We start from the raw sequence: 57,671 nt of genomic DNA on the forward strand, positions 1-57,671 counted from the left end.
GTTCTAGTAAGCTATACACATTGTTGATGAATTTTGTCTCTACGGGTATGGTTCAAAAGGAGCTGTTTTCGAACTTAGGAAATTTCAATCTATACGATGATGAGTTATTTGCCGATCTTGCTGAAGCATATCAGAATTTTGGTTCTGCCAATTTTGAAAAGGCCATCTTTTATGCCAAAAGAATACTCACTAGGTTTCCCGCTTTCGAAAGTGCGTTGTATATAATTGGAGACAGTTATTTTCAGAAGGAAGAGTATCAGTTAGCAACGAATTATCTGGCAAGTGCCGCCATAGTAGCTCCCAATAATGCAGACTATTTATTTAAGTATTCACATGCTATTAGAATGCTAGGTGATAAAAATACTAGTCTACATATTTTAGATACTTTGATTCAAAAATTTCCAAACTATGCTAAAGCTTATTATGCTAGAGGTAATATGCAAGTAGAAGAGGGTAATGAGTTGCAGGCTCTAGAGTCGTTCAAGTTAGCGTTCTCTTTAGATAATAGAAATAAAAAATTTGAGAGTAGATATTTGAAGTTACGTAATAAACCCTTCATATAAGTTGTTGTTAGTTCTTATATATTCATCAGTGGAAGTCAATCAATTAGTGCTTTCACGAGAGAATTAATAAACTCTACTTTTCTTAGGTTGATTATGGTGAAACACATTCTTAAGAAACATTAAAATTATTAATGCTGCTATATGCTGAAATAAACGTACATCATCAAAATCAATTAAAATTTAAGAAATTAGGTAGTTTTACGGAGTATTAAGAATGAGTCATGATAAGAATATCATAGCGAAAAAACAAGACAGTGTACCTACTTCTTACGATATAAAAGACGACGAAAATATTTATTTCAATGAGGTTGATGAAGGCCTAACATGTAAAGTTGAACCGTCTTATAAATTATTACTTTCTCTTGCACAAGAGTTAAAGTCAAAAAAACAATACCAAGATGCTAAAAAAGTATTTCAACAAATCTTCGAAAAATATCCTGAAAAACCTCAAGGTTTACGAGGGTTGATTCAAATTTCTCAGCAGACTAATGACTGGCAACAAGTAATCAAACTAACAAGTCTACTTATTAATAAATTTCCTGAAATATGTCAAGGTTATTGGGCTAAAGGTAATGCCTATTTGAAACTTAAAAAACATACTCAGGCAAAAAATCAGTTTGAACAATTACAAGCACTTTTCCCAAATGAAATATTAGGTACAGTTGGATTAATAAAATTAGCAAAAGAACATAATGACTTGCAGCTATTGGTTAAGTTGATAGAAAATTTTATCGATACTTTCCCAAGTATTTGGAATAGTTACTGGTATGATTCAGATATGAAGAGTAAAATGCATATTGATTATATAAGTGCATTACTAGATACAGGGAAAGTTAATAAGGCAGAAAGTATAGCCTGTCATTTCCAAACTATTTACCCTGAAAGTATTTCAATACATCATGCCTTGATTTTAGTATATCAAAAAAAACAAGAATATAACAAATCATTCAATAATTTTGAATTATCTTTAAAGCTAACTGACAATAGCCTTATCAAGAAAGATATAATTATATTATCTAAAGTTACCTTTATGAAACTAAGGTTTTTTAGTGAATATGAAGTCCTAATTAATGAGCTGATGGAGAGCTTCCCTAATCGAGTAGATGTACTAACAGCTTGGTTAGAACTACCTGTCCTAGGTCTGCCTTTAATACGGTCTTGGGAAATTGATATTAAGAAGCTTGATGAGATATTAGATAGAAAGCCAAATCATATAAAATTTTCAGATGAACGTGCAAGTTTACTACTTTCTACTGGTAGACTGAATGCGGCTGAAATATTCTTACGTGAGCAGATTCAAAAACGTCCACGCCATTTAGGTCTCAATAGAAAATACTGTATTTGCGCTCATCATAGAAAAGACTGGAAAGAAGCAGAAAATAGATTTGATAATTTTTACAAGATTTTTCCGAATGATAAATCTGATGTGTTCTTTTATTATATACATGTTTTGTACAAACTTAGTAAATTTGATAAGCTGCAAGCTGAGTACAAAAAGTTTAATTCAAAAAGATTTAAGAATTTTGATAATTTTGATGCACTAGATGAGCTGCAAAGCAATTTACTGCTAGGTAACTATGAGAAGGTGGAAGACCTAGATGATTACAACCACTATAAAGTAAAAAACAAGTTTGAACACCTTTATAAGGAAGAAAATCTATCTATAAAGAAAGTTATAAATAACCCAAAAAATGAGGTTTTATTTGTATGCCTTGGAGGCATACATGAAAATGCACCAAAACAATATGCGCTAAACAAGTTCGAGAATACAAATTATTTTGATAAAACTATTAGTATAAAAAAAGACAACCATTCATTTCAAGGGCTGGCAGATAAGACAACGCAATTTAATTACTTACTAATAAATGATTTTAGTAGCAGCTACTGTTTAATAAAAAAGGGGCTGTAGTAGATAAGGATTAAATATCACACCATTTTCTCAAGGTTTTCAGCTGATTAGATGGTGAGCCATAGTTGAATCTAAACTCGCACTCTTTTAAAAACAAATGGAAGTTCTTCTTATTAATCCCATTATACTTTCTGAGTGTTCGTTTGGACTGATTCCAGAAGTTCTCAATGCCATTGATGTGATTGTTCTTACCGCAAATGAACTCTATAGAGTGATTGACTCTGAAATGTTTAAACTCACTCACATCTAATGCATTGTAACTTCGATAGCTATCCGTATAAACAAAGCTGTCAGGCTTGATTTTACGCTTAATAACAGGCATTAGGGTAGTCTGTTTGGTGTCTGCTACGACAATGGTATAAACCTTACCGTTTCGTTTTAGAATACCAAATACAGCGGTTTTACCAGCAGCCCCGCGACCTCTTTTGCCTTTGCGTACACCGCCAAAGTAACTTTCATCTAATTCGACCTCACCATCAAAAAGCTCATCAGCTTCTAATGAGAGATGGCAATCTATCACAAGTCTTATTTTATGATAAAAAAGTGCAGCAGTATTAGGCTGAATATCAAGCAAATCTGCGGCTGTTCTAGCAGTCACTTCAGCCGTAAAAAACTCTAACAGCCTTCGCTGTGCTTTTTTACTTAGTTTACAACGGGTTATCTTCATAAAAGTAGTCTAGCATAGTGCTTATCTACTACAGCCCCATAAAAAAAGATAAATTTTTGGAGAAAATTGAAAATAGTATTAAATCTATAGATCACAAATATTTAGTGTGTATTGGAAGCTCTGCTGGTGCTTTTTCTAGTATTATGATAGGGCAATCACTAAAAGCTGATATTGTATTTGCATTTATGACAAGAACCCAAGCATTTTTTAGCCGATCTCACGAGTTTTATAGAGACCTACAGATTAGTACAAAATTATTTAAACCAAAAGATATTGATATTGGTTATATTCAATATAAAGACAAAGGATTTTATCCTAAGATTTATATGACTCTATGTGAAAATGAGCCTCTCGACATGATGTCTACATATAGTCTCAATAAAAAAGATCCAAATCTACATATTACTTATTGTCATAGTGATGTACATAATGTTATGAAATATTTAGGCGCAAAAAATGTGTACAGGGAAATAACAAAAGTAGTTGAAAAAGAATTAATGAATAAATTTAAATTACCAATGCAAAAAAATATCTTTGCGCATTTAGAAGGTTATAACTATAATAGTTAAAAGATTTAAGTACTCAATATAATTTAAAATGTTATCGAGTACACTATATTCACATAATTTCAAAAGCAATATTGACTTAAATAGAGCAGATATAATTGATTTTTCGATAACTTAACAGCTAAATGTTAACTATATTTTTTTTGTTAGAATATATTTGATTCGTTGTAATATCTATGATTAAAAAGTGATTAAAATGACTATAAGGATTATTGATGTATCAACCAATTGACAAGCTCCTAATTGAAGCTCGAGATTATAGTGTTCGACTTGAGGCCAGCGCTGCCCAAGATCTATCAATGAATCTTGACAATTATCTTAGCCCTTCTTGGACAGTGCGTAAGGTGCTTGAAGGCTATGAGCGCTATGCTAAGACAGGTATCAATGATGAGCTAACTTATATGCGTTTCCGAGAAGCTTTTAGTGAAACTGAAGGTAGTAGTAATCGTGTATTCAGTAATGTGATTGCTGATCATATCGGTAAGACAGAATATGACTTTTCGCAGACTATTTTTGGCGAAGACGTGGACGCTGCTAACACTGTTAAAACTGGTCTTTATCATCTTAAGCACCATGGCTTTTACAAAACAAAGCTTCAAGTACCAACTGAAATAGTTGAAAGCCTGAAAAATAAAGTTTTGAATAGCATGGAAGCTGACCATGGAAGTGATGTTGGAAAGGCTATTTTTGGAACGGACGATGCTCCTTTGCAGATTAAAGGGAAGCATGGTCCGCTAACTACGTTTGAAGAAATGTATGAAATTTCAAGTGACCCTATATTGTTAGCAATGGTTCAAGAGTATATGGGTGTGCCACCAATTTTCAACACTCCTGTCGCTTTCTTAAATTCGGCCCGTAAAGTCAAGTCACAAAGAGAACTTTCAGATACGGCACAGCTCTACCATCATGATATGCATCGCTTGCAGTTTGTGAAACTTTTCATATATTTAACGGATGTAGATATGGAGTCTGGTCCACATACATTGATTCCGGGTACACACCGTAATAGGCCTTCAGAAATGTGGGCAGACGGCCGGCATACAGATCAAGCGGTAATAAAATCAGGTCTTATGGAAAATGAAGTTAACATCACTGGTCCAGCGGGCACAGTTTTCCTTGTAGATACAAGTGCATTGCACAAGGGAGCCAACCCTATTAGCAAGCATCGTTTAATGGCACAGGTGCAATATACCAACTCACTATTTGGTAGACCTTGGCCTGAAACAGAGCGGAAGATTTCTCGTGTTGCAAGAAGTGAAAATAAAACATTAAATCAATCTGCTGAACTGGTCCGGAAATACGCCCAACGATCAGGTGTGCGTTTTATGCAGAACTATATTTAATATAAGTTTGAATAAAATTGTATTGTCAGGCCAGCTTTTGCTGGCCTGATGTTTTAGGATGAATTGAAGTTCGGCTATAGATTAAATTTTCAACTACATTATTATATAAAGTTTACGGGTTTTCGATTTTTAGCTATAGCAATTACTTAATAGGTTCTCAATGGTACTATATCGCTTGACCCGAAAGTTAGTATTAAATCCCAAGCAGTTCCTTATTGATTTTATCAACAATCGTAAACATCTTAGAGTAGATCCGAAAGATACTGTTTTTGCATTCAATATTAAGGAGTGGAAAAGACCTTACTTAGAGAAATTTTATCCAAATAAAACAATTGTATATATTCCTATAAACTTGAATGAGTCTTTACTTAAAAGAAAGTATCTGCCTCATATTATCGATAATAATATTGAGGTTTTGGTTTGGGGTATGACTTTACCTGAAATCATTAAAGACAGTAGTGCAAAAATTACATATGTCGAAGATGGTTTTATACGTTCAATAGGTTTGGGTTCTGAGCATACTCCACCTATGTCATTAAATTTTGATTCCAAAACAATCTATTTTAATGCACAACAAGTATCAGAGTTAGAAGATATCCTCAATAATTATGACTTTGCTTCAGATTTAGAGTTATTAGCCCGTGCTAGACGACTAAAAAGCACACTATTGAATACTGGCATAAGCAAGTATAACCATAGTTCTGATGTTGACATAAATAGTATCTATGGAGAAAAAACTAAAAAACGGGTTTTAGTTCTTGGACAAGTTGAGGATGACGCATCTATAAAATATGGTTGCGCAAGCCCGATTACAAACAATGACTTAGTACGTTTAGCAGTAAGTGAAAATCCTTCCTCTCAAGTTATCTACAAACCTCATCCAGATGTTTTGCTTCAAAAGCGTAAAATGCTTTCAGACCCAAAGGAGGTCGCCGATATTTGTGAGGTATTAGTAGATGATATTCCACTTGCACAGTCATTAGAAACAATTGATCATGTGTATACGATAACCTCTCAAGCAGGGTTTGAGGCGCTACTAAGGAACATATCAGTTACAACTTTCGGTTGTCCTTTTTATTCTGGTTGGGGTGTCACCGATGATCGTCAGCCAAACTTGCGGCGGAAAGTAAAGCGAACAGTTGAAGAGATTCTTGCTGCTGCCTATATCCTGTATCCTAAATATTTTGATTTTGATAAAAATGAAACAGTTGAAGTAGAAGACGTTATTAAAAAGTTATTGGCTGAGAAAGTGGCTTGTTCTGATCTTGAAGGCTAAGAAGTAGGAAGTTCAAGCGATATTTTAGTTAGGGCTTATTGGAGTTATTATTACTTTTAAAATAATGATATTCTTTTGAAAGATAAAACTTTTCTTAACAAGGTGCTGTATTTATATGATTGGACCTAACAACATCACTCACGCCGTTATTCCTGTCGCAGGCTTTGGCACCCGTATGCTGCCATTGTCGAAATCTGTGCCAAAAGAGTTGTTGCCGCTTGGCAATCGCCCTGCTATTCACTACGTGGTCGAAGAGGCTATCGCTGCTGGTATCAAGCATATTGTCTTGGTCGGTCATGCACAAAAAAGCGCGATAGAAAACTATTTTGATATAAATGCGGAGTTGGATAATCAATTACGTCATAAAGGCAAAGATGAGTTGGCTGATAGCTTAAATTGGTTGCCAGAAGATGTGACTGTGTCGATGATACGTCAAGGTAAGGCGTTAGGTTTGGGACACGCAGTACTGGCAGCGCGACCAATCATTGGTGAGCATGACTTTGCCGTATTATTGCCTGACGTCGTGCTTGATCCATTTACCATTGATATGTCTGCTGATAATTTGGCCTTTATGTTAGATGCCTTTGCTACAGATGGTCACTCACAGATATTGGTTGATCAAGTAGCGGATGAAGACGTACATAAATACGGTATTGCTCAACTAGATGAAAAGCTTAGCAATACTAATGATATTAATGAAGAAGTAAATACTAACGCCAGCTTTAAAGTGGCTGGTTTTGTAGAAAAGCCCAATTTAGATGATGCTCCTTCAAATCTGGCTGTGGTAGGGCGCTATGTATTTAGTAACCATATCTTTGATTACTTAGCCAATACTAAAGCATCTGTCGGTGGTGAGATTCAGCTGACAGATGCGATTGATGCGCTCATTAGTGAATATGGTGTCCATGTCACAACTATGCGCGGCAATAGCTACGACGCAGGCGATATGCGTTCATATATGCAGGCATTTATCTACTTTGCTGAACAGCAATTAGCAGATGATGAGTAGCTGATGAATGAGATAAAGGGCGATAAGGCATATAGCAGTGCTCGACATTCTAAATACTGGCAGCAACTACAAACGCTTGCAAAGCATCCGTGGTCGCTTGCACAGTTATTTGCGCAAGATGATAAGCGTGCCAAGCATTTCAGTGTGCAGACTGGAGCGCTGTATATGGACTTTAGTAAGCAGCGTATCGATCAGACAGTATTGTATAACTTACTGAGTTTGGCCGATAGTTGTGAGCTGGATGCTCGTATTGATTCGTTACTACAAGGGGCGATGGTAAATACCAGCGAGCAGCGTGCTGCATTGCACACAGCATTACGATTGCCAGAGACAGCGATATTACAAGTCGATGGACAAAATATCGTCGCTGATGTACATCATAGTTTGGCACAAGTAGCACGCCTATCTGAGCGCGTGCGCAATGGTATATGGCGCGGGTTTTCGGGCAAGGCGATCACGGATGTTGTCAATATTGGGGTTGGAGGTTCTGATCTTGGTCCACTCATGGCAACTACAGCGCTTGATGAATGGGCAGATACCAGTATTGAGGTGCATTTTGTCTCCAATATGGACGGTACCCAACTTGATAATCTACTCAAGCATCTAAATCCTGAGACCACATTATTTATTATCTCTTCCAAATCCTTTGGTACGGTTGATACTTTATCAAATGCCAAGACAGCATTATCTTGGCTACTTGCGACGGCAAAACTCCGTGCAGGCACAGAAGATAGTGTATTGCGTCGACACTTTATCGGCATCTCAGCCAATAGTGAAAAAATGAGTGCTTGGGGAATTCATCCTGAGCATCAGTTGCAGCTTTGGGAGTGGGTCGGCGGTCGCTTTTCTCTATGGTCGGCGATTGGCCTTGCCATTGCTATTCGTATTGGTATGAGTGGCTTTAAGGCATTATTAAGTGGTGCTCATAGTATGGATGAGCATTTTGCACAAGCTGACTTTGCCGACAATTTACCCGTACTGTTAGGCTTGCTGGCAGTTTGGAACAGTACTTTTTTACAAGTAAATGCGCATACCGTATTGCCTTATGATGGCCGATTGGGCTATTTGCCGAGTTATCTTACCCAGCTAGAGATGGAGAGTAATGGTAAGTCAGTTACTCGGAACGGGGATCATATTGACTATGATACGTGTCCAATTCTATGGGGTGAAATCGGCTCAAATGCGCAGCATGCATTTTATCAGCTGCTACACCAAGGCACGCAGCAGGTTTCCTGTGACTTTATCGCTTGTGTACGTCGCTACGGTGATGAGGCGCGAAACTCCTCATTGCAACAACAGCACGAGTTGTCTTTAGCCAACTGTTTGGCGCAAAGTCGAGTGCTGGCATTTGGTAATGCTGCTGTAACAGATCTGGTCAATCCACAGACAGTTTCCGAAGCAGACAAATATAAGTACTACCGTGGTAACCAACCGTCAACCACATTACTGATTGATGAGCTGACGCCGCATAGCTTAGGAGCATTGATAGCGCTCTACGAGCATAAGGTCTATGTCATGGCCAGCATTTGGGATATCAATCCATTTGATCAATGGGGCGTCGAGATGGGCAAGCAAATGGCAGACTCCGTACACCATGCTATGCAGCATATCCAGAAAGACTCTCAAGGTCTATTCGATACATCTACTGACCAATTACTACAGCGTATTAAGCAGCTGTCTTAGTAGTATTGATACGTCAATAATATAGGAAAGCACTCTCATGGAGACGGCTCTAGATGGTAGCCATATGAATAAAAACAATAATAAGTCTGAACCAAACCAGTTAACTGATGCCGCAGTTTGTGTGCTTATTGGTCACAGCATAGAGGCGATTACCAGTGCAGTGGTGCTGGCAAGTCTCGGTCAGTGTGTGCATCTTTACGCAGACAAGGCGCTACTGAAACAGCAGATACAACAGTATGGTTTTGAGCATCACTTGCAGGCATTATGGCAAATGTATGAGCAGCAGAAGGTCATTATCAGTAAGGAATTACCAGCTAGTGCCGATATGCTAATAAGAGGCTATGAAGCAGCTGGTCATAATGAAACTGATGTTCAAAGTACGGTGACTCTTTACTGGTTGTTTTTAGAAAGTATTAAGCCTGTGTGGACAGAAGAGAGTTGGATTACCGCTTTTAATCGAAGCCATCAGCAGGCGCTACCTGTGATTATGAGCGGCATTGAGCAATTAGGCTATGTAGCCGATTTGGCTCAGCGTTTACAGCGTGCTTGGGTCTATTATGTGCCATTTGTATTCTTACAAGATGGCGATGCGTATAGCTCGATGTTGAATCCTTCGTTATGGCTACTGGGTGAAAAGACAGCAAGTAGTAGCCAGCACTTAGATGTCTTGAAGCCTTTAATGCAGCATGCACGCGCCACTCATCATGCTGATATCGCAACGATAGAGTTTGCTCGCAGTAGTATCATGGCGATGCTAGCAACCAGAGTGAGCTTTATGAATGAAATGTCACGTTTGGCTGATAGTCAAAATGTCGATATTAGTCAAGTCAGTCGTATCATGGGACTGGATGAGCGGGTAGGCAGTAGTTATCTAAAAGCAGGGTGGGGCTTCGGTGGTAATACTTTGCCCACTGAGCTGGCTAAATTGCAACAATCAAGCCACACACACAGTTTAGATATGCCTTTATTACAATCTATTGTGCATATTAATGAAGATCAAAAAGAGCTGATATTCCGCAAATTTTGGCAATATTTTGATGGGTTTATTGATAATAAAACGGTTATGATTTGGGGTGGTAGTTATAAGTCAGGCTCAGGACGTACCGCTGGTTCAGCTATACATCCGTTGTTAGCATTACTGTGGTCTTATAATATTCGAACACTGGTTTATAGTGACAAGGCACAGCACGAGCTTGCCGAGCTTTATCAGCAACAGCCATTGCTTGAGCTGATTACTAGTCCCTATCAACAGCTTTGCGATACCCATGCTATTTTTATCGTTAGTTGGTCATCACGAGATCAATTAGATATCGCCCAAATCAATCAACAAGCCATGCCCGTATTTGATGCGCAAAATGCCCTGACACGCTCACAAATTAATAGCTTAGTAGGTGACTATATGGGTATTGGTCGAACTAAATAGTTTGATTTAAGGTTTTCTGTGTATAGAAAAAAGGCTCGCTAATACTCATTAGCGAGCCTTTTCGACTGACAATCAGAATTATTTTTACTGGGCTAATGACTTTATGCTGGTACGGCACCTTGCGTTGCTAGCCATTGCTGAATTTTTTGAGTTTTAGCAGCCAGTAACAGTTGCTCACCGCGACTTTCGATATTCAATCTGATAAGCGGTTCGGTATTCGATGCTCGCAAATTAAAGCGCCACTCTCCAAAATTCAGACTTAAACCATCAAGTGTCGATTTAACTGGTTGCTCGTTGCTGAATTTATCTTCAATAGCGCTGATAATTGTTGGTGCGTCATAGGTTGTAAGACGAAAGTTTAGCTCGCCTGAGCTGGGATAGGCGGCGATATAGCCTGTGACCAATTCAGACAGTGTTTTACCAGTGATAGACAACAGCTCAATGGTCAATAACCATGGAATCATACCACTATCGCAATAGAAGAAGTCTCGGAAATAGTGATGGGCAGACATTTCACCGCCATATACAGCGCCTGAGTCGCGCATGACTTGCTTGATAAATGAGTGTCCAGATTTACTAATGACAGCCCTACCATTATGTTCTTCTATCACTGCTTCGGTGTTATAAATTACTCGTGGGTCATAGACGATTGATTCATTCGGGTATTTGTTTAAAAAAGCTTGAGCGAGCATACCGACGATATAGCTACCATCGATAAATTCGCCACGTTCATCAAATAAGAAGCAGCGATCAAAGTCACCATCAAAGGCGATGCCAAGATCCGCGTTATTTTCCAAAACGGCTCGCTGGGTAGCCACTCTATTGGCTTCAATCATTGGATTGGGGATGCCGTTAGGGAAGCTACCATCTGGTGTATGATGCAATTTAATCACTTCAATCGGTGCATCTGCTTGTGCTAATTTATCGATTAATAAATCGACCACAGGACCTGCACTACCATTGCCTGAATTAACGACCAGTTTGAGTGGTTTTAATTTATCAGTATCAATAAAAGTCATAACATGATCGATGTACGCGCTTTTATCCGTCAATAACTGCAATTTGCCTGATTGATTATCCGTAGTGAACTGCCCAGATTCTGCCAGTGCTTGAATCTCTGCCAACCCATCATCAGCGCTGATTGGTTTTGAATGTTCTTTAACCAGTTTTAGGCCATTATAATTGATAGGGTTATGACTGGCAGTCACTTCGATACCACCTAACGCCTGATAGTGACTGGTGGCAAAATATACTTCTTCGGTACCACTCATGCCCAAATCAATCACATCAACGCCAGCATCCATCATACCAGTGATAGCGGCTTGTTTTAATTGCTCACTAGAGTGGCGAATATCACTACCGATAACGATAGCAGGTTTTAGAGTTGCTATATCATCGGCTTGAGTTTGAGCCGCTGCCTGATAACGTTGATATAAAATCTGTGCAAACGCGCGCCCGATACGGTAGGCAATCTCTTCATCGAGATTGACCCCAAGCTCACCCCGAATGTCATAGGCTTTAAATGAGCTGATAGTAATAGGGTCGAATGTCGCAGTTGGTTGATAGCTGGTGGTCGCAGAAGTGGACATAATGATAAAATTCCTCGCGCATGAGCGGTGGTAAAATGAAGAGGTTAGTAGCACAATTATAAGCCAAGCCGTGTTCAATGATACACTAACTATTAGACGAATCAGCAAACAATACATAAAACGATAAGAGCCATCCTTATGAGTATTTCAGACAATAAAGTTACCGTGCCTAAGCCTGTACAAGGAACACCAGAAGCCACTGGCCAGCTTGATGATTTGTTAGCGTTGATGGCACGACTAAGGACAGACTGTCTGTGGGACAAAAAGCAAACCAATCATAGCCTTATTCCTTATGCCATCGAAGAGGCTTACGAGCTAGGCGAAGCGGTACAAAGCGACGATGATGAAGACATCAAAGGTGAGCTTGGGGATGTGCTGCTGCAAGTGGTATTTCATTGTCAGATGTATGCGGAGCAAGGGCGCTTTGATATGAGTGATGTTATTACGACCTTACAAGAGAAGTTAGTTCGCCGTCATCCACATGTGTTTGAAGCCGAAACGCTTAAAGACGATGCAGCAGTAAAAGTACGCTGGGACGAAATCAAGCTTGAGGAGCAGCAGGCACGCGAAGCACGTGGTAAATCAAAGCGTCGCTTAGATCAAGTCAAAGCGGGTAGTGCTTTGATGCAGGCGCAGGATGTACAAAAGCAAGCGTCAACGCTGGGTTTTGATTGGGAAGGTATTGCAGGTGCCGTAGATAAGCTAGACGAAGAGATTGCTGAGCTAAAAAATGAGTTGATGGATAAACCTAACGAAGCTGCTAAATACAACATGAGCAAAGCAAATATCAGAGAAGTCGAAAAGGAATTAGGCGACTGTATGTTTGCACTCGTGAACGTTGCACGCAAATTAAATTTGGATGCAGAGACAGCAACCTTAACCTGCGTGCACAAGTTTAAATCTCGCTTTGGTTATATTGAAACGCAATTGGCTGCTACTGGCAAGCGTATTGAAGACAGCGATATAACAGAAATGGATGCACTGTGGGAAGCAGCGAAACAACATGAACGCTCATCGTAAATTTTCATTTGCCAGCTTACTGACGACCACCGCTTTTAGTCTCCTATTGTCTGTGGTCGCACTCAGTAATGCGAATGCAGATCCTTGTTTTGACGACCCTAAACGTGCCTATGAGTATTTAATCGCAAGAGAAAAAGCTGTTGCACAAGCGCGTGAGCAGAAAGTCATCAATATCAATCGAGCCAATGAAGGTGAGCTGGTTTCGTTAGATGGTATCGGTAGCAGTAAAGCGCAGGCGATAATTTTATATCGTGACATGTTTGGCGATTTTAAGACGGTGGATGAGTTAGCAAAGGTGAAAGGTATCGGTGCAAAAACAGTCGAAAAAAACCAAAGACGTTTAAGCGTGCGCGATTAATGACGGTGTTTTGCATTAATTAACCCCAATATTGACAAAATAGCATGTAAGTAAATGTCATAACACCCCCAGTAGGTCCAAAATTTGTTAAACTAGCGGGTACATCCGCCTGATAAACGCTGTGTTATTCAGGGGTAGTTAAAGAATACCGGCGAGGAGTAGATGCATGGCCGAGCGTGCCGCCAAGCAGTTAGAACTGAACAAATCTGAATTACCCAATTCCATTACTGAAGTGATTGCCACATTGACCCGTGCTGGGTTTGATGCGTATATCGTCGGGGGTGGTGTGCGCGATACTTTATTAGGTCTGCGCCCAAAAGACTTTGATGCCGTCACCGATGCCAAGCCACATGAGATTAAAGATGTCTTTGGTAAGCGCTGCCGCATTATCGGTCGCCGCTTCCAGTTAGCGCATGTGTATTCAGGTCGCGAGTTGATTGAAGTTGCTACTTTCCGTGGTCCACCAACCAGTGATGCTAATACCAATCAAGACGGTATGATTCTGCGCGACAATGTTTGGGGCGATATCCAGCAAGATTTCTCCCGTCGCGATTTCTCTATTAATGCGCTTTATTATCAACCGCTCAAAGGCATCGTCCATGATTTCTGCGGCGCGCTTGATGATATTGATAACAGAATCATTCGTCTATTGGGCAATGCGCCAGTACGTATCGAAGAAGATCCTGTGCGCTTGCTCCGTGCCTTACGTTTCAAAGCCAAGTTAGGTTTTCAGTTTGATGAAGCGTTGTCTGCGCAATTTAATGACGGGAACTGGGCGCTGCTTGAGCAAATATCACCGCATCGTCTCTATGATGAAACGCAAAAGATGTTTACCGGTGGCTATCTAGTACCCCTATTGCCATTATTGTTTGAATCAGGTGCGATTGATAGTCTCATTATCTATCCACCGTCTGAGCCAAGCGCTTTAGTCAATCAGGTAGCTATCAATACCGATAAGCGTATTGCAGCGGGCAAGAGTATCAACCCTGCGTTCTTCTATGCTGCCTTACTGTGGGAAAATTACCTACATCAATTGGCAAAAGCTAAGAAGCGCAATATGCCGTTTGCCGAAGCGCAAATGCATGCTGCTGGTAAAGTCATCGACCGTCAGCGTATCAAAACCGCTATTCCGAAATTTGCTGAGCAATTTATCCGTGATATCTGGATATTGCAGCCAAAACTTGCAGCTCCGCGTAGCAAACAAATTGTCCAGCTATCTGAGCATCCGCGTTTCCGTGCTGGCTTTGACTTTTTGTTATTGCGTGAGCAATGTGGCGATGCTGAGCATCCGCTATCAGAGTCAACCAACGATATGGGTGACTGGTGGCAGACGTATCAAACCTTGTCTGAACAAGAGCAGCAGCAAGCGATTGATGAATTTGACGAAAATATTCGCCGAGGTGCTTATAAAAAAGGGCAACGTGGGCGCGGACGTAATCGTCAAGAATCAAAAACACAGACTACTGATAACGTAACACCTAATCAGAACAGTACAAAGCAAAATAAAGCCGATGACCGTGCTGAAAAAGGTAGAAGTGATCAAACAATGGTAAATGATTCGTCAAATATTCCAGCTCGCCGCCGCCGCGCTGCCAGCCAACCTAAAGCTGGCCGCAACGACAGTAGCAGACACAATGTGCAGCAAGTAGAGCAAGACAATAACGAGCTTGCTCAGCTACAGCAGTTGTCTCTTGCTAATAACAAACAATCGGCAAGTCAACAGGTAAAGCCTAAGCCATTATTTGTTATCGAGCACGAGAATGTTGTGCCGCCATTGCAGAAGCAACTGTCAGCTGACGATACGTCGAAGCGCAGCAAAGCACCTGTACGAAAGCCAGCATCAACCGATCAAGATGCACCACAGCAAGCGGTTAAGTCTGAACGCTTAAATAATGTTCAGCCGTCTAATACTGACCAGCCAGAAGCTCAGGCATCAGCTAGACCAACTCGCTCGATCGCAAGATCACCTGCGCTAGTCAGTATGAATAATGAGCCGATCCCACACAAGCGTCGCCGTCGTCAACCTACTGTAGATAGTACGAGCAATATCGAAATACAAGGCAATAGCGATGCGAAGGGCAGTAATGGCAAAGCACAGCCAGCAGCGAAGTATGCGAAAAAAGCGCCTAAACCTGCAATGGAATCGACTGATAAAAGCGATACTAAAAGTGTAAAGGTAGCAGCTAGCAAGGCAGTAGATAGCAAAGACGCTACAAAAACTGCTGCACCTGCGAGAGCCAAGAAATCGGTGAAAGCAACTACTGCAAAGGCTGCTAAAGCGAAGCAAGATACGAATGATCAGATGCCTGCTGTGAAAGTCACTGATAACAAAGGCCCTGTACCATCGAAGCGCCGCCGCCGTCAGCCTAGTACTGAAAGCGTATAATATGGATAACAGTACAGATAATAGTAACTGGGTTACCTGTTATGTGGGCTTGGGTAGCAACCTCGCTAATGAGCTAGGTTCGCCTGCCGATCATTTGCAGCAGGCGCTTGCAATGATGCAAGCACATGAGCAGGTACGTGAGGTAAGTGTATCTTCTTTTTACGCTTCAGCACCGATGGGTCCGCAAGATCAGCCGGATTTTATTAATGCAGTAGCTGGTTTTGAGACAACGTTTGCCCCTTATGAGCTGCTTGCTTTTTGTCAGCAGTTAGAGAGCATGGCCAAGCGGGCACGTTTGCGCCGTTGGGGTGAACGTAGTCTGGACGTTGATATTTTGCTATACGGTGAGATACAGATTACTGATCCAACACTGACAATACCGCACGCTGGCTTAAGTGAGCGCAATTTTGTCTTAATACCACTGCGAGAGGTGGCACCAAATTTAACCATCGCAGGTAAGTCGATAAGTGACTATTCACAAAGTCGTGATTGGACAGGTTTAACATTACTATCAAGCGATTGATTATAAATAACTAATGCTAAGTAATAGGTGATTGGGATATTGGTCTAAGAAATCTCAATCATAGCTAGAATAGTAGCAATATTGATAATCAAAGGCATTGCAGATTAATTGAGGGTCATATGACGACATTATCTACTCTAAATAAGTTTAAAAAAGAAGGTACCAAGTTCACTTGCTTGACCTGTTATGACTCGATGTTTGCACGAATGATGGAAAAAGCCGAAATTGATACGATTTTAATTGGGGATAGCTTGGGTATGGTTGTACAAGGCCATGACTCGACACTACCTGTGACAGTCAATGATATGGCTTATCACACTGCCAATATTGCTCGTAGCAACAAACACGCGTTGATATTGGCTGACCTGCCGTTTATGAGTTATGTGACACTACCAGAAGCCGTTGCTAATAGCCGCACGCTAATGCAAGCAGGGGCGCATGTCATAAAAATCGAAGGTGGTAGCGAGCTGTGTGAATTGGTAACGACCTTGGCGCAAGCAGGTACACCAACTTGTGTGCATCTTGGTTTGACTCCGCAATCAGTCAACGTATTTGGCGGTTATAAAATTCAAGGTCGCGGTGATGAAGCAGCTGACAAACTACTTGCAGATGCCAAGGCAGTCGTCGATGCTGGTGCTGCATTACTAGTACTAGAGTGTGTTCCAGCTGCGCTTGCAAAAGCCGTTACTGAAGCTGTTGCCGTGCCAGTCATTGGTATTGGTGCTGGAGCTGATACTGATGGTCAGGTATTGGTTATGCATGACATGCTAGGTATGGCGCATGGCCGAGTGCCACGTTTTATCCATGATTTTTTAACAGATGAGCGTAATAGCGCACACAGTATCGAAGGTGCTTTTGCGCTCTATCAGCAGTCAGTACGCGAAGGTAGCTTCCCGTCTGAGCAACATCAATTTAGCTGATTTTGACGTTATTAAAGTTATTTAAGCTATTGAACAACAGAACGTTTGAATAGAAGAAAAGTAATCATGTCTCCAATTATTTATCATGATATCTCGTCATTACGTGAAGCGCTTCAGCCTTATCGTGGCCAGCAAAGTGACAGACAAGACCGTCAGCAGCGCATTGCGCTAGTACCAACGATGGGTAATCTGCATGACGGTCATCTCGAGCTGGTAAAAATTGCCAAGCAGCATGCAGATGTAGTGGTGGTCAGTATCTTTGTTAACCCTACTCAGTTTGGCGTTGGGGAAGATTTTGACAGTTATCCCCGTACGCTAGATGCAGATGTGGCTAAGCTTGCGACAGTGGATGCAGATTACGTGTTTGCACCTAGTATTGATGCAATGTATCCAGTATTACCACCACCTACTGCTGTATTGGCTGGTGCCATTGCCAATCAGTTATGTGGTCAATCACGTCCTGGACACTTTGATGGTGTGGGCATTGTTGTCTCCAAGTTATTTAATATTGTGCAACCAGATGTGGCAGTATTTGGACAAAAAGACTATCAGCAGCTTGCTATCATTAAGCAGTTGGTACGTGACTTGAGTTATCCTATTAATATCATTGGTGCGCCTATTGTTCGTGCTGATGATGGCTTAGCGCTATCATCGCGCAATCAATACTTAAGTGCAAATGAGCGTCAAGCTGCCCCTGTATTACATCAAGCATTGCAAGAATTAGCGCAGAGTTTGAAAAGTACGGCTCTTAGTCAGCAAGCATTTGATAAGCTATTAGTAGAGACGCGGACACGTATTAGTGACGCAGGTTTTATTATTGATTATCTGGAAATCAAGACTGAGGAGTTAGGTTCTGTCGTAAGTGACTCTAAAACCTTTAATACAGAGAACAAAAATATCGTTATTTTAGTCGCAGCATGGCTAGGAAAAGCGCGTTTGTTGGACAATCAATCGGTAGCGGTAAATTAGCTTTTATGACATAGCAGTAGACTAGATATAATAGACTTGGATGAGTAGATCATGGGTGTAAGTCAGGATCAAAATAGTAATGCGGCAGCAACAATAGCGGATCAGACGTCTACGAATAAGCTCAGTATATTGGTGGTCTCAGGGCGTTCAGGATCTGGTAAAACCTCAGTATTGAATATCTTAGAAGATCTAGGCTATTACTCTATTGATAACCTACCGCTGTCTTTGTTGCCTAATGCTGCTCATAAACTGGTCAATGAAAGCGGCATTTATCGTATTGCGCTGGGTGTCGATATTCGAACGCCACGTGCTGATTTATCTAACTTTGCGGTGACGTATGCTTCTCTCAAGGAGACTTATGGGTCTCATGCGGTACAGATTTTATATGTGACTGCACAAGAGAGTACGCTGATAGCTCGTTTCAATGCGACGCGACGCGTACATCCGCTAATGTCACAAGATATTGATAGTGATAACGCTAAGCATATTGCCTTTAATTTACCCGCTGCTATCAAAAAGGAAGTTGAGCTATTAGAGCCAATTGCTAGTCACGCTGATATTAGGATTGATACCAGTAGCCTAAATATTCATCAGCTCAAAGACAGCTTGCGTGAACACATAGGTATGGACAACCAGATTGTCATCAATCTACTGTCTTTCGGTTTTAAATACGGTAGTCCTATCGATGCTGACTTTGTATTCGACGTTAGAATTCTACCGAATCCGCATTGGAACCCTGAATTACGTGACTCGACAGGTCTGGATACTGAGGTAGGCGCATTCTTCTTAGATTATCCAGAAGTAGCAGAAATGATGGGTGATATTGATAAGTTTTTGACCCGTTGGCTACCAGAGTTTTTGCACAATAACCGTCATACGGTCACGGTTGCCATAGGCTGTACGGGCGGCAAACATCGCTCTGTTTTTATCACTGATCATCTACAACGCCGCCTTGCTGAGGCCATGCCTAAAGGCGTGAAGGTATTGGCAAAACACCGCGAAAAAAGTCGTTGGTAATGATATCAGACACTATTTAATTTATTAATTATTATTTTGGAAAGCTTTTATGATTGACTGGAAAGAACAGGATATGCGCGTTTCGCGCACAGAACTCAAAAAAGCCCATGAGCGCTTGCAGCAATTATCTATACCGCTTGCTAGCTTATCGAAAAAACAGCTAAAAGCCTTACCTGCCAGTGATTATTTTATGGCGGAGCTAATGGCATTGGCTGATATTACTAGCGCCAATGCTCGTAATCGTCAGACCAAACGTGTTGGCAAGCTTATGATTGAAGAGAATCGTCATGAGCTGATAAAGGCACTATTTGATGCCTTTTTTCCTAAAGAGCAAGTCTCAAAAATAGAGAGTTGGTACGAGCGTTTAAACATCAATGATGAAGGTACGCTCAAGCAGTTTGTGAAGCAATATAAAGCTTCTGAGCACCACAGTATGTATCAGTTACTATTGTGGATAGAGTATGCCAAACACATGCAAGATGATGAGTTGCTAGCAGAATCTAAAGCAGATTTGGCAAGCTATATACGTGAAGTGGCTATTTTATCGCAGCTGAAGAAATAACATCTATATACCAAGCTTGAAATCTATTAATTAGAATTTTATTAGTTGAAAGATTAGTAGTTAAAAAACGGGTGATTAAAAGGCGTATAGCTAAAAGGTTAAGATGCAAAAAAGCCAATCAATTTATGATTGGCTTTTTTATGCACGACATACAGATATGCTGTACGTCATGTGAGTTATTCAAGTACTTATGGCTCGAATTATTTCTTTTCAGCGCGGGCTTTGTCGACCAAGTAGTCGACGACTTTAGGTACTTTAGCACTCTCACCAGTGACTACATATTTGCCTTGCACCACCACAGCTGGTACGCCAGAAAGCTGATAACGTTTAGCGCCTTCTTGTGAGCGACCAATTTTTGTACCAACGGCAAATGAGTTATATAGGCTGTTAAATTTCTTTTCATTCACGCCTTTTGATGCATACCATTTGCTCAATGATGATTGATCAAACAGTTTTTTACCATCTTTATGGATAGCATCAAATAATGCAGAATGAGTTTTGTCTTCGAACCCTAAAAGCTGAGCCGCATAAAAACCGCGTGCATTGGCTTCCCAAACAGGGTTAAGTGCCGCTGGTGTTTTGAAGAATACGACATCTTTGTCTTTAGTCTTTGCCCATTTTTCCATATGCGGATCAAGCACATTACAATGTGGGCAACCATACCAAAAGAATTCACGAACAATGATAGCATCACCGCTGATTTTCTCTGGGTTGTCTAGCACACGGTAATCTTTTCCAGCGACATAGTCTGCAGCTTGTGCGCCCATAGAGGCAAGTCCAATGGCCATGGCTAGACCAGTCAGTGTGATGACACGTTTCATACTTTATCCTTGAGGTGTGGAGACTTAGAATGGGTTAAGAGGTTTGTGTCTATATGGTTGTTAAACATGTGACACTCTAAAATATATAGCTTTTAAAGCGTCTAAACCAGACAGTGTCGAGTATAATCGAACAATAACAAAGTATCGACTATGATAACGTAAAATGTATGTACTTGTGAATCGCATTCTTAACCGATAGTTGTAAAGCTGTTAGCTAGTATTTAAGGTATATTGCTTGTTACTTTTTGAATCTACTGTTTCTCAAGTGTCTGCTTTATTTCTATATGGAACTTAAGAGATTCAAAAGTATCAGAATGCGATATTGTCACAAGGATACGTATCTTTTCTATATCAAGATACTGCCCAAAAAACAGGGTAAAGTTTAAGCCTATTCACAATCGCTGACGATGTGCTTACGACAAAACTGCTACTCTCATGCTAATATTAAGCACATAATCGTGCACTGTAAACGATAATAACGATAGTGACAATCAAGGAATATACCATGAGCTCAGCTTTAAATTCTTCATCAACTTCGAGTGATCAAAATAACAATAGCACTTTCAATAATACAGAGTCTAACACCATCAACGTGGATCCTAGCGAAGTCGAAAAATTTAATAACTTGGCGAGTGAGTGGTGGAGCAATACAGGTGCCTTTGCAACGCTACACGAGATCAATCCATTACGTCTAAATTGGATAGAAGAAAACATCAAACGTGGCTATCAAAACGCTGCTAATAAAACCGCTGAGCAAGGACTTTCTGGCAAAAAAGTACTCGATGTAGGGTGCGGCGGCGGAATATTGTCAGAATCTATGGCACGCCGCGGTGCTGATGTGACAGGGATTGATTTAGGTACAGAAAACCTAAAAGCTGCTGCGTTACATGCAGAGCAAAGCCAGTTAGAGAGTACGCTTCGTTATCAGCATATACCCGTTGAAGAGTTGGCAAAAACACAGGCTGGTCAGTTTGATGTAGTGACTTGTATGGAGATGCTAGAGCACGTGCCAGATCCTAGCTCGATTGTGCAGGCTTGTTATGAGTTACTGGCTCCTGGCGGCGTCTGTGTGTTATCAACGATTAATCGCAATCCTAAGTCTTATCTGTTTGCCATCGTTGGTGCAGAGTATGTGCTACGATTGCTTGATCGTGGTACCCATGACTATGCCAAATTTATTACGCCAGCAGAATTAGACAAAATGGCACTTAATACTGGATTTGTTCGTCAGGATATTATCGGTTTGCATTATAATCCGCTGACCAAACGCTACTGGCTTGCCCAAAACGTCGATGTTAATTATATGATAGCCGTACAAAAGCCATTGGTTTAATGCTGCACGCGGCCATTTATTTGCCGTACTTTCACTAAACACGTCATCAATCTCAAGAGCATTCACTATGACCCAATTTGTAAAAGCTGTTTTATTTGACCTTGATGGGACATTAATCGATACTGCTGCTGATTTTGTTCGTATCATTGGTAAAATGAGTCTCGAAAATGATTGGCAGGCACCGCCTGAAGCGGAAATCCGTGAGCAAGTCTCTGCGGGTGCCTCAGCCATGGTGCAATTGATGCTAAGACATAATGATCAACTCGAAGTCAGCGAAGAAGCGTTGCTTGAGTTTCGTCAGCAGTTCTTAGATGATTATGAAGCAGATATCTGTGTCGATAGCTGCGTGTTTCAGGCGCTTGAAGCGGTACTGACTGAACTTGAAGCAAAGGGTGTGCCGTGGGGTATCGTTACCAACAAGCCGCGTTATTTAGCCGAAAAGCTATTAAGTGAGATGCAACTGGATCAACGCTGTGCGGTTTTGGTCTGTCCAGATGACGTATCACGTACCAAACCAGACCCAGAGCCAATGTATATGGCGCTAGAAAAACTTGGTATTCCGCGAGGCGCGGCAGGCTGCGTACTCTATGTCGGTGACCATGTGCGTGATATTGAAGCTGGCAACGCCGCTGGCATGCCCACGATTTTGGCCGCTTATGGATATATTCCACCTGAAGATCAAAAGTCTTTGAAAAAATGGGGCGCCGACTATATTACGGATACACCTGAGCAGTTAAATAAATTACTGCTATCGTCTGGTAAATTTGAGTATTTATAGACTGCTATATATCACCAGATTTACAACCATAAGCACATATCCTCAACGATTTAATGATAAGTAGTGAGCAATGCCATGAGTGACAATAATAACCAACCAGTCGACCCACAAGACAATAAACAAACTGTTCAAAGTCCTATTCAGCCTTTGACTCATGATGATATTCGTAGCTTTGTACCGTCCAGTAATTGTCTAGATGGTAAGACTATTTTGGTAACAGGAGCAGGTGATGGTATTGGCCGCGTTGCGGCACTGACCTATGCTCGTTATGGCGCCACTGTCTTATTGTTAGGACGCACTAGCAGCAAGCTTGAATACGTCTACGATGAGATTGAGAGCCTTGGAGGTAAGCAGCCTGCTATGTTGCCAATGAATCTAGAAGGGGCGACTTACGCCGAAATGCAACAGCTCGAAGGGCTAATCAATAAAGAAGTTGGCCAGTTAGATGGCATATTGCATAATGCTGGTGTATTAGGACAACTGACGCCGCTTGAGATGTATGACGTCGATACTTTTGCCCAAGTGATGAAGGTCAATTTTACAGCGACCTTTATGCTGACTCAAGCGCTATTACCGCTATTAAAAGATGCTGATCATGGCTCTGTTGTCTTTACCTCTAGCACTGTAGGTACACATCCTCGCGCATTTTGGGGTGCTTATGCACTTTCCAAACAAGCAGTAGAAGGGATGAGTGATATCTTTACTCAAGAGACGCAGAACACTACCAATCTACGTTTCAACTGTGTCAATCCGGGTGGTACTCGTACCAACATGCGCGCACATGCGTATCCAGGTGAAAACCCTATGAGCTTAAAAACACCTGAAGATATCATGGCAGGCTACGTTTGTCTGATGAGTGATGAGAGCATTGGCGTACGTGGTCAAGTGATTGAGTTACAACCTAAAGATTAGTAGCAAAGTTTGTGAATTGATCACGTCATTCTTTATGGATGATTTTATACACTATCGCAGGTTGCAATTAACCATAGCTAGCCCCATCTATTTGTTATTAAAGATATTTATATTGTCTAATTATAATGAATGAAAAATAGGATAAAATTATGGCAGGTGGCTGGTCAAGAGATGGTGCTGAGCACGAACAAATGGATGCAACGGTCAATGATGCATTGGAACGCGCGCGACGTTCGTTACCGACAGGTGTGAGTGCTGAGCTGTGTGACGAATGTGGTAAGCCTATTCCAGAGGCAAGGCGACTAGCGGTGCCCGGTATTCAGCACTGCGTTAGCTGTCAGACGGAGCTTGAACAAGAAGCAAAAGCGGCTGAACTGTTTAATCGTCGTGGTAGTAAAGACAGTCAGTTGCGTTAAACAATAGTTAGGGCGTGTCCTCAATTCAATCGATGGTCATCTAAATGGGTTAAAAATGGCTAAATCTTGCCAAACGGCGTCAAATAGCTGACTAATATCTCGATATTATCTGCGCTATTTTCCTTGTTTGACTGCGACTTATCTCATTTTTATCACCATTTTTAAAATGAGGACACGCCCTAGTTGCGTTGAAAAAAGAAAGGGCGGACATTGCTAGATAAAATAGCAATGTCTGCCCTTTTTTTGTCTGTTGCTATATAACCAGTGCCATCAGTTCGCGATCGCACTCTTCCCAATCTATCAATACTGATGACGCTTTGGCACCATTCTCAGTTTCTGATTTTTCTGTAGCTGTATCGACAGTATTGTCTAATTGCAAAATAATTTCCAATCGACTATCCGTCTGTGGGTCGATGGTTCTGGTAGTTAGACTACCAGGGTTAAAATTGATCTGCATCCAGCCATCAGAAGTATGTACCACGCCTTTAATGCGTTGCCAGTTTGGCAGTGCTAATAACCAATCCTGTAAATCATCAGCGTCTAGTACATAGTGTGCAGGTAATCGCCATCCAGCCAATTGAAAATCTTGCTGCTCTTCATGGTAGAGATAGGGCAGATCACTATCAGCACTAGCCTGAGCTTCGGTCTCATCGGTAGATGAACTCGATGATGGCACAGTTGCTAAAGAGCTAGCTTGAGACTGTAAACCAATCATCGATTTTTTAGGATTAGAGATACTGACTTTTCGTTGATTCGAAATGATAGAGCTAGGCTGATTCAGTTGGTCGTTTAACGTTTTAGAGTATGCATCTGCTACAAGACCATCTGATGAATGAACGTCTGATGAATGAACGTCTGATGAATGAACGTCTGATGAATGAACGTCTGATGAATGAACGTCTGATAAATGAACGTCTGATGAGTTAGTTGTCTTAGATGTCGTTAGTCCTGATGCTGCCCAAATAATTTTTACTTGTGAATTTAGCTTGGTTATCCATTCTACCAAGACCTGTTTTTCGCTAATATCTAATTGGGTATAACGATTGATTATCAGCACATCGGCATCACGGACATGCGCTTGAAAACCATCATGATCACGATACTTAATCTGTTGCCACTGCTCGCCACTCATTACAGTTATCACAGCATTCATCTTTAGAGCAGTTTGCCAATACGGCGCACTGAGTTGTAGTATCAGCTCACGTGGATGAGCCAACCCTGTGGGCTCAATGAGTAATCGCTGTGGATGATGCTCACTGAGCAGACGACTGATTTTAATTTGTAAGGGTAGCTGACTGGTGCAGCAAATACAGCCACCACTGACCTCACGAATGGCGATATTTTTTTGCTCAAGATCGTTATCTTGGGAGCTTGCTAGGAGTGCGCCATCAATACCGATACGGCCAAACTCATTGATTAAGAGAGCCCAGCGTTCGTCATTCGGTTTCGAGGCCAGTAACTGATTAATTACGGTGGTTTTGCCAGCACCTAAAAACCCTGTCACTAACGTGCAGGGTATGTTTTGAAAAATAATTGGGTTTTTCACAAATAGGCTCATCATATTGGCGCGTGTTTGTGAGTAACCAAACACGGCCTATATTAAAAGAAATTAGATCAGTCAAAAGTTATTCACTCTTGATGGTTTCTACCTCAGCTTCATCAGGAACGAACACATAACCAACGCCCCAGACGGTCTGGATATAACGCGCTTGTGAAGGATTGTCTTCAATCAGACGACGCAGACGTGATACTTGGACGTCGATAGAACGCTCCATCGCACCCCATTCACGACCACGAGCAAGGTTCATCAATTTATCACGGGTCAATGGCTCACGTGGATGCTGTACGAGCGCTTTTAGTACTGAAAACTCACCTGTCGTCAAAGTGACTACGTTACCATCGCGTTTGAGCGTACGAGTCGATAGATCTAGTGTCCATGGACCAAACTCGACCACTTCCATTTGATGACTTGGTGCACCTGGCAACTCACGGTTTTGACGACGTAATACAGCTTTGATACGAGCCAACAGCTCTTTTGGGTTAAAAGGCTTAGGCAGATAATCATCTGCACCCGCTTCTAGACCTGCGATACGGTCAGCATCGCCACCTTTGGCAGTCAGCATAATGATAGGAATATCTGCATTGTCTTCACGCAGACGCTTACAGATACTGATACCGTCTTCGCCTGGCAGCATCAAATCAAGCACGACCAAAGAGAAAAGCTCACGTTGCATGAGTTTGTCCATCTGACTGCCGTCATGAGCGGTACGAACGACAAAGCCGTCGTCTTCTAGGAAGCGTTGCAACAAAGAGCGTAGACGAGCATCGTCATCGACGACTAAAATACGCTGAGTCAACGTGTCAGGGCTGTTGTTATCAGTCATACAGGCATCCTTTTATAAAAATTATTGTTATCAGAAACTACAAGTAAATAGCTATGAGCAAAAACACTGCCACTAATTATCATTATTTAATTATTGGTTACGAATAAGCACTTCATAAAATTAAAAACTATTGTTCAATATGTCAGCACATATCAATATTTGTGTTATTGATACTTTAGTGTATAAGATTGCACCGAGAATTGCATCACCCATGGTAATAAATGCTGTATGCGTTTGTTTAACAAGTCCATAGGATGTGTGATATAGAACGATTTGCGTCCTAAAATGCGCAATAAATAACGAAAAGATAAAAAGGATTTTTATTCATGCAGCTTTTGCTATAATGCAAAGCTACATTTCTCAACGATTGATACGTATATGAGTAGCACTGATACCTTAACGTCATCTCAAACCTCGACAAATGCACAGGTTTTAGATGCAACCACACACGCGAATATTCACGACAAGCTTGCTCGCGCGCTTGGCATTAAGACTGCTCAAGTCAATGCGTTTGTCAAACTTTATGATGAAGGCGCGACGGTTCCTTTTATTGCGCGTTACCGCAAAGAAAAGACTCAGAATCTTGATGATGCGCAGCTGCGTGCTTTAGAGAAGTCTCTTAACTATGAGCGTGACATGGCAACACGTCGCCTCAAAATTACTGAGCTACTAAGCACACAGGGCAATCTGACTGACGAGCTACAGACACGTATCGATAATGCGACGTCTAAGCTTGAGCTTGAAGATATCTATCTGCCATATCGTCCGCGTCGTCGTTCACCTGCTGCCAAAGCTCGTGCCGCTGGTCTTGATACTGCTGCCAAAGCGGTCTTGACCCAAGAAATCACTCCGACGGATGCCTTGGCTGATTATCAAGTCCAGTCAAGTATCACTGATGACAGTGGTAATGAAATCGAGGTTGATTTTAGCGATATCGAAAAGCAGTTGGCTGGCGTACAAGCGATTATCGTTGATGAATGGACACAAGCATTGGGCTTGTTGGACAATTTACGCAGTGGCTTTGCCAAAACTGCCAGTATCGTATCGAGCGTTGCGAGCGAAGAAAAGCGCGAAGTTGGCGAAAAATTCAAAGACTATTTTGAGCATAGCGAAAGCCTTGCTCGACTGCCAAATCATCGCCTATTAGCAATGTTGCGCGGTCGTCAAGAAAACGTCTTGGGTCTAAAAATTGAAGGCGAAGACGCACCGTTTATCGAAAAAATCATCAGTCATTTCGATGTCGATGCCAAAGCCCCAGCAGCACGCCGTGAGTTTTTGGCAGAGGCAGCCAGTAGCTTGTGGAAAGACAAATGGCGTCCGCATATTGAGCATCGCCTATTAACTGAAAAGCGCTTAGCCGCAGAAGCGGATGCGATTGATGTGTTCGCTAGCAACTTACAGCATTTGCTAATGTCTGCACCTGCAGGTCCTAAAGTAATCTTAGGTGTCGATCCTGGTATCCGTCATGGCGTGAAAATGGCTATCGTTGATGCGCAAGGTCATGTGATGTCAGATAGCGAAGAGAAACCTGTCATAGCGACAGTGTATCCGTTCGCACCTGATAATAAGATGGATGAAGCTAAAAAAGTCATCGATGCGTTATTAAGTACTTATAACGTTGATTTGGTCGCTATCGGTAATGGTACGGCAAGTCGCGAAACAGATGCGATGATCAAAGAGATTTTGGCTGCTAATGATGCATTAAAAGCCAAAGCCGTTATCGTTAATGAGTCGGGCGCGTCGGTCTATTCAGCGAGTGAACTTGCTAGTGATGAGCTGGCCAATCTAGACGTTTCTGTACGCGGAGCGGTTTCTATTGCTCGTCGCTTGCAGGATCCATTATCAGAGCTTGTTAAAGTTGATCCAAAAGCCATTGGCGTTGGTCAATATCAGCATGACGTCAATCAAAACCAGCTTGCAGACAGTCTGGATAAAGTCACTCAAGATAGCGTGAATGCCGTGGGTGTGGATGTGAATACAGCCAGCCCAGCTATCTTGGCTCACATCGCAGGTCTTAACCGCAATGTGGCGCAGCAAATCGTCACCTATCGCAAAGAGCATGGTGCATTTGATAGCCGTGAAGCGCTTAAAAACGTCCCACGTCTAGGCGCTAAGACATTTGAGCAAGCAGCTGGTTTCTTACGTATTCATAATGGTAGCAATCCATTAGATGCCACTGGTGTGCATCCAGAGAGCTATGCTTTGGTTGATAGTTTACTCGCACAAGCGGGCAAGCCGTTGTCAGAAGTCATCGGTAATGATGGTGTGTTAAATACTATCGATACGACTACACTGGCTGCTAATGACGATAATGTCAGCGTAAAAGCGATTATCGAAGAGCTTGCTAAACCTGCTCGTGATCCTCGTCCTGAATTTAAAACAGCCAATTTCCGTGATGACGTCAATAGTATCAAAGATTTGAGCGAAGGCATGACGTTAGAAGGGGTAGTCACTAACGTAACGGCCTTTGGTTGTTTCGTTGATGTCGGTGTGCATCAGGATGGCTTGGTACATATCTCGCAGATGGCCAATGACTTTGTCGCAGATCCTATGAACCGTGTCAAACCTGGCGATATCGTATCGGTACGAGTTATCTCTATCGATGAAAAACGTGGTCGTATCGGCTTTAGCATGAAACCTGAATCTGAAAAACCTGTTCGTACTGCTGCCAAGTCTACGACAGCTAGTACAGATGGCGAGAAAACCAGTCGTCCACGCAATAATAATGCAAATAGTGACCGTCCAAATAATAGCCGTCCAGCTGCCGACAAACGTCCGTCTAAGCCACGTGGCAAGCGTCAGGATAGAGATAACGCGAGCAATCGTAGTAAGCCGGTAAAAAATGATAAAGCTGAAGCCCCAAGTAAAATGGGTACACTCGGCGCTTTATTACAAGAAGCTGGCGTGACTAAAAATAAGAAATAAATACTGCTAAAAATAACTAAAATTTATAGTCATGTACAATAAAAAGGCAGCCATATGGCTGCCTTTTTATATAAGTAATACGCTTACAAACTAAGCAAATAAACTAGTTATTTGCTTAGCGTGATACAGCGATACGACGGTTCTCTTTGAACTGTACGTTTGCTGGCTGAGTAGCTAATAACTCACCACGCTTGTCTTTTTTCTTTTCCTGCAACGTACTAGCAGCATTTGCAACCTTATTCTCAGTAGCCGCTTCACCGGCGATCAAAGGCTGATAGTCTGCATTACTGTGTTGCATGTTAGGCGCTTGAGCGTTCTGTACAGGAGCCTGAGCAGTTGTAGCAGTAGTCATTGTTGCCGCATTGGTTGTTGCCTGAGCGTTATTCATCAAAGCTGCATTATCATTGCTTGCTTCATTATCCATATCGTCAGTTTCGTCGTTCATCTCATCTGCTTCGTTACCCATGTCCATATCGACATCAGCAGTAGTTGACGCTTCGACATCTACAGCGCCAGGTTGTGTCGCTAGCAACTCACCATCAGGACCTTCTATTTCGGCTTGCACAGTGCTCTCGACAGCAGCATTACGCATATCTGCTGGCATTAGATCGCTATTGTTAATGGGTGCTGCCATTGCCATAGTTGGTAATACAAGGGTAGCGCCGACGATTAATGATAAAACATTCTTTTTCATTATAAAACTCCATGATACATAATTAGCAATAGTTAAAAACGATAACTCATATTCAACAATGAGCCGTTTTTACTCAAAGGTGTCTGTAAATACTGTATGCAAATTATCAACGATGTAGTTTATATTTCAGTAGCGAACTCATTAAGGTTCTAACAGTTTAATGTTTTCTTGTGACGTTATGAAACTGCCATACTTAAAGTCTAGTCGTTATATTAACTTCTAGATTTCCCCAAAACTCATTAATAGTAAAGGTTTCTTGTGTTATTAAAGCTGTTAATAAATGAGTCTGATAATAATAAATATTTACCGATGTCTCTAGTATTAAAAATATGGATATTTGATTAATTATAGTTATTATTCGAACTTAGGTAACTGTTATTAATAGTTTTTTGAGTGCGATCTGTCAGTATTATAGAAATTTTTATCAGTAGTTTTTATTCATAATTCAAAGCCAGTGTTTAGATAATTCTTAAGTTCTATTATATAAATCCTTTGATAACATATACTTCATTAAAATAATGTTTACATATAATTTTTCTACAATATCTATAAAACGATAGTAGCAATATTGGATTAATGGTTAGTATCATAAAGTATTAAATAATCGGTAAACAGAAACATTGTTCACCAAAAAAATACGTTGTTCTTAATTTAATCTTCGTCTAAATATTTAGAGTAGACCATAAAAAAACCGTATCTCGAAACCAAGATACGGTCATAAAGACATTGAGCCTTTGTCATCATGCGATAGATTAACTATCAATCACTTCAAAGCTAAGACCAGAATGCGCTTCTAAGCGTGTTATTAGCTTATCTCCCATCGCAGATGCTGGTGTCCAGAACCCACCGCCAATGTCCTCTTTGCTAATATCTTGTGCCAGACATAATGCCGCCTGCGAAATCATACGAGAGGTACTGCCATAACCAGGATCTCTATCACCTGTTACCTTAACAGTAATAGTGTCATTTTTGGCCGTTTGTCCAAAGTGACGAATATCAAAGTAGCCGTTCTCTTGCTCGTCTTTAGAAGGGCCTGAGCCAGCTTTTGGTAAGACGTGCTTGGATAGTAACTCGCGACTTGGTTTAATCATCATCGCAGTGGCAAAGCCCAATAAACCTGCGCTCATGGCATAGCTAGACAGTTTTCCTTTGACGCCATCTTTCATCCACATTGCTTCGTCATATTTGAAATCGCGACCGTACTCATAGCTGAGCAATTGGTTAGTACGATGGACGATACGCGTGTTGATGGTGGCCATGACGAAGGGCGCTAACCAGCGCTTATGATTACTGTCATATACTGGTTTGCTGACATTGTCCTGACGTACGTTTGGTGCATCAGTATCATCGTTTAGCAAATAAGGATTGGCCACTTGTTTGCGACGTGCTTTGTCCTCACCAGCTTCTTCAAATATCGATGCCATCGATGCGATAGTACCGCCTGAGATACCACCTTTCGCTGCTTTGACACGCATATGAATGACATTGCAGGTCTCGCCGAACTTTTCTTCTGCCTTGGCTTGGGTAAAGTACGCGCCCAAATCTGATGGGATAGAATCAAAACCACAAGAATTGACGATACGGGCACCACTTTGCTTGGCAGTGTCTTGGTACTTGTCCATCATATCTTTAATAAAAATAGCCTCACCAGTAAGATCGACATAATCTGTACCGTTTTCAGCACAAGATTTAATCAGTGGCTCACCATATTTCAGATATGGGCCTACAGTAGAGATGATGACTTGAGTTTGCTTTGTCATCTTATCAAGGCTGTCAGCATCGTTACTGTTGGCAATAATAATGTCTACCTTACTCTCAAGTTTGGCCTGTAGCTTATTGAGCTTGTCTTCATCACGACCTGCGATCGCCCATGATACGTTTGAGCCATCTTCGTTCTTATTATTTGATAAAAAATTGGTTAAATAGTGGGCAGTGATCTGACCGACGAAACTTGTCGCGCCATATAGAACGACAGCATAAGGGCGAGTGTCGCCGCTGGTTTTTTGTGTAGGGTGTTCAGTATCCGTATTGGTATCCATATATATTGTCCTTAATAGATTTGAGAATAGGTGGATAGTAAACTATAAACCAAGTCGTTTAATTAGGTTAGAGGTTTGTGAGGTCGCTACAGTTTATAGTTTGCAGCCTACCTCACATACAACATCACATATAACGTGAGGAATTTAAAATAGTTCTGCATACAGCTGGAGAAATAGAGTTCAGTAAAAAAACATGTAGTTAAACAACTCTCAGTGAAATAACGCTGCATTCAGAAATATAATTCTATTTTGAAAATATCATCTATTAAAGAAAAAGAGGTATGAGACATTAACAGTTACTACAAACTTTACATAACCTACCGATATTATTACTAAAATGAACGTTTTTTGCAGACGAACATTGCTAATCTATAAGCGTAAACAGTAATAACTAGCATTAAATAAAAACAAGTTAAATGGATGCTATATAAATTCTAATATCTGTTTTTTACCATTATTTGAGGAGAAGATTATGTTTCGTTGGGCTATTATTTTTGCAGTGATTGCATTATTAGCGAGTTTCCTAGGTTTTGGCGGTGTCGCAGGATTGTCTGCTAATTTGGCATACATTTTCTTAGCAGTCGCTGTGATTTTGTTTATTGTTGCCTTTGTCAGTCGCAAGATGTAAACACAGCTTATCGTTATAAATACCTACTATAAAAAAGACCCTCAATTGAGGGTCTTTTTTTGTCTGCTTTAACTAGGTTAATCAATAGAGAACTCGGATAATTGGCGTAAAGGCATACGTTGTAGACTTGCTACTACAACCGTTTGGGCTGAATGATATGCTCCATGCGTTTGGCTAAACGAATATCCAGACTAGATATACCACCTGTATCATGATTGGTTAAACGAACCTCTACGATATTGTAGGTATTACGCCATTCTGGATGGTGCTCAAGCGCTTCAGCATGAAATGCCGCTTGATTCATAAAGCTCATAGCCTCGATAAAATCGCTAAAGTGATAGGTCTTGACGATGCTATTGCCGTCACGTTGCCAACCAGCAAGCTCTTCTAGCTGTAGATTGATTTGTTTGTCAGATAAACTACTCATATTAATAACCTTTATTGTTATGTCGAATTGGTTTATTAAAAGTGGTGCTGTGGTATCTCTCCTATGCGAAATAAATATTTACACACATTTCCTGCTTTGCCCGATGTCACGTAACTGAGTCTCGTTAACGAATTAGTTGAGCCTAATTATGTAGCCAGTTAAATCAAATCTTGATACTCAGGATGTTTGCTAATGTATGATGCGACAAATGAGCATTGCGGTACCACTTTTTTATTTTGCTCGCGTGCATAATTCAATGCGTGCTTAACGAGTGCTGAACCAACACCGCGTCCACCCAACTGCTGCGGTACGATAGTATGATCGTAGACCAACTTGTCAGCACTGTCCTGATAGCTAATATAACCTGTCTGACCATCGATAGAAGTCTCAAAACGTTTTGCTGCCTGATTATGAACAATTTCTAGATTTGGTTTAGAGGCTTGATTACTCATTAATATACTCCATTTCTTATTATCAAATTTTTATTATGAACTAAATATTTATTCATTTAATAGTGCCAGTTTAGTATGTAGTTTTGACGCTCAATTATCTAGACTCTTACCGTAATGGTTGATAGGACGACTGTTAACGTCATCTATATCTTCCGTCCTACCTTATCATGGCCGTATCTGGTTGCAAATCTGAATATGTCACCATGCATAGAATATAGCTTTACGAACGACTGGAGGTAAAAAGCGAGTGAGACCACTAGTGTTTTCTATCGCTAATTTGTCTTCTAAATCGGCCGCTGACCTATCATCTTTATGAGTAGTACTATCTGCATTTTCCATTGACTGTACATAGGCTTGCCATTCTTTTTCACTAGGTTTGCTAAAGTGATAAATACGTCCCAGTACTTGCTTGAGTTGTGTGCCAAAGCGGCCAGTGTTATAGCTTAAACCATACTTACGGCATATGGCCTGTACCTGCGGTGCAATCTTTGCATAGTGGGCAGCTGGCATATCAGGGAATATATGATGCTCAATTTGATGAGACAAGTTACCTGTCAAAAGATGGAACCGTTTACTGCCTTTGATATTGCTAGAGCCGAGGATTTGGCGTACGTACCAGTCGCCTTTACTTTCATTGGCATCGAGATGGGTATAGATATGCGCTTGCTCAGTGAAATGGCCACAAAAAATAACTGCCCACGTCCATAGGTTACGGACAGTGTTGGCAGTCATGTTACCGCTCAATGTACTAAAGGCGCTACGACGACCTAGTGTCATCGCTACTATAGACGGCAGTGCGATATAGTCTTTGCCTATTTGTCGTCCAATTTTGGCAAATAACGCGCGAGACTTTTGCTGCATGATTTTGTGCAGATCAGGGGAGTCAGCGTATTCATCTGCACTGATTTGGATGTCATGAAAGGCTACCGCCCATTCAAATCCAAATGCCAGTACCGCTGTACTAAACATATTGTAGCGATCTTCTGGCGTCCAAGGCTGCTCATCAGTCACTCGAATCAAGTGATAGCCTACGTCATGATCACGGCCTACAATATTGGTAAAAGTATGATGTAAATAATTATGAGAGTGTTGCCATAATGGAGCAGGGCAGACAATATCCCAGTCGAATTTTTGACTATTAAGGTGCGGGTGTTGCATCCAGTCATATTGACCATGCATAACGTTATGGCCTAGCTCCATGTTGTTCAATATTTTGCTAAAGCTAAGTAAAGACGTACCTAGTAGCCAAGTAGCGACCAGACTGCGTTTCGATGGCATACGCCCAGCCGCTGCGAGTAAACCACGGGCGATAATTTCACTATATACCACGGTGGCAAATATCCGCTGTATATAGCGTGCATCCTTACTTCCTAGCGAGTCCATAACGCTTTTGTACAGGGCGTTGAGCTCTGCAGCTAAAGCATCGCTTTGAGACTTTGATAAGGGGGCATCAGTCAACGTTGGGTAGCGAGTCCGTATTAACGTGTCTGACTGATCGCTATCATTGATTGGTTCAACATTAAGCTGCGAGTACGGCGTTTGCGGCGTCAAAGGCAGAGGCGCGTTTTTCGCTAGCTGTGTATCGGACAGGTGCGTCAAGATAGGCACAGCAGATTGTGGCGTAGTAACGGGTGGTAATAAGCGCATAAATAAATCCTTAACCGAAACGGCATGAATAAGCAGCACTGCATCCGGTTTGATAAGTCATCTGAGTTTTAGCCTATAAAGTAACGCTTGTCTTCTATTTCTTATAGGTTGTTTGGCATATGCTTTCTATTGAGCCGGTCGTTCTATTGAGCCAGTCATTAAACATCGAGAACCACATCAGTCATGGCAATACTAATGCAAGTCTGAATAGACTCGTAACCATCCCCGCTTACTTTCCCTGTCTGGACGTTTTTGACCACGCCGCTGACTTTATTACAGCGGCATAACTGGCAAATACCTTGCCGACAACCATATGCTAGCCGTACATCTGCATTTTCAGCCGCAGCCAGTATGGTCGTGTCACTGCTAAACTGTCGTTGCCGTGACCGCAAATAGACAGTGTGTTCTTCTACAGGTATCGTCTTATCGAATGTTTGATTGCTGCCATTATCAACATCAGCTAGGGCATTACCAAAGTTCTCTACTATGATGTTATCGCGCAGCTGTTCGTCTGTAGGTAAGGTTATCTCTGCGGCAGCTTTATATAAGCCAGCTAATAACGCTTGTGAACCGCAGGCAAATATTTGCGTGTCTGATAGAGGTAAGTTTAGCGACAGCAGACCCTCTGCACTTAAGTATCGTGTGCCAGCCAAATAGGTAGTCGGCTCTTCAGTATGGATTAAATGATAAGTGAAGTCTGGATGAGTATCGTTCAGCTGTTGCCACTGATGTTGCAGTTTGGATGAAACAGTCCGACTATAATGCAATAGCGTCACCTGATGTCCATTACTCAGGGCTTGAGTAGTAAGTCCGAGCATAGGGGTGATACCGCTACCACCAGCGATGAATAGCAAAGGAGTGAGCTGCTTATTATCTGATATTTCCTGCCCTACTATGGAGGTCTGTTCTAATGTGAAATGACCAAGTGGCAGACTCGTATCAACGACGCTAGCCAGTAGCATTTGCTTGGTTAAATAGTTAGATACCAACCCTTGCGGTTTAATCGCGATAGTTACCGTATGACGTTGGTCTGCCGTATGGCTCTCGGTATTATCGTCGAGCCACCAGAGGGGTTGATGCGCCAAGCCCACTATCGAGTAACTACGTTGGTGATAGACTCCATCGATACAAACACGCAAATCAAGATATTGACCGCCTTGCCAACCACCCATCAGCTCAGAAGTCTGCTGTTTAAAGGCTCTATTGCTCTCAAAACGAAGTGCTATCAAATCATCACTTAATGTATAGCGGGCGATCAGGCGTAACTTAGGAGTCGTCAATGACCAAAACGGATGTAAGCGCGATCCGATAAAATCGACAAACGCACGTTGAATAATTTCAGGGCGATAGCCGTTGGCCATATTATCAGTACCTGTATGATTGTTATGAAAGTGAATGATGTAACGCATACAAAGTCAGCTTATAAGTCATTTTAATAATCGAAAATGAAATCGAGCCGATAGACCTTGTTAAGCCACACTAACATGCTAACGGCTATTGATTAAATTTGCGAAAGTTTTGATGCTATTTTTTGTGGTCTTTATAAAACGCTAATGAATCAAAATGTTAAGTTAGTTCATTAGGATAAGACCTCCTAAGTTATTTTTTAAAGCGTGTTTTATAGTTAAAGGGCATAGCCTGCTGTCAAAAACAGTAAAACAACTGGTAAAACAACCTGTCAGCTTGCAGGGTATGCGCCACAATGCGATAATGACCTATAATTTGTAACCCTGATTTTGAGGTACGGCACGCTTGGCATCATCGCTGAGTTGCATTTGCTGTTCTCTTCTATGCAGTCTATCGGAGTGTTAATGGCTCAATATATTTACACGATGAACAACGTGTCAAAACTTGTTCCCCCTAAGCGTGAAATCCTAAAAAATATCAACCTATCGTTTTTCCCTGGTGCCAAAATTGGTGTTTTGGGTATTAACGGTTCAGGTAAATCAACCTTGCTCCGTATCATGGCAGGTGTGGATACTGAGTTTAGTGGTGAAGCACGCGCCCAAGCAGGTACCAAAGTTGGCTATCTGCCACAGGAACCACAGCTAGATGATAGCAAAGACGTTCGTGGTAATGTCGAAGACGGCATGCGCGAAGCACTAGATGCGCTAGCACGTCTAGATGCTATCTATGCTGAATACGCAGAGCCTGATGCTGATTTTGATAAACTTGCTGAAGAGCAAGGCAAGATGGAAGACATCATCCAGTCTTGGGATGCGCACAACTTGAACAACCAGCTAGAAAAAGCAGCCGATGCGCTACGTCTGCCACCATGGGATGCGGACGTTAGCAAACTATCAGGTGGTGAAAAACGCCGTGTGGCACTATGTCGTCTACTATTGTCTCGCCCTGACATGCTATTACTTGACGAACCGACCAACCATTTGGACGCCGAGTCTGTTGCATGGCTAGAGCAGTTCTTGCAGAATTACAGCGGTACTATCGTTGCCATTACCCATGATCGCTATTTCTTGGATAATGTTGCTCAGTGGATCTTGGAGCTTGACCGTGGCCATGGCTATCCGTATGAAGGTAACTATACCGAATGGCTAGAGCAAAAGAACACGCGTCTAGAGCAGCAGAACAAGCAAGAAGAATCATTTGCTAAAGCGTTGAAAAAAGAGCTTGAGTGGATTCGCAAAAACCAAAAAGGCCAACAGGCCAAGTCCAAATCTCGTGTACAGCGTTTTGAAGAATTGAACTCAACTGAGTTCCAAAAACGTAATGAGACCTCTGAGATTTATATTCCACCTGGTCCACGTTTGGGTAACAAGGTTATTGAGATTAATGACATCTCTAAATCATTTGGCGATCGTCTGCTATATGAAAACCTAAGCTTTAACGTGCCAGCGGGTGCTATCGTTGGTATTATCGGTCCAAATGGTGCGGGTAAAACCACGCTGTTTAACATGATTACTGAGCGCGATACGCCAGATACAGGTTCAGTTGATTTGGGTGAAAGTGTTAAAGTTGCCTATGTCGGTCAGGTACGTGATCATCTAGATGACAACAAAACCGTGTGGGAAGAAGTTTCTGACGGCCTTGATATCATTACCGTTGGCGACTACACCACGCCAAGCCGTGCCTATATCGGACGTTTTAACTTCAAAGGCTCAGATCAGCAAAAGCACGTTGGTCAATTATCAGGTGGTGAGCGTAACCGTCTGCAGTTAGCGAAAACGCTAAAGCAAGGCGCAAACGTATTGCTCCTCGATGAACCATCAAACGATTTGGATATCGAAACCTTACGTGCGCTAGAGGATGCGATTCAAGTATTCCCAGGTACAGTAATGGTCGTATCGCATGATCGCTGGTTCCTTGATCGTATCGCGACTCATATCTTGGCATTCGAAGAAGAAGGCCCAGTTTGGTTCGATGGTAACTATACTGAGTTTGAAGCGTATCGTAAAAAGACAATGGGTGATGATGCCAGTCCTAAACGTGCCAAGTATAAGAAAATTACCAACTAATACGGCTGTTTAATATAGGCTAATCCAAAAAAAGACCGCTAATGATTAGCGGTCTTTTTTTGTTTAGCGTAAAATTTCAAAGGGTGTGGGTAGTTGTTAAGACTAACGCTTACGCCCAAACTTACGCTGCTTTTTATTACTAATCTCAGTAATGGCGTGAGTGATTTCTTCTTCGTCCAAACTAGCGACTTGTTGCAAGATTTGCATCATATCAGGCGTTAGCACGTACTTAGCATGATGAGCAATGTCATTAATACGATGATCAAAGGTCAGTATGCCTGTTTCATCGTCTTTTTGTAGATAGTCAAGACGAGTCAACGCACTAATGAAACTGGTAAACAAGGCGCGATCAAAGAAGTCAGGAATATCATCTGCATAGAGCACAGATAGGCGCTGCCCAAGCAGATGACATAGGTCAACAACTTCGTTTTCAGTTAAATTACCGGAGCCTTGCTGAGCAAGTAGGGCAAGCGTCATAAAGTAACGCTCAAGACTTTGACCAACTGGAGTTGCCAGTACTTGCAGCTGCTGATAGTGCTTGCTATTAGATTCAGGAACGCTGAGCGTATCATCACCCAAGTCAACGATGAGTCCATGAGACAGCAGGTTGTCAACTTTCTTATTAAGCGTATCAGCCAAGCCATGTGCTGGATAATATAAGAATAGCTCACTTTGTAAGAACGGATATAGCTGCTCAGCGATGCTATCAAGACGGCTGCGTTTGATACGTCCGTTGCGTGCGACTAGTGCAGACAGGAACGACAGCAAAATAAAGACATGTAAGATGTTATTACGGAAATAACTGAGTAATGCTGCTTGCTTGCCTGCGACCTGAATGATATCGCCCAAGATGTGCGGTGTACGCTCAATGAGCTTTAACTTAATACCATAATCAATGATTTGCTGCGGCGTCATATCAGTGATAACTGTATCATCCGAGTAGACCAGCTGCTGAGCCAGACCTTGGTACAGTGCGATTTGCTCACGGCAGATATTTTCGTCCAATGCAGCTTTCGGTGCCGATAGTAAAACCAAGGATAGCAGCGATACAGGGGTTACGACCGCAGCTTTATTGATATGCTGCATGACTTTCACACCGATGTTATCAACCATAGCGCTGGTTTTTTCATCAAGAGGCGAGTCAGTACGATCGGATGGCAAACTATTGGCTGGCACATCGAACTTTGTCATAAAGTCGCTAAGATGCAACGGCGTACCGAAGCTCAAGTGCACATTACCAAAGATACGTTCGATTTTACGACCAACTTTGAGCAGTCCGATTAAAGACTCTGATTCTTTTGGTTTACCTTTTAGCTCACCGACATACGTGCCGCCTTCCATAATACGCTCGTAACCAATATAAGTTGGAATAAATACCACAGGCTTATTGGTTTGGCGTAGCTGGCTATGGACGGTCATCGCTAGCATACCCATCTTCGGCGGTAGTAGGCGACCTGAACGTGAGCGACCCCCTTCGATAAAGTATTCAATCGGGGTGTTGCGCGTGATAAGGGTATGCATATATTCGCGCAGTACAGCGGTATACAGCGCGTTACCACGGAAGCTACGACGAATATAAAAAGCAACGGCACCGCGTAATAGTGGGCCTAATACAGGCACATCTAAGTTATCACCTGCTGCCACATAAGGGATACTCAGACCGCGTTTGTAGATGACATAAGACAGTAATAGATAGTCAACATGGCTGCGATGACAAGGCACATAAATCAGCTCATAATCGGTCGCAAGGTCACGTACTCGCTCGAAATGATGAACTTCTACGCCGTCATATAACTGCGTCCATAACCATGTCAGAAATTTATAAAAACCACGGATGATAGAATGAGAGTAGTCATTGACCATCTCATTAGCATAGCCTCTAGCCTGACTACGAGCTTCTCGAACGCTGGTCCCTTTTTCTGCCGCTTCCATCTCAATTGCATGTTTGATCGCTGGCGAGTACACCAGCTTGTCTACCAAGTTGCGTCTATCTGATAGATCTGGGCCAAGCATACTGGCGCGCTGTTTATCTAAATAAATCGACAATTGCTGCTGCAACATACGAACCAGTTCACGATTACTATCAGCTGATGCAACTAGCGCATAGCTTGGTGCTTGCTCAGCATCAGTTGCTAGATCACTGTTAGTAGCCATTGACTCTGTATCGACTGAATCCGTCGCGGTTAAATCTGCTTTAAGAGCATCTGTAGCAACTGAGTCAAAGGTAGCAGGTCCTTCCACATCGCCTTTTAGATTATCGTTGATAATGGTACGTAAGTCTTGCGGTGGGTGGAACTGTACAAAAGTGTCGCGGCCCATCACCCCGATATTAAATAATTGCTTAGTGATGCTAGGATCTTGCCAGTTGTCAGCAGTCAGTAGCTTAAATAACGAATCTTCTTTTTCAGGTGCGCGTCCCCACAGAATCGATACGGGTACTAGACGTACCTTTAGCTCGGGGTATTGCAATACAGCAGATACTAAGCGAGAAAGGCGAGGAGACAATTGACTGTCTTTGGCACTTGGGTGATTCAAAAATATGATGGCCGCATTTTCTTTAATATTATGGGCGGCATCATTTACCCCAACCAGTGCTGGCGGTAAGTTGTGCTCTTGCGTCTGCAAGTCAATCAGAATACTGTTGGAACGAGAATAGTCCTGCAGTACATAAAACCGTAGCGTCTGATCGTCATTGTCGAACTCAGGTAACTCGCCTAATAACTTAGGCTTTACGGCGATATCGAGCATCTGACCTGACAGCTTACGATACAGCTGATTGATTGGTGCATTAGAATAAGGCTTAGTAGCGATTGCATTGCCATCAGTTTCAGCAGTGTCAGTTTCAGACGCACGGTCAGTCGCGACCGGCGCTTTAAAAATCCGTTTTTTTAGGAACTTCGGTATCATAATCAGTATCAAAAATAGTCAAATATGTTGCGCTTATGATGCCATAAAAGCCACCAAAGCGATATATAGTGTCTGTATATACTACCAATATTAATACGGTTTGGTTACGCTGTAGTGAGTGACCAATTATACAAAATGCTCAAATATTTGAAAGTTAATATGTTTAGGGTAATAATATATTTTTATCACTGATGACTCATAAATATAGTGTCCACTTTCCGATTTCATTTTACTAAGCCTAAAACTTATGACTCCAGCTATCGATCTTGCCAAAAAACGTAACCTTGATTACCAAGTACACGAATATATTCACGACAGCAATGCCGCATCGTTTGGTTTAGAAGCCGCAGAAAAACTCGGCGTAGCGGTAATACAAGTGTTCAAAACTTTAGTAGTGACTACCGATACTGGTGTACTCGCTGTGGCGATATTACCAGTTGATAAAACACTTAATTTTAAAAAAATGGCGAAGGCGCTATCTTCTCATAAATTGCTATCCTGCAAAAAAGTGCAGATGGCCGACCCAAAACAAGTAGAGCGAAGTACAGGCTATGTGTTGGGTGGCGTCAGTCCACTGGGTCAAAAAAAGCGACTAAAAACCGTGATAGATAGCACAGCTCAGGATCAGGCCACTATCTATGTAAGTGGTGGTCGCCGCGGTCTAGAGATTGAATTGCCGCCTACACAATTGGCAGCAACGCTTGATGCTTGCTTTGACGCTATTACGGATGAGTAAAATGTTATACGGTGGCTATAATCTGCCTATTATAAAATGGTGATGTCGACAATTTCGCTAAGCATATTTATGAGTAATCTATACTGGTTTTGCTTGTATTGAAGATATTTTGGCGCAAGATTGTTGTAGATTGACCATAGCGATAAGGCGTAGACTTATACGTCAGCTTATCTATTATTTTTATCTACATTTAAGGACATGCTCATGCCACATTTAACCATTCAAGTAACACCCAACGTCAGTATCGCTCACGAAGAATCACTACTCAAATCGCTAAACAAAGCATTGTGGGATAGTGGTCAGTTTAAGATGCCTACTGATATCAAAGCACGCATTGTACCTATTAAGTCATTTCTAGTAGGTGTTGAAGACGATGAACAAGCCAATGGATTTATTTATGCTCATCTAAAGCTCATGAGTGGACGTGATATGGCCACTCGTGACCAGTTGGCTGAGCTGTTGGTTGCTACTATCGAAGAAAAAATAGGCGCAGAGCAGTCAGGACGTGCGGCATTGCAGATATGTGTAGAGGTTGAAGAGATAAGTGCGGTCTATCATAAGAAAATGCTTGGTGACTAACAGTACTCGCCTCAAACAGCTCATTGCTGTGTATTCTGTATAAACAGATTTTCAGTTGAGCATAAAAAAGCGCCTAAATGATAGGCGCTTTTTTATTGTTTATAGATGCGGTTTTAGTCAATTTTAGTCTAAGAAAGCAAAGTGATCGATTTCCATTGATGTCATGCTTTCGCTTGGTGCAACCATCGCTTCTGCGTGACCAGACGTGCGTGGTAGCAACTTATCAAAGTAGAATTCAGCAGTCTGAATTTTTGCTTTGTAGAATTCTGGTGCTTCTGTGCCGCCATTTTCTAGCTTTTCATAAGCGACCGCTGCCATACGGGCCCAATGATAACCCATCATTACGTAGCCTGAGTACATTAGGAAGTCCTCTGACGCGGCTGAGATGATTTCACGATCTTTACGTGCCATCAGCATCAAGCGTACCGTCAAGGTGTTCCACTCAGCACATAGCTTAGTCAGTGCCCAAACGAATTTACGCATTTCTTTATCGAGTGCGTACTCGCCACACCATTTCATGATACTTGACGTGTAGTCACGGATAATCTTACCTTTAGACTGTAAGATAACCTTACGGCCTAATAGATCAAGTGCCTGTACGCCAGTAGTCCCTTCATACATCGTTGCGATACGGGCATCACGAGCAATTTGTTCCATGCCCCATTCTTTGATGTAGCCGTGACCACCATAGACTTGCTGACCATGCTTAGCAGCTTCGATACCTAGCTCAGTTAAGAAGCCTTTTAGAATTGGCGTATAGAAGCCCAATTTGTCATCCCATTTTTCGAACTCTTCGTCATCGCCATTGACAATACCTTGTGCCATTTTGTCGGCATAACGTGCTGAATGATAAATCATTGAGCGACCGCCTTCAGCAAAGGCTTTTTGCGTCAGTAGCATACGGCGTACGTCGGCATGATGGATAATAGCATCAGCTACTTTTTCAGGATCTTTAGTACCAGATAGTGTACGCATAGAACGGCGTTCTTTGGCATATGGTAAGGCGTTTTGGAAAGACAATTCAGTATGCGCTAGACCTTGGATACCAGTACCAATACGAGCCGTGTTCATGAATGTGAACATGGCTTTTAGGCCTTTATGCGGTTCGCCGATTAGATAGCCTGTTGCACCATCAAAGTTCAATACACACGTCGAAGATGCGCTGATGCCCATTTTGTGCTCAATTGAACCACAAACTACGGCATTACGCTCGCCAGCTTCACCTTCAGCGTTTGGCGTGAACTTAGGTACGATAAATAGTGAAATACCGCGCGTGCCTTCTGGTGCATTTGGTAGACGTGCTAAAACAATATGGACGATGTTATCTGTTAAGTCATGCTCACCGCTTGAGATAAAGATTTTGGTACCGCTGATTTTGTAGGTACCGTCATCTTGTGGAATGGCTTTCGATTTAACTTGACCCAAATCCGTACCACACTGTGGTTCAGTCAGACACATGGTACCTGCCCATGAGCCTTCGACCAACTTAGGTAAATACAGTGCTTTTTGCTCGTCAGTACCGTACTGAAGCAGCGTGTTGATACAACCTGTTGATAGACCAGGATACATTGACCATGACCAGTTAGCAGTACCGATCATCTCAGATTTGATAAGGTTGATTGACGTTGGCAGATTCATACCACCGAATTCTTCAGGGTATGAAATACCTTGCCAGCCGCCTTCTACAAACTGGTCATAAGCCTCTTTGAAGCCCTTTGGCGTGGTCACGACGCCATCTTCGAAATGACAGCCTTCTTCACCACCTGATTGATAGAGCGGGGCAATGACGTTTTCAGCAAAATCAGCCATACCTTGTAGAATCATGTCTACAGTTTCAGGATCAGCGTTTTCGCCGTTGTCTAAGCTTTTATAATGCGTCTGATAGTCAAATACATCATTAATCAAAAATTTGATATCACGTAAGGGGGCTTTGTAAGTTAACATAATCGCTCTCTTTGGTTAGTTCGCTATCATAGACTTATGGCGCAATATTTGAGTCACAACTTATGTAAGCGATATTTACTTATTTTAGATGAGCTAGACGTTATATTAGTCATCAAGTGAATTATTAGTGGACAGCTTTCCAGTGTATTAGTTATTAGAATGCCTTTAGTGGCGGACAGCTGTTATAGCGTTGATATGATTATAAATCTTCTACAGCGACAAATATACAACTAATAACTATTATTCATGATTAATTATGTTATTAATTCATTTTAGTTTGTATAGGTAAATTGTATCTTCGCTTGAAATTATTCTATAAAGGGCTATGTAGACTCATCTAAATTTAAAGACAAATGGACTTATCAAATAGGAAAGCCATTTATGAGCACCTCGAAAAAGCAACAGCGAGCCTCTTGGTTGGGCACACTATTAACTCGTATCAAGTGGTTAATCGATGGTGAGCTAAGTCATTTACTGACAATTAATCGTAGTCACCGACCATGGCATATGCCCATCATCGCGGCGATTGCGATTAGCTTTCCGGTGTTTGTAGGAGCTTATTTTGGTGACTTATCTTCAGGTATCAAAGCCTCGCTAGGCTCAATGATTATTCTAAACCTACCGTTTGTAGGCGGGCTACCACATCGGCTAGTGACGGTCATGGCTTGGGGGTTTGCGATGATACTTAGCTTTGCACTGGGGCTGATCGCGCAGCTGATGCCAGTGTTGCGGCTGCCTGTGTTTATGCTGATTGGGATTAGCGTGGTGATGTTAGGTCGTTATTATCGGCAACCACCACCAGCGGGATTGTTTGTGTTGATGGCGGGTGCGATTGCGTTGTTTATTCCTGTCCCGATTGATCAAGTGCTTTCAGCAATAGGACTTGTGATATTGGGTAGTGGCTCCTCGATGTTGCTAGCGCTACTATATAGTCTGTTTTTGTTGGCGACGCGTTCTGTTGCTTTTGTACCTGTCTATGACTATCAGCCGGATATGATTAGCGATAGTCTGATCGTGGTAAGTTTTGTTAGTTTGGCATTGGTCGTTGCCGTTCTGTTAGAGCTGCCTTATCCCTACTGGGCAGCGATGAGCTGCTTTATTATCATCCAAGGTATGCAGCTACGAACCATGTGGATCAAGCAATTGCATCGATTATTGGGTACGTTGGCTGGCATGGGCGTGGCAGGTTGGATGCTATCTTGGGGACTATCAGGATGGAGCATCGCTATAGCAATACTATGTATGATGTTTTTGATTGAATCGTTTGTCGATCGGCATTATGGACTGGCGGTAATATTTATCACGCCGCTGACGATATTTATCGCCGAGTATGGTAGTACGATGTCAGTGCCACCAGTCGCTGGAGACGTTATCCAAGCGCGTATGATTGATACGGCGCTCGGCTGCGTGATTGGATTGAGCGGTGGTCTGGCGATACACTCTACGCGATTGCGTGTACCGCTGCGCCGTTTTGAAAATTGGCTATTACTACGTTTTAGTTAATAGGGTAGAGCTTTGCAAAGACTTTTCTTTGATTAACTGTTTTTATTTAGCGCTGTTGTCGCTTGTGCTACATCGATAGTATGCCCAGTCCAACGCTCAAAACTTAAAGCAGCTTGACCGATAAGCATACCGTAGCCTTCAGAGATCTGTGCGCCACGAGCGGCAAAATGTTGCAAGAACGGTAGCGGACGACCATACATCATGTCGTAAGCGTACTGACAGTTTAGAGTATCATCTAGTGGCAACGTATCGCCTGATAGACCGATAGAGGTGGCATTAATGATAATGTCAAAAGAGCCACTGAGTTCATTGGTGGCACAAACCTCGATATGTTGGTCATCAATCACTGAACTGGCCGCACTGAGCTCATTTACCAAATCGGCTGCCTTAGACACGGTGCGATTAGCAATCGTGAGAGAGCCGATACCTGCTTCAAATAATGGCAATATCACGCCACGAGCGGCCCCGCCTGCACCTATTAGCGCCATACGAGCATCGGTCAGCGGCCAGTCCATACTCATAATGTGATTGATAAGTCCTTGTCCATCCGTGTTATCACCATAGAGTGCTTCAGTGATTGGCACGCCGCTTTCTAGTAGTGCTTTGTTCAACAGTAATGTATTGACCGCGCCTGCCGTCTTGGCATGTTCTGATAAGCCACCACGCGCCGCACAGCAGTCATAAGCGACTTGTTTAAAAGGAACTGTCACGTTAGCGCCCACACCGCCACCACAAAAAAACGCCTCAACGACAGCTGTAAAACTGGCGGTATCATCAGGGCAGTACTGCCGCTGATAGCTAATATCAATCCCTGCTTGGATAGCAAACTGCTCATGAATTTCAGGAGATTTACTATGGGCGATTGGATTGCCAATAACGATAAAGTGTTGGGTCATAAATAGTCCGCTGGCTAGAGAATAGAAATACTATCGAAGAAGCAATAAGTGGCGCTCAATCATCATAAGGGATAACGCTATGATTGACAAACCAAGAGGCCATCACCAATCAATGATTAGAAAGTGACAGCGTTAGTCAGAGGCTGCCTTATCGCTTTTGAAAATAAATTATGATATTGAAGCAGCTTTAGGTAATTAGTACGCAAGCAGTTTTCCACTTCCTATCAAAGAAAAGACTATTTTGGTACGTTATATATTTAACAAATCTGTACTCTCGGGGAGTGCTCCGCGTAACGTAAAAGGTAGTCAAGTGCTGAGCAGTTGGGTAAACTATAAAATATGGAAACCTATATCAATATGCTGTAATGACTGCTAGATTATAATGTTTGTGAAATATGCTCTTTATTGAAAACTATTCGTTATCAGCGGCGTTCCTGCCAGCTCGTTAATACTATTTCGAGATCAATCTAAAAGTGTGAGTAAATTATCCATGTGGAATCCTAACCTACAGACCCTTCTAGTCGGTACGATAATGGCAGTTGGTGTGACGCTCAGTGGCTGTGACAGCACCAAAGAAGATGCTCCAAATCCAGATGCTGAGACCACTGAGCAGGCAACAACGAATGAACCAGTACAGGACAGCGCCAATAAACCTGTTTTGGATGACGCAACTGCTCCGCAACGCACACCAGTAACATATGATGTCTCAGCATGGGGTACTGACGAGGTGGAATCACTCGCTGTAGATGAGTTAGATAGTATAAAATCTGTGTTTGGCGAAGTGATGAGCACTGACGAAAACAGCCTAGACTATGCCAGTAATCCAGCGGCAAAATATCGCTTTATGAAAACGGACGCGCCTTATCTAGATATCATCGACTCTGAAAAATATCTAGAGCTTGGCTGGTACTATGCCAATCCTACTGATACAGACGAAGAAAAAGAGCTGAGCCAAAACCACGCCAAAAAAGCCTATCAACTATCGCGTCAATTGATGGGTGATGATGGCGGAAAAATGGTTGCTGATATGCTCAATAGCCAAATCATCAAAAATAGAATCGTCGGTGGACAAAAAATAGAGCTGGCAAAATGTGAGTTCTACAGCTGCATGCTAGTTATCAATAAAGCCGCTGCTCAAACAGACAATAGCTAAATCATGATCGATATGACGTCAGTGCCAAACGGTTGGGTGTGTCTGTACCCACAAGTCAGCAGTTTGATCGAAGATAATAGGTCGACTAGCCAAACGGTAACGATGTCTTTAGATAATCGCGGGCTGGCATATGCTGATGGGTTTTTTACCACCATGGGTGTCATCGATGGGTTGATACTATGGTCAGATTATCATTATCAGCGGCTTGTCTCTCATGCTGAAGCCTTGCAGCTAAACATAAATAGCGAAGAGCTATTAGCCGTACTGCAACTGTATGCCCAGCAGTTAGAGCAGGGTATGCTCAAGCTAGTGGTCACTCGCGCTGCGCAGGATGTGCGTGGTTATGGCTATGCACCTAGTGCAAATGGTAGCGACTGTGAAATATGGCTAAAGGCTACCACAATGAAAGTTTCTACGGCGCTGCAATTGTCTTTGCCTAATGGAAACTTAGTACCCACCCAACCTTATGCTTCGGCAATATGTTTGGCTTCTCAGATTGCTTGCTTACCGCCACCGCTGGCAGGTCTCAAGAGCCTTAATCGTTTAGACAATGTCCTCGCTAGTGGTGAGCTACAGCGGATAAAAGCTGAGCCATTGGCATCAAAGCTTGCTTCAACACTTGGTGAAGGCCTGCTACGTGATATGAGGGGGCAGTGGGTTGAGGGTACGATGAGTAATGTATTCTATCAATTGGCAGAAGCACCACTATCAGAATCCAAAACTGCCTCTAGCGTTCATAAAGACAATGAAAACTACCTAACCACCGGTCAGTGGTACACCCCTTCTATGGCTCAATCGGGTGTCGCTGGCGTCATGCGTCAGGTAATTATAGATGCACTATCCACGACGCAATATCCAGTCATAATCAGGTCGCTACGAGATGAAAATTTGCCTAAATTAACGCAGCTTTTCTTTTGCAATGCACTGCGCGGTATCATGCCAATGAGCAGTCTGACGTTATTGTCAGGTGATGTTGTGGATTTTGAATCTGCCTAGCTGTTATTGAAAGATATTGAATTGGGTATCAATAAAATCATCTGGATATAAAACCACTTGCTCATTTCTATACATCTCTTGCGCTTTCAAAAGGGCACTTTGCTCATCTTCTGCGACAACATCCACGATAGTGCTTAATGTTTCGACAATTTCAACTTGAAAGGTTTGTGCTGCCTTTTTATCTTTTATTATTATATTCACACTCGATTCTCATATATCACTTCAGTCATTTATAGCAAGTAGATTAGCAAAAGTCCTCAAAAGAAGTGATCGTCTTTTGTTACGCAGACTTGTGTCATAAAGCAAATCGATCAATGCTGCTTATCTAATAAGGAGATAAGCCAATGTACGAAGTTTATGAAGATGAAAGTATCCCGCTACAAATCCGTCGTTTGATGGTTTTTGATGAAATCTGTAAATTAGCGAAGAAAGAACCTGATGAAATTATTCATTTATCAAAATTTACTCAGTTATCACTCGGAGTTATGTATCTAAAGGATTTCAAGAAATTTATAGCCTTTGGTGGTGTGTTTGAGTATGCACAAACACCTGAAGAAGTTATTGAGCAACGTATTCGCATTTTTCCTAACGACGAGCCAGTAAAGTGTGCGCTGACTGTTAATCTAAAGCAGTTTACTCGCCCAGCTAGTACACCTATACAATTAGTGTGGTATTGGAATAAATATGTAAAGAATAGAATGCATGCTTATGTTGACTATCGTGAAGAAGTTTTTTTTCGGATAAATGATGAAATCGATTCGGATTATCCACCGCATAAGTTTCATGACCGTCTAGTTGCGACAGCTCGTCTGCCACTATGGGATGATAGAGATGAGTTAATTGCAGATGTATACCGTGACAATCAAGGCGAACCTAGACCTGAACGTTATAATGAAAGGCGTCTGTTATAATTCGAAATAATTACTATGTTATACGAAACTCATAATTAAGTTACTACTTATAGTTATAGCTGCTAATAAATTTTAGCGGCTGTATATTATGATCTTGATACTGTGTTTATATGACGTATCAGCCTTCTTACATAAATCACCACTCGCCTTTGAGGCTCCGACAATCGAAGTTAATGCACTGGTATTTTCGCAAGAAGTCTATTGAGTGATGCATATCTCCAATAACGTTCTTCATAATTGATCGTCTTTTGTTAATGAGTATTGCGTACTGATGTTAATCGATCAATGATTGCATTCTATCCAATACTATCTAACAGGGGATAATAAATGCGTACTACATATGAAGATCAACGAATTCCACTACAAGTTCGTAGATTGATGATATTTAATAAAGTTTGCTGTGCAGCGAAAAGAGACCCTGATGAAATAATTCACTTACCTTGTTATTCACAGATAGCATTTAGTATTGTTTATTCTAAGAAAGATAAAAAATACACAGCATTTGGGAGTTTGTTTAAGTATGCGCATACCCGTCAAGAAGTCATTGAACAAGGTTTAGATAAGCAGTTTCATGAAGATACTGTGATGTGTGCAATCACAACCGAAAGACAAGCCTTTACTAAAGCTTCTCGCACTCCGTTAGGGCTGTTAATGAGCTGGAATAAACAGGTAAAAAATCGAGCTTATACCTGTCTCGATGGCAATGTGAAACACTTTTTCAAGATAAATGATGAGCTCGAGCTAGATTACCCTCCTCATAAATTTTACGGTCGTTTGGTTGCTGCCAAAGGTTTACCATTATGGGATGATAAGTGTTCTTAGTATAATTTTCGATAGTGACCACGGCTTACAAATTCAATGATGCCTTTATCTCGTAATATTTGTAATTGTTGGCGGATTTTATCTTTTACGTGGTTGTTTTCAGGATGTTTGAGCTGCAACTCGTCAGCAAAAGCATAAACTTGATTGAGAGAAAAACTGACATCGAGACGGTCGATACATTGCCAGACATCGAGTGTCCAACCGCGTGAAGCCATAGATTGCTTGCGTAAAAACAAAGTCTTTTGGAACTGTTGGGTGACATTTTCACGCGGTATAACTTGTTGGTCTTTGACCAAAAATACTTTGCCCGATTCGGGTACGTGGCGTAAGTCAATATTGCAACCAACCCAACCTGCTCGTTTGGCATTCACTGATAAGGGTTTACGCTTAACAATAATATCGGGCGTAAAGAAATGCTTGGGAATAATTAGAAAATTATTAACGGTGTATTCTTTTGAGTAGGTCAAAAAGAAGAAGCTGGGATTATTCTTACTATTGATACGCTCAATCATCGTCTGATAAGCACCATCATTGACAACATTGCTTAACTTGGCTTTTTTACTTTTTAGCTCATATTGCTCATTACAATTTTCGCAATAAAAATCAGCGACAGGTTTGTTATTAGCAAACTCAGCTAGCGATTGGGCGCTACAATTGGTGCAGTAACTATTTTCTTTTACCCATGCTTCGCTGAGTACACGAACTTTTTGAGGTTCAGAGTGATAGTTTTTAGCAAGACTTTGGTTAAAATGTAGGTTCATAAGATATTTTCGTTATTAATAGATAAGCTGAGAATACTGAAAAAAACACCTAAGTATTAAGCCATATAAACTGCTATCAATAGCAAGATAATTCATAAGCTAAGCAAATACCATTGAAAATCGCACGGTTCAGTGCTAAATTCTAGCAAACATCTGCCTCGCGAGTTGCCATGAGCAAGCCTACACCCAATATACCACCTGAACGTCCCAATGAGTCGCCGTCAAACAAACAAGATGGCACAGTCGAGGAGCGTGTCGATACCACGCTGCCGGACGCGCAACCAGTGGTAGATGAGGTGGAAGACACATCAGCAACGCCAGCAACCAACGTCTCGCTTATCAGCGGCAACAGTAAACCGCGCCAATATAAAGTCAATAACCCATCGTTTTTTATGCAACGTGGCTATCAAGTGCTGCTAGTGCTAGGGCTTATTGCTGCATTTTTCTTAGTCATGGTTTATCAGACGTTGTTTGGTCGTATCGAGCAGCCGCAGCAAATGGTCACGATTGAACCAGGTCAGACGTATTATGGTCTACTACCGCAGTGGCAGCAGCAGATTCCGTTGTTTTCGGCAGGCGTGGCTAAGCTATATATCAAGTCACAAGTCGATGCGCCGTTGCATGCTGGTACGTATCAACTGCCCGAAAACCCAACTATCGCTGAGGCGCTACAAATACTAGGTCAAGGCGCAAAAGCGGCTATGGTCAAGGTGCAGATCATCGAAGGTAAGACATCTAAAGACCTTTACCAAGCACTGCGTGACAACGACAAAATTGAGAAAGAAGTACTGACCGCAGATAGTGACAATGCCAGTATTGCCCAAGCATTGGATTTGACGGGTGTATTGCCAGACAGCGTTGTTAATAGTAGTGACCCGATTGTTAACTATAATCTTGAAGGTTGGTTCGCGCCTGATACTTATTATTACGGTGAAGGAACCAGCGATAAAAAAGTATTGACTGACTTGTATAAGCGTCAGCAGCAGGTACTGACTGATGCGTGGGAAAATCGTGCACCGAACCTCCCTTATAAGAGTCCATATGAAGCGTTAGTGATGGCATCTATTATCGAAAAAGAGACCAGCGTTGCTGATGAACGTCCTTTAGTCTCTGCCGTATTTAGAAACCGCTTGAACAAAAACATGCGTATGCAGACGGACCCGACCATTATCTATGGTATGGGCAGTCGTTATGATGGCAATATCCGCCGCAAAGACATCAATGAAAAAACATCTTACAACACTTACCAAATTGATGGTTTACCGCCAACGCCAATTGCGCTACCATCAGCGGCCTCTATTGAAGCGACTTTACATCCTGCCGATAGTGAAGCATTGTATTTTGTGGCAACGGGCAATGGTGGACACAAATTTACCAATAGCTTGGCTGAGCATAATCAAGCGGTAAAAGACTATCTCAGTGTCATGCGTGAGAAAAAATCTCAAACGCCGCCGCAGTAATATTCCTTCTTAATCTTCTCACAAAACTTATCGTTTATTGAGTGCTACAAAGTAGAGGTAGCGCTCATCAATGACATAAGGTCATATCATGTCAGTATCTATGCACACCAGCGCAACACCTTCACGTAGCAGCATACCATTATCTAATCTACCTGAATCAAGTGCTTCAAATACAGAAACGGCACCGACGTTAGGCCGCTTTATTAGTTTTGAAGGCACTGAAGGCGTGGGCAAAACCACCGCGATTGAACAGTTGTGCTTGCGCTTAGAAGCTAATGGCATTCCATATCTGCGTACTCGTGAGCCGGGTGGCAGCCCATTTGCCGAGCAATTGCGTGACATATTATTGGACCCAGCGACTGATATCGAAGACGATACCGAGTTGCTACTATTGTTTGCGGCGCGCTGTGATCACATGCAGCAGGTCATCTTACCAGCGCTTCAAAATGGTACTTGGGTGATATGTGACAGGTTTACCGACTCTACTATCGCGTATCAGGGTTTTGGACGTGCGTATGGCGACGAGTTGGTACGCGGCAAAATCGATATGCTTATCAAACAATTTGTGACGCAGCTTCCTGAGCTAACATTGTGGTTGGATTTGCCAATAGCAGAGGGCATGAAACGTGCCAATAAGCGCAGTGCAGCAGATCGTTTTGAGCAGCAGGCTACCGAGTTTTTTACTTGGGTGCATACTGGTTTTAGTCAGCTTGCAAGTGATTATCCTGAGCGCATACAGCGTATTGATGCATCGGGCAGTACGGATAATGTGAGTGCGCGTATATGGCAGACTGTTATGGACAGATTCGATATCAAATAATTAAATTTTGCCAAGTAGATTTATAAGGCAGTTAGATGTATCGATATTTAGTCAGGCAGTCAGCTAGTCAGTTAGTTAGCACCAACAAAAAGCCCCAGCATATTGTTGGGGCTTTTTGTTAAGGTAAATATTTTATTTTTAAGTCAATAAAGCAGATAACAACACATACTATTTGACGTCTGACTTATCTACTTTTACATCCCCAGTAGTAGCGATAGAGGCGTCGCTATCTTGAGCAGAGTCAGGTAGACGATTTGGGTCAAGCGCCCCTTTTTTGTTTTTAGGCGCACTACCATTGCCATTACTGTTCGTAGAGGTTTTGGTCTTCGAAGTCGCTGTCGAATTTGCAGACATGACGCCTTTATTATCCATATTAGTAGCAGACGTTTTTGGCTCTTCTACTGGCTCATTTTTCTCTATGGTAGTGCTAGAAGGTGACTTAGTCTCGGTGTTACTGCTTTGGGTGGCTGATGACGGATTAGCAGTGTTTTGTTCATCATTTTTGTCACTATCTACCAAAGACTCTGGCGCTGCTGTTTGACTGTCATCAGGGCTAGGCTCCTGCTCTTTGCGCTTTTCAGGGGCTTTTGAGTTGGACTCAAAGTTAGCATCAGCTGCCATGCGAGCCTGCTCTTGCTTAGGCGTTACATCGACTGGCTTTGGCTGTACTTCATCGTCTACCACTAGCGATATAAGCTTACGGTCACGAGGGACAGTACCGTCAAATTTATCGGTGATGACGTGCAGCTTGCCTTCTTTGTCGACGGTATATAGCGGTACGAATTGCTTATTATCCGCTTTATACTGCTCAAAGCTGTAGCTATCCGTAATATTGGTAATCTTAATTCGAGCTTTTTTGGACAGCATACTGGCAAGCTTGGTATAGGTCACATCTTTGCCAAACAACCACTGTGAGTGGAAGTTCGATTGCTTATCATCACGCTCGCTTTTGACTTTTTCGTCACTGAATTTAAGACGATATAGCTTACGCTCACCAAATTCATGACGATAGTGAATCTCGGACAACGTGTTCATTTCTTTGTCCATACTCATCGCAAACAAGCGACCAATACCGATCAGATCCAGATGATGATCTGCGTGATCAGAGATAGGGTTGCCAAAGTAAGTACGTAGACCGCTCATGCGTGCGCGTGCAATATTAGTGTAGTTATTGTGCGCAACGATGACGTCAAAACCTTGGTCTTTGAGAGAGGTAGCAATCAATAACGCAATTGGGTTTGAGCCAACGATAAGGATACCGTTGGTCTCAGGCTCACGTACGCCTAGTAGATTACCGACGACCTTTGCACCTAGGCCCTGAATCATGACCGTACCGATAATGACCATAAATACCAGAGGTACAAGTAGCTCTACGCCTTGAATATCATACTCTTGCAAACGAATCGCAAACAGGGATGAGATAGCAGCAGCGACGATACCACGTGGCCCAATCCAGCTAATCATCAGCTTTTCATTGGTCTTAAGGTTCGAGCCGATAGCCGATGCCCAGACCGATAGTGGACGTGCGACAAACATTACAATCGCGAGGAGCACTAGCCCTGCAAAACCAACACTAAGCAAGCTTGCCAACTCTACACGCGCCGCCAGAATAATGAACAGCACTGAAATCAGCAGAATGGTCAACGACTCATTGAACTCTAAAATCGTCTCACGGGGAAATTTTGGCCAGTTTGCTAGTGCTACGCCCAATACTGTGACGGTCAATAGACCTGATTCATGCTCTAGATGGTTCGATATCGAAAATAACACCAGTACAAATGCTAAGGTAAAAACATTACGCAAGAACTCAGGAATCATATGACGACGCATAAGGAACGCAAGTAGCCAAGCGCCCGCCATACCCATTGCCGTTGCCAATACGACAATTTTAGCAAACAGTAGAATACTACTGGCTTCACCGCCTGAGATAATGTACTCATAGACCAATACCACAGCGATAGCGCCGATTGGGTCAATGATAATACCTTCCCATTTCAAGATATTGGAAATGGTTTTGTTAGGGCGTACACTGCGCAGCAGCGGCATGATAACCGTTGGACCAGTCACACAGACCAGTGCACCGAAGAGTAGAGCAATCAATGGATCGACATCGAATAGTAAATAAGTCGATAGTGCCACGATAGCAATGGTAATCAGTACACCGACCGATACCAGCATCTGTACCACGGTACCATGTTGCTTAATCTCATCGAACTCTAGCGTTAACGATCCTTCAAATAGGATAATCGCTACGCCCAAAGAGATGAAAGGAAACATCAGCTCGCCTAATACCAAGTCTGGGTCAAATACACCCAGCACTGGGCCGACGATAATACCAATCAGTAATAAAAATAAAATGGATGGTTGCTTTAAATACCAAGCCAACCATTGGGCGGCAATGCCAATCCCAACCACGCCGGATAGCAAAAGGGCGGTATCCATAAATTAATCCTTTTATAATCTTGTCATATTTTATATCTATCGATAGCTGTTATAAGATAGTTGCTACCGTTTATTTAACATTAAGTTGTTATCCGTTTCTGTTGTAGCCAAGCCATCGCACTGATAGCCCTCATGAATCACAACACAAGCTAGATATGATATAACTACTATAAAGTAGCAAAGACAAAAGCGCTTCTAGATAAATCACAATACGCTAGAAATGCAAAAGATGGAAAACAAGAGTGATGATAGCCAGTATATAAACCTGCAATAAACAGTCTTATATACAAGCTAACTTTTGTTTGTTTAGTAAAATATTTGGTTTGACATCATACCATGATTTTATTTCAAGCTGATGTAAGCCGTACCTGCTAAAAAGCTATCTCACGGCCATAAAAGTATACGAAGCCCGTATGAAATAACGCTGTCTTGGGGTATCCTGCACTATGCAAAAGGCATCAGCACAATACTTCAAGTTTTTATTTATCATACAGTAGCTGCGTGGGGCATGCACGTCACGCATAGGATAATAGTGTTGGCGTCATAAAATGTCATATACTGATAGCTGAGAGTATTTATTTTTATAAGACGCTATTAATCATGTTCTACACTATTAACCATCTTCTAAAGACAGGCACTCTATAAATATTCAAGTAGTGAGTAGTGATAAAAATAAGCGTAAAGTAATTGCTAAATAGGTATGACAATAAGTTCGAATAAAAGTGCTGCGTAGCATAAATAGACAAGATAAATAGATAAAAGAATATAATTTCACCAAATAGTAACGAATAGGGACATGCCGCTTGGTGTAGTCGCTATCGCTGACAATCATAACGTGGCTGTTAATAGCAGCGATTACTCATATGGAGGACACAAAATGCCTATCAATATGTTCAAAGGACAGACCACTGCCAATATGCAGCGCTGGTTACAACGTAGTGCGCTGGCACTTGCTGTTAGTACCGCGATGTTTGCTAGTATTAATGTCACGACGATAAACAGTGCTCAGGCTGCAGTCACTACGGCTGA

50 protein-coding genes (2 of these 50 cut by a window edge) are annotated in these 57,671 nt (G+C 42.0%); 33 read left to right on the forward strand and 17 right to left on the reverse strand.

Features of this window, described 5'->3' with window-relative positions; translation table 11 throughout:
* Together ACS8FA_RS15715 and ACS8FA_RS15720 are read left to right on the forward strand one after the other, a co-directional pair.
* Positions 1-563 carry the 3' portion of a tetratricopeptide repeat protein gene (locus tag ACS8FA_RS15715; RefSeq protein WP_439267370.1) on the forward strand. The gene continues 598 nt to the left of window position 1, outside the view, so 563 of the gene's 1,161 nt are visible here — the last part of the coding sequence; its start codon lies off the left edge, out of view; its stop codon occupies positions 561-563.
* A gap of 214 nt (positions 564-777) precedes the next feature.
* Positions 778-2,472 carry a tetratricopeptide repeat protein gene (locus ACS8FA_RS15720; protein ID WP_439267372.1) on the forward strand — a complete coding sequence of 565 codons (1,695 nt, stop codon included), beginning with the start codon at positions 778-780 and terminating at the stop codon, positions 2,470-2,472.
* Between the two features lie 10 nt (positions 2,473-2,482).
* On the opposite strand, the gene ACS8FA_RS15725 is transcribed toward ACS8FA_RS15720, so the two are convergent.
* Positions 2,483-3,139, reverse strand: a complete 657-nt coding sequence (locus ACS8FA_RS15725) for an IS1595 family transposase (RefSeq protein WP_522901982.1) — start codon at positions 3,137-3,139, stop codon at positions 2,483-2,485.
* Positions 3,140-3,195: 56 nt separating this feature from the next.
* Between ACS8FA_RS15725 and ACS8FA_RS15730 the strand changes: the two genes are divergently transcribed.
* From ACS8FA_RS15730 to ACS8FA_RS15755, 6 genes are all read left to right on the forward strand, one after another.
* Positions 3,196-3,708, forward strand: a complete 513-nt coding sequence (locus ACS8FA_RS15730) for a hypothetical protein (protein ID WP_439266443.1) — start codon at positions 3,196-3,198, stop codon at positions 3,706-3,708.
* A gap of 212 nt (positions 3,709-3,920) precedes the next feature.
* Positions 3,921-5,048 (forward strand): phytanoyl-CoA dioxygenase family protein, encoded by a 1,128-nt coding sequence (locus ACS8FA_RS15735; RefSeq protein WP_371548567.1) that lies wholly within the window; start codon positions 3,921-3,923, stop codon positions 5,046-5,048.
* 160 nt (positions 5,049-5,208) lie between these two features.
* Positions 5,209-6,324, forward strand: a complete 1,116-nt coding sequence (locus tag ACS8FA_RS15740) for a capsular polysaccharide export protein, LipB/KpsS family (RefSeq protein WP_522901983.1) — start codon at positions 5,209-5,211, stop codon at positions 6,322-6,324.
* Positions 6,325-6,439: 115 nt separating this feature from the next.
* A complete protein-coding gene (locus ACS8FA_RS15745; RefSeq protein WP_371548563.1) occupies positions 6,440-7,333 on the forward strand; it encodes a UTP--glucose-1-phosphate uridylyltransferase in 894 nt (297 codons plus the stop codon).
* A 3-nt stretch (positions 7,334-7,336) separates the two neighbouring features.
* On the forward strand, positions 7,337-9,016 hold the full coding sequence (pgi, locus tag ACS8FA_RS15750) for a glucose-6-phosphate isomerase (protein WP_439266447.1): 1,680 nt from the start codon (positions 7,337-7,339) through the stop codon (positions 9,014-9,016).
* 37 nt (positions 9,017-9,053) lie between these two features.
* Positions 9,054-10,439: a UDP-glucose/GDP-mannose dehydrogenase family protein gene (locus tag ACS8FA_RS15755; protein WP_439266449.1), complete on the forward strand. Its 1,386-nt coding sequence runs from the start codon at positions 9,054-9,056 to the stop codon at positions 10,437-10,439.
* A 101-nt stretch (positions 10,440-10,540) separates the two neighbouring features.
* Here the strand turns inward: ACS8FA_RS15755 and ACS8FA_RS15760 are convergent, their stop codons facing one another.
* Positions 10,541-12,028 carry a phosphohexomutase domain-containing protein gene (locus tag ACS8FA_RS15760; protein WP_439266451.1) on the reverse strand — a complete coding sequence of 496 codons (1,488 nt, stop codon included), beginning with the start codon at positions 12,026-12,028 and terminating at the stop codon, positions 10,541-10,543.
* A gap of 138 nt (positions 12,029-12,166) precedes the next feature.
* On the opposite strand from ACS8FA_RS15760, the gene mazG reads away from it, so the two are divergent.
* The 8 genes from mazG (at position 12,167) to yjgA (ending at position 19,783) form a co-directional block, all read left to right on the forward strand.
* Positions 12,167-13,048: a nucleoside triphosphate pyrophosphohydrolase gene (gene mazG, locus ACS8FA_RS15765; protein WP_439266453.1), complete on the forward strand. Its 882-nt coding sequence runs from the start codon at positions 12,167-12,169 to the stop codon at positions 13,046-13,048.
* Positions 13,032-13,406: a ComEA family DNA-binding protein gene (locus tag ACS8FA_RS15770; RefSeq protein WP_439266455.1), complete on the forward strand. Its 375-nt coding sequence runs from the start codon at positions 13,032-13,034 to the stop codon at positions 13,404-13,406. The genes mazG and ACS8FA_RS15770 overlap by 17 nt, the downstream gene beginning before the upstream one ends.
* A gap of 166 nt (positions 13,407-13,572) precedes the next feature.
* The gene (gene pcnB / locus ACS8FA_RS15775; RefSeq protein WP_439266457.1) at positions 13,573-15,792 is read left to right on the forward strand and encodes a polynucleotide adenylyltransferase PcnB; all 2,220 of its coding nucleotides are present in this window, start codon (positions 13,573-13,575) and stop codon (positions 15,790-15,792) included.
* Position 15,793: 1 nt separating this feature from the next.
* Positions 15,794-16,315: a 2-amino-4-hydroxy-6-hydroxymethyldihydropteridine diphosphokinase gene (gene folK / locus ACS8FA_RS15780; RefSeq protein ID WP_439266459.1), complete on the forward strand. Its 522-nt coding sequence runs from the start codon at positions 15,794-15,796 to the stop codon at positions 16,313-16,315.
* A gap of 119 nt (positions 16,316-16,434) precedes the next feature.
* Positions 16,435-17,235 carry a 3-methyl-2-oxobutanoate hydroxymethyltransferase gene (gene panB, locus ACS8FA_RS15785; protein ID WP_439266461.1) on the forward strand — a complete coding sequence of 267 codons (801 nt, stop codon included), beginning with the start codon at positions 16,435-16,437 and terminating at the stop codon, positions 17,233-17,235.
* Between the two features lie 66 nt (positions 17,236-17,301).
* A complete protein-coding gene (panC, locus tag ACS8FA_RS15790; protein ID WP_439266463.1) occupies positions 17,302-18,204 on the forward strand; it encodes a pantoate--beta-alanine ligase in 903 nt (300 codons plus the stop codon).
* A gap of 51 nt (positions 18,205-18,255) precedes the next feature.
* The gene (gene rapZ / locus ACS8FA_RS15795) at positions 18,256-19,221 is read left to right on the forward strand and encodes an RNase adapter RapZ (RefSeq protein ID WP_439266465.1); all 966 of its coding nucleotides are present in this window, start codon (positions 18,256-18,258) and stop codon (positions 19,219-19,221) included.
* A gap of 49 nt (positions 19,222-19,270) precedes the next feature.
* Complete coding sequence (yjgA, locus tag ACS8FA_RS15800; protein ID WP_057757930.1) at positions 19,271-19,783, forward strand: ribosome biogenesis factor YjgA; 513 nt, start codon at positions 19,271-19,273, stop codon at positions 19,781-19,783.
* 200 nt (positions 19,784-19,983) lie between these two features.
* Here yjgA and ACS8FA_RS15805 read toward each other — a convergent pair whose 3' ends face one another.
* A complete protein-coding gene (locus ACS8FA_RS15805) occupies positions 19,984-20,604 on the reverse strand; it encodes a thiol:disulfide interchange protein DsbA/DsbL (protein WP_102091399.1) in 621 nt (206 codons plus the stop codon).
* Between the two features lie 505 nt (positions 20,605-21,109).
* Between ACS8FA_RS15805 and ubiG the strand changes: the two genes are divergently transcribed.
* The 4 genes from ubiG to ACS8FA_RS15825 all read left to right on the forward strand — a co-directional run bounded on the left by ubiG (position 21,110) and on the right by ACS8FA_RS15825 (position 24,043).
* A complete protein-coding gene (ubiG, locus tag ACS8FA_RS15810) occupies positions 21,110-21,937 on the forward strand; it encodes a bifunctional 2-polyprenyl-6-hydroxyphenol methylase/3-demethylubiquinol 3-O-methyltransferase UbiG (protein WP_439266467.1) in 828 nt (275 codons plus the stop codon).
* 67 nt (positions 21,938-22,004) lie between these two features.
* Positions 22,005-22,715, forward strand: coding sequence for an HAD family hydrolase (locus ACS8FA_RS15815; protein WP_101204604.1), 711 nt, complete (start codon positions 22,005-22,007; stop codon positions 22,713-22,715).
* A gap of 75 nt (positions 22,716-22,790) precedes the next feature.
* A complete protein-coding gene (locus ACS8FA_RS15820) occupies positions 22,791-23,627 on the forward strand; it encodes a YciK family oxidoreductase (protein WP_397476647.1) in 837 nt (278 codons plus the stop codon).
* Positions 23,628-23,776: 149 nt separating this feature from the next.
* A complete protein-coding gene (locus tag ACS8FA_RS15825) occupies positions 23,777-24,043 on the forward strand; it encodes a DksA/TraR family C4-type zinc finger protein (RefSeq protein WP_101204603.1) in 267 nt (88 codons plus the stop codon).
* A gap of 253 nt (positions 24,044-24,296) precedes the next feature.
* Here the strand turns inward: ACS8FA_RS15825 and ACS8FA_RS15830 are convergent, their stop codons facing one another.
* Entirely contained in the window at positions 24,297-25,589 is a 1,293-nt protein-coding gene (locus tag ACS8FA_RS15830) for a CobW family GTP-binding protein (protein ID WP_439266470.1), read from the reverse strand.
* A gap of 79 nt (positions 25,590-25,668) precedes the next feature.
* Positions 25,669-26,427 (reverse strand): osmolarity response regulator transcription factor OmpR, encoded by a 759-nt coding sequence (ompR, locus tag ACS8FA_RS15835; RefSeq protein ID WP_057757943.1) that lies wholly within the window; start codon positions 26,425-26,427, stop codon positions 25,669-25,671.
* A gap of 378 nt (positions 26,428-26,805) precedes the next feature.
* Between ompR and ACS8FA_RS15840 the strand changes: the two genes are divergently transcribed.
* Positions 26,806-29,352: a Tex family protein gene (locus ACS8FA_RS15840; protein ID WP_439266472.1), complete on the forward strand. Its 2,547-nt coding sequence runs from the start codon at positions 26,806-26,808 to the stop codon at positions 29,350-29,352.
* A gap of 115 nt (positions 29,353-29,467) precedes the next feature.
* Here the strand turns inward: ACS8FA_RS15840 and ACS8FA_RS15845 are convergent, their stop codons facing one another.
* Entirely contained in the window at positions 29,468-30,046 is a 579-nt protein-coding gene (locus ACS8FA_RS15845) for a hypothetical protein (protein ID WP_439266474.1), read from the reverse strand.
* A 752-nt stretch (positions 30,047-30,798) separates the two neighbouring features.
* A complete protein-coding gene (locus tag ACS8FA_RS15850; RefSeq protein WP_439266476.1) occupies positions 30,799-32,085 on the reverse strand; it encodes a saccharopine dehydrogenase family protein in 1,287 nt (428 codons plus the stop codon).
* A 472-nt stretch (positions 32,086-32,557) separates the two neighbouring features.
* On the opposite strand from ACS8FA_RS15850, the gene ACS8FA_RS15855 reads away from it, so the two are divergent.
* A complete protein-coding gene (locus ACS8FA_RS15855) occupies positions 32,558-32,713 on the forward strand; it encodes a DUF1328 domain-containing protein (RefSeq protein ID WP_082624527.1) in 156 nt (51 codons plus the stop codon).
* Positions 32,714-32,846: 133 nt separating this feature from the next.
* Here ACS8FA_RS15855 and ACS8FA_RS15860 read toward each other — a convergent pair whose 3' ends face one another.
* The 4 genes from ACS8FA_RS15860 to ACS8FA_RS15875 all read right to left on the reverse strand — a co-directional run bounded on the left by ACS8FA_RS15860 (position 32,847) and on the right by ACS8FA_RS15875 (position 36,648).
* Entirely contained in the window at positions 32,847-33,140 is a 294-nt protein-coding gene (locus tag ACS8FA_RS15860; RefSeq protein WP_057757953.1) for a 4a-hydroxytetrahydrobiopterin dehydratase, read from the reverse strand.
* A gap of 158 nt (positions 33,141-33,298) precedes the next feature.
* A complete protein-coding gene (locus ACS8FA_RS15865) occupies positions 33,299-33,592 on the reverse strand; it encodes a GNAT family N-acetyltransferase (RefSeq protein WP_439266478.1) in 294 nt (97 codons plus the stop codon).
* A gap of 198 nt (positions 33,593-33,790) precedes the next feature.
* A complete protein-coding gene (locus ACS8FA_RS15870; protein WP_439266480.1) occupies positions 33,791-35,239 on the reverse strand; it encodes a fatty acid desaturase family protein in 1,449 nt (482 codons plus the stop codon).
* Between the two features lie 158 nt (positions 35,240-35,397).
* Complete coding sequence (locus tag ACS8FA_RS15875; protein WP_439266482.1) at positions 35,398-36,648, reverse strand: flavin reductase family protein; 1,251 nt, start codon at positions 36,646-36,648, stop codon at positions 35,398-35,400.
* Between the two features lie 402 nt (positions 36,649-37,050).
* Between ACS8FA_RS15875 and ettA the strand changes: the two genes are divergently transcribed.
* Positions 37,051-38,712, forward strand: a complete 1,662-nt coding sequence (gene ettA, locus ACS8FA_RS15880; protein WP_101204595.1) for an energy-dependent translational throttle protein EttA — start codon at positions 37,051-37,053, stop codon at positions 38,710-38,712.
* Between the two features lie 102 nt (positions 38,713-38,814).
* Here the strand turns inward: ettA and plsB are convergent, their stop codons facing one another.
* Positions 38,815-41,619: a glycerol-3-phosphate 1-O-acyltransferase PlsB gene (plsB, locus tag ACS8FA_RS15885; protein ID WP_439266484.1), complete on the reverse strand. Its 2,805-nt coding sequence runs from the start codon at positions 41,617-41,619 to the stop codon at positions 38,815-38,817.
* Positions 41,620-41,866: 247 nt separating this feature from the next.
* Between plsB and ybaK the strand changes: the two genes are divergently transcribed.
* Together ybaK and ACS8FA_RS15895 are read left to right on the forward strand one after the other, a co-directional pair.
* Positions 41,867-42,355: a Cys-tRNA(Pro) deacylase gene (gene ybaK, locus ACS8FA_RS15890; RefSeq protein WP_439266486.1), complete on the forward strand. Its 489-nt coding sequence runs from the start codon at positions 41,867-41,869 to the stop codon at positions 42,353-42,355.
* A gap of 204 nt (positions 42,356-42,559) precedes the next feature.
* The gene (locus ACS8FA_RS15895) at positions 42,560-42,934 is read left to right on the forward strand and encodes a 5-carboxymethyl-2-hydroxymuconate Delta-isomerase (protein ID WP_439266488.1); all 375 of its coding nucleotides are present in this window, start codon (positions 42,560-42,562) and stop codon (positions 42,932-42,934) included.
* A gap of 123 nt (positions 42,935-43,057) precedes the next feature.
* Here ACS8FA_RS15895 and ACS8FA_RS15900 read toward each other — a convergent pair whose 3' ends face one another.
* Positions 43,058-44,878: an acyl-CoA dehydrogenase C-terminal domain-containing protein gene (locus ACS8FA_RS15900; RefSeq protein ID WP_439266490.1), complete on the reverse strand. Its 1,821-nt coding sequence runs from the start codon at positions 44,876-44,878 to the stop codon at positions 43,058-43,060.
* 381 nt (positions 44,879-45,259) lie between these two features.
* Between ACS8FA_RS15900 and ACS8FA_RS15905 the strand changes: the two genes are divergently transcribed.
* Complete coding sequence (locus ACS8FA_RS15905; RefSeq protein ID WP_439266492.1) at positions 45,260-46,381, forward strand: FUSC family protein; 1,122 nt, start codon at positions 45,260-45,262, stop codon at positions 46,379-46,381.
* A 32-nt stretch (positions 46,382-46,413) separates the two neighbouring features.
* Here the strand turns inward: ACS8FA_RS15905 and aroE are convergent, their stop codons facing one another.
* On the reverse strand, positions 46,414-47,277 hold the full coding sequence (gene aroE, locus ACS8FA_RS15910) for a shikimate dehydrogenase (RefSeq protein WP_439266494.1): 864 nt from the start codon (positions 47,275-47,277) through the stop codon (positions 46,414-46,416).
* Between the two features lie 490 nt (positions 47,278-47,767).
* On the opposite strand from aroE, the gene ACS8FA_RS15915 reads away from it, so the two are divergent.
* Positions 47,768-48,430, forward strand: coding sequence for a hypothetical protein (locus ACS8FA_RS15915; RefSeq protein ID WP_439266496.1), 663 nt, complete (start codon positions 47,768-47,770; stop codon positions 48,428-48,430).
* Between the two features lie 3 nt (positions 48,431-48,433).
* A complete protein-coding gene (locus ACS8FA_RS15920) occupies positions 48,434-49,426 on the forward strand; it encodes an aminotransferase class IV (RefSeq protein WP_439266498.1) in 993 nt (330 codons plus the stop codon).
* A gap of 3 nt (positions 49,427-49,429) precedes the next feature.
* Here ACS8FA_RS15920 and ACS8FA_RS15925 read toward each other — a convergent pair whose 3' ends face one another.
* On the reverse strand, positions 49,430-49,627 hold the full coding sequence (locus ACS8FA_RS15925; RefSeq protein WP_227526663.1) for a DpnD/PcfM family protein: 198 nt from the start codon (positions 49,625-49,627) through the stop codon (positions 49,430-49,432).
* A 143-nt stretch (positions 49,628-49,770) separates the two neighbouring features.
* On the opposite strand from ACS8FA_RS15925, the gene ACS8FA_RS15930 reads away from it, so the two are divergent.
* Both ACS8FA_RS15930 and ACS8FA_RS15935 read left to right on the forward strand, forming a co-directional pair.
* Positions 49,771-50,337 (forward strand): hypothetical protein, encoded by a 567-nt coding sequence (locus ACS8FA_RS15930; RefSeq protein ID WP_201606892.1) that lies wholly within the window; start codon positions 49,771-49,773, stop codon positions 50,335-50,337.
* Positions 50,338-50,664: 327 nt separating this feature from the next.
* Positions 50,665-51,159, forward strand: coding sequence for a hypothetical protein (locus ACS8FA_RS15935; RefSeq protein WP_439266500.1), 495 nt, complete (start codon positions 50,665-50,667; stop codon positions 51,157-51,159).
* On the opposite strand, the gene ACS8FA_RS15940 is transcribed toward ACS8FA_RS15935, so the two are convergent.
* Entirely contained in the window at positions 51,156-51,920 is a 765-nt protein-coding gene (locus ACS8FA_RS15940; protein WP_439266502.1) for a DpnI domain-containing protein, read from the reverse strand. The two genes, ACS8FA_RS15935 and ACS8FA_RS15940, sit on opposite strands and share 4 nt — an antisense overlap.
* A gap of 170 nt (positions 51,921-52,090) precedes the next feature.
* Here ACS8FA_RS15940 and mltG point away from each other — a divergent pair, with 170 nt between their 5' ends.
* Positions 52,091-53,380 carry an endolytic transglycosylase MltG gene (gene mltG, locus ACS8FA_RS15945; RefSeq protein ID WP_439266504.1) on the forward strand — a complete coding sequence of 430 codons (1,290 nt, stop codon included), beginning with the start codon at positions 52,091-52,093 and terminating at the stop codon, positions 53,378-53,380.
* A 100-nt stretch (positions 53,381-53,480) separates the two neighbouring features.
* The gene (tmk, locus tag ACS8FA_RS15950; RefSeq protein ID WP_439266526.1) at positions 53,481-54,200 is read left to right on the forward strand and encodes a dTMP kinase; all 720 of its coding nucleotides are present in this window, start codon (positions 53,481-53,483) and stop codon (positions 54,198-54,200) included.
* A 168-nt stretch (positions 54,201-54,368) separates the two neighbouring features.
* On the opposite strand, the gene ACS8FA_RS15955 is transcribed toward tmk, so the two are convergent.
* Positions 54,369-56,642 (reverse strand): cation:proton antiporter, encoded by a 2,274-nt coding sequence (locus ACS8FA_RS15955; RefSeq protein WP_439266506.1) that lies wholly within the window; start codon positions 56,640-56,642, stop codon positions 54,369-54,371.
* A gap of 967 nt (positions 56,643-57,609) precedes the next feature.
* Here ACS8FA_RS15955 and ACS8FA_RS15960 point away from each other — a divergent pair.
* Positions 57,610-57,671 carry the start of a Do family serine endopeptidase gene (locus ACS8FA_RS15960; protein ID WP_439266528.1) on the forward strand. Its footprint extends 1,303 nt past the window's final position, so only the first 62 of its 1,365 coding nucleotides appear in the window; its start codon is at positions 57,610-57,612; its stop codon lies beyond the right edge, outside the window.

Origin of the sequence: Psychrobacter sp. 1Y1, assembly GCF_051847395.2 — a bacterium.
GTDB lineage: Bacteria > Pseudomonadota > Gammaproteobacteria > Pseudomonadales > Moraxellaceae > Psychrobacter.

Excerpts from the sequence above, each read along its gene's own strand:
- ACS8FA_RS15930 (WP_201606892.1), top strand. The coding sequence starts at position 49,771 with ATGTACGAAGTTTATGAAGATGAAAGTATCCCGCTACAAATCCGTCGT.
- ACS8FA_RS15940 (WP_439266502.1), bottom strand. The coding sequence starts at position 51,920 with ATGAACCTACATTTTAACCAAAGTCTTGCTAAAAACTATCACTCTGAA.
- ACS8FA_RS15860 (WP_057757953.1), bottom strand. The coding sequence starts at position 33,140 with ATGAGTAGTTTATCTGACAAACAAATCAATCTACAGCTAGAAGAGCTT.
- pcnB (WP_439266457.1), top strand. The coding sequence starts at position 13,573 with ATGGCCGAGCGTGCCGCCAAGCAGTTAGAACTGAACAAATCTGAATTA.
- ACS8FA_RS15815 (WP_101204604.1), top strand. The coding sequence starts at position 22,005 with ATGACCCAATTTGTAAAAGCTGTTTTATTTGACCTTGATGGGACATTA.
- ACS8FA_RS15920 (WP_439266498.1), top strand. The coding sequence starts at position 48,434 with ATGATCGATATGACGTCAGTGCCAAACGGTTGGGTGTGTCTGTACCCA.
- ACS8FA_RS15850 (WP_439266476.1), bottom strand. The coding sequence starts at position 32,085 with ATGGATACCAATACGGATACTGAACACCCTACACAAAAAACCAGCGGC.
- ACS8FA_RS15725 (WP_522901982.1), bottom strand. The coding sequence starts at position 3,139 with ATGAAGATAACCCGTTGTAAACTAAGTAAAAAAGCACAGCGAAGGCTG.
- tmk (WP_439266526.1), top strand. The coding sequence starts at position 53,481 with ATGCACACCAGCGCAACACCTTCACGTAGCAGCATACCATTATCTAAT.
- ACS8FA_RS15955 (WP_439266506.1), bottom strand. The coding sequence starts at position 56,642 with ATGGATACCGCCCTTTTGCTATCCGGCGTGGTTGGGATTGGCATTGCC.
- panB (WP_439266461.1), top strand. The coding sequence starts at position 16,435 with ATGACGACATTATCTACTCTAAATAAGTTTAAAAAAGAAGGTACCAAG.
- ACS8FA_RS15760 (WP_439266451.1), bottom strand. The coding sequence starts at position 12,028 with ATGTCCACTTCTGCGACCACCAGCTATCAACCAACTGCGACATTCGAC.
- ACS8FA_RS15935 (WP_439266500.1), top strand. The coding sequence starts at position 50,665 with ATGCGTACTACATATGAAGATCAACGAATTCCACTACAAGTTCGTAGA.
- ACS8FA_RS15745 (WP_371548563.1), top strand. The coding sequence starts at position 6,440 with ATGATTGGACCTAACAACATCACTCACGCCGTTATTCCTGTCGCAGGC.
- rapZ (WP_439266465.1), top strand. The coding sequence starts at position 18,256 with ATGGGTGTAAGTCAGGATCAAAATAGTAATGCGGCAGCAACAATAGCG.
- mazG (WP_439266453.1), top strand. The coding sequence starts at position 12,167 with ATGAGTATTTCAGACAATAAAGTTACCGTGCCTAAGCCTGTACAAGGA.
- ompR (WP_057757943.1), bottom strand. The coding sequence starts at position 26,427 with ATGACTGATAACAACAGCCCTGACACGTTGACTCAGCGTATTTTAGTC.
- panC (WP_439266463.1), top strand. The coding sequence starts at position 17,302 with ATGTCTCCAATTATTTATCATGATATCTCGTCATTACGTGAAGCGCTT.
- ACS8FA_RS15905 (WP_439266492.1), top strand. The coding sequence starts at position 45,260 with ATGAGCACCTCGAAAAAGCAACAGCGAGCCTCTTGGTTGGGCACACTA.
- ACS8FA_RS15900 (WP_439266490.1), bottom strand. The coding sequence starts at position 44,878 with ATGTTAACTTACAAAGCCCCCTTACGTGATATCAAATTTTTGATTAAT.
- ACS8FA_RS15805 (WP_102091399.1), bottom strand. The coding sequence starts at position 20,604 with ATGAAACGTGTCATCACACTGACTGGTCTAGCCATGGCCATTGGACTT.
- folK (WP_439266459.1), top strand. The coding sequence starts at position 15,794 with ATGGATAACAGTACAGATAATAGTAACTGGGTTACCTGTTATGTGGGC.
- ACS8FA_RS15875 (WP_439266482.1), bottom strand. The coding sequence starts at position 36,648 with ATGCGTTACATCATTCACTTTCATAACAATCATACAGGTACTGATAAT.
- ACS8FA_RS15735 (WP_371548567.1), top strand. The coding sequence starts at position 3,921 with ATGTATCAACCAATTGACAAGCTCCTAATTGAAGCTCGAGATTATAGT.
- ACS8FA_RS15820 (WP_397476647.1), top strand. The coding sequence starts at position 22,791 with ATGAGTGACAATAATAACCAACCAGTCGACCCACAAGACAATAAACAA.
- ettA (WP_101204595.1), top strand. The coding sequence starts at position 37,051 with ATGGCTCAATATATTTACACGATGAACAACGTGTCAAAACTTGTTCCC.
- yjgA (WP_057757930.1), top strand. The coding sequence starts at position 19,271 with ATGATTGACTGGAAAGAACAGGATATGCGCGTTTCGCGCACAGAACTC.
- ACS8FA_RS15720 (WP_439267372.1), top strand. The coding sequence starts at position 778 with ATGAGTCATGATAAGAATATCATAGCGAAAAAACAAGACAGTGTACCT.
- ACS8FA_RS15865 (WP_439266478.1), bottom strand. The coding sequence starts at position 33,592 with ATGAGTAATCAAGCCTCTAAACCAAATCTAGAAATTGTTCATAATCAG.
- ACS8FA_RS15855 (WP_082624527.1), top strand. The coding sequence starts at position 32,558 with ATGTTTCGTTGGGCTATTATTTTTGCAGTGATTGCATTATTAGCGAGT.
- ACS8FA_RS15915 (WP_439266496.1), top strand. The coding sequence starts at position 47,768 with ATGTGGAATCCTAACCTACAGACCCTTCTAGTCGGTACGATAATGGCA.
- ACS8FA_RS15845 (WP_439266474.1), bottom strand. The coding sequence starts at position 30,046 with ATGAAAAAGAATGTTTTATCATTAATCGTCGGCGCTACCCTTGTATTA.
- ACS8FA_RS15740 (WP_522901983.1), top strand. The coding sequence starts at position 5,209 with ATGGTACTATATCGCTTGACCCGAAAGTTAGTATTAAATCCCAAGCAG.
- ybaK (WP_439266486.1), top strand. The coding sequence starts at position 41,867 with ATGACTCCAGCTATCGATCTTGCCAAAAAACGTAACCTTGATTACCAA.
- ubiG (WP_439266467.1), top strand. The coding sequence starts at position 21,110 with ATGAGCTCAGCTTTAAATTCTTCATCAACTTCGAGTGATCAAAATAAC.
- ACS8FA_RS15770 (WP_439266455.1), top strand. The coding sequence starts at position 13,032 with ATGAACGCTCATCGTAAATTTTCATTTGCCAGCTTACTGACGACCACC.
- ACS8FA_RS15755 (WP_439266449.1), top strand. The coding sequence starts at position 9,054 with ATGGAGACGGCTCTAGATGGTAGCCATATGAATAAAAACAATAATAAG.
- aroE (WP_439266494.1), bottom strand. The coding sequence starts at position 47,277 with ATGACCCAACACTTTATCGTTATTGGCAATCCAATCGCCCATAGTAAA.
- pgi (WP_439266447.1), top strand. The coding sequence starts at position 7,337 with ATGAATGAGATAAAGGGCGATAAGGCATATAGCAGTGCTCGACATTCT.
- ACS8FA_RS15840 (WP_439266472.1), top strand. The coding sequence starts at position 26,806 with ATGAGTAGCACTGATACCTTAACGTCATCTCAAACCTCGACAAATGCA.
- plsB (WP_439266484.1), bottom strand. The coding sequence starts at position 41,619 with ATGATACCGAAGTTCCTAAAAAAACGGATTTTTAAAGCGCCGGTCGCG.
- ACS8FA_RS15895 (WP_439266488.1), top strand. The coding sequence starts at position 42,560 with ATGCCACATTTAACCATTCAAGTAACACCCAACGTCAGTATCGCTCAC.
- mltG (WP_439266504.1), top strand. The coding sequence starts at position 52,091 with ATGAGCAAGCCTACACCCAATATACCACCTGAACGTCCCAATGAGTCG.
- ACS8FA_RS15870 (WP_439266480.1), bottom strand. The coding sequence starts at position 35,239 with ATGCGCTTATTACCACCCGTTACTACGCCACAATCTGCTGTGCCTATC.
- ACS8FA_RS15825 (WP_101204603.1), top strand. The coding sequence starts at position 23,777 with ATGGCAGGTGGCTGGTCAAGAGATGGTGCTGAGCACGAACAAATGGAT.